The 57,671-nt window shown below is 42.3% G+C and carries 54 protein-coding genes and 1 pseudogene (1 of these 55 running past the window's edge); 32 read left to right on the top strand and 23 right to left on the bottom strand.

Annotated features, from left to right (window positions below):
- The 5 genes from nifS to RMX89_RS24830 all read right to left on the bottom strand — a co-directional run.
- Window positions 1-772 carry the 5' portion of a cysteine desulfurase NifS gene (gene nifS / locus RMX89_RS24850; RefSeq protein ID WP_322674537.1) on the bottom strand. It extends 434 nt beyond the left edge of the window, so the window shows 772 of its 1,206 coding nt (coding positions 1-772); it begins with the start codon at window positions 770-772; its stop codon lies off the left edge, out of view.
- Window positions 773-799: 27 nt separating this feature from the next.
- Entirely contained in the window at window positions 800-1,153 is a 354-nt protein-coding gene (locus tag RMX89_RS24845; RefSeq protein ID WP_322674536.1) for a 4Fe-4S binding protein, read from the bottom strand.
- Window positions 1,154-1,273: 120 nt separating this feature from the next.
- On the bottom strand, window positions 1,274-2,725 hold the full coding sequence (gene nifB, locus RMX89_RS24840; protein ID WP_322690821.1) for a nitrogenase cofactor biosynthesis protein NifB: 1,452 nt from the start codon (window positions 2,723-2,725) through the stop codon (window positions 1,274-1,276).
- Window positions 2,726-3,665: 940 nt separating this feature from the next.
- On the bottom strand, window positions 3,666-4,127 hold the full coding sequence (locus RMX89_RS24835) for a XisI protein (RefSeq protein WP_322690819.1): 462 nt from the start codon (window positions 4,125-4,127) through the stop codon (window positions 3,666-3,668).
- Window positions 4,109-4,426 carry an element excision factor XisH family protein gene (locus RMX89_RS24830; RefSeq protein WP_322690818.1) on the bottom strand — a complete coding sequence of 106 codons (318 nt, stop codon included), beginning with the start codon at window positions 4,424-4,426 and terminating at the stop codon, window positions 4,109-4,111. The genes RMX89_RS24835 and RMX89_RS24830 overlap by 19 nt, the downstream gene beginning before the upstream one ends.
- On the opposite strand from RMX89_RS24830, the pseudogene RMX89_RS24825 reads away from it, so the two are divergent.
- Window positions 4,409-4,741: pseudogene (locus RMX89_RS24825) on the top strand (zinc-binding dehydrogenase); the annotation flags it as partial. The gene RMX89_RS24830 and the pseudogene RMX89_RS24825 sit on opposite strands and share 18 nt — an antisense overlap.
- Before the next feature lie 90 nt (window positions 4,742-4,831).
- On the opposite strand, the gene RMX89_RS24820 reads toward RMX89_RS24825, so the two are convergent.
- Entirely contained in the window at window positions 4,832-6,172 is a 1,341-nt protein-coding gene (locus tag RMX89_RS24820) for a PQQ-dependent sugar dehydrogenase (RefSeq protein ID WP_322690817.1), read from the bottom strand.
- 639 nt (window positions 6,173-6,811) lie between these two features.
- Between RMX89_RS24820 and RMX89_RS24815 the strand changes: the two genes are divergently transcribed.
- The 16 genes from RMX89_RS24815 (at window position 6,812) to RMX89_RS24740 (ending at window position 19,763) form a co-directional block, all read left to right on the top strand.
- Window positions 6,812-10,429, top strand: coding sequence for a HEAT repeat domain-containing protein (locus RMX89_RS24815; RefSeq protein ID WP_322690816.1), 3,618 nt, complete (start codon window positions 6,812-6,814; stop codon window positions 10,427-10,429).
- Between the two features lie 15 nt (window positions 10,430-10,444).
- Window positions 10,445-10,684, top strand: a complete 240-nt coding sequence (locus RMX89_RS24810; protein WP_322690815.1) for a hypothetical protein — start codon at window positions 10,445-10,447, stop codon at window positions 10,682-10,684.
- Window positions 10,681-10,908: a type II toxin-antitoxin system HicB family antitoxin gene (locus tag RMX89_RS24805; protein WP_322673835.1), complete on the top strand. Its 228-nt coding sequence runs from the start codon at window positions 10,681-10,683 to the stop codon at window positions 10,906-10,908. Before RMX89_RS24810 ends, RMX89_RS24805 begins: the two co-directional genes overlap by 4 nt.
- Before the next feature lie 32 nt (window positions 10,909-10,940).
- A complete protein-coding gene (locus RMX89_RS24800; protein WP_322690814.1) occupies window positions 10,941-11,195 on the top strand; it encodes a hypothetical protein in 255 nt (84 codons plus the stop codon).
- A gap of 9 nt (window positions 11,196-11,204) precedes the next feature.
- Entirely contained in the window at window positions 11,205-11,648 is a 444-nt protein-coding gene (locus tag RMX89_RS24795) for an HNH endonuclease signature motif containing protein (protein WP_322690813.1), read from the top strand.
- Window positions 11,649-11,738: 90 nt separating this feature from the next.
- The gene (locus RMX89_RS24790) at window positions 11,739-12,215 is read left to right on the top strand and encodes a hypothetical protein (RefSeq protein ID WP_322690812.1); all 477 of its coding nucleotides are present in this window, start codon (window positions 11,739-11,741) and stop codon (window positions 12,213-12,215) included.
- Window positions 12,216-12,500: 285 nt separating this feature from the next.
- Window positions 12,501-12,821 (top strand): hypothetical protein, encoded by a 321-nt coding sequence (locus RMX89_RS24785; RefSeq protein ID WP_322690811.1) that lies wholly within the window; start codon window positions 12,501-12,503, stop codon window positions 12,819-12,821.
- Window positions 12,822-13,390: 569 nt separating this feature from the next.
- Window positions 13,391-14,131 (top strand): serine O-acetyltransferase, encoded by a 741-nt coding sequence (cysE, locus tag RMX89_RS24780; RefSeq protein ID WP_322690810.1) that lies wholly within the window; start codon window positions 13,391-13,393, stop codon window positions 14,129-14,131.
- 94 nt (window positions 14,132-14,225) lie between these two features.
- Window positions 14,226-14,456: an Asr1405/Asl0597 family protein gene (locus tag RMX89_RS24775; RefSeq protein ID WP_322673844.1), complete on the top strand. Its 231-nt coding sequence runs from the start codon at window positions 14,226-14,228 to the stop codon at window positions 14,454-14,456.
- Between the two features lie 302 nt (window positions 14,457-14,758).
- Complete coding sequence (locus RMX89_RS24770) at window positions 14,759-14,956, top strand: DUF2949 domain-containing protein (protein WP_094349915.1); 198 nt, start codon at window positions 14,759-14,761, stop codon at window positions 14,954-14,956.
- Between the two features lie 371 nt (window positions 14,957-15,327).
- A complete protein-coding gene (gene nifV, locus RMX89_RS24765) occupies window positions 15,328-16,458 on the top strand; it encodes a homocitrate synthase (RefSeq protein ID WP_322673845.1) in 1,131 nt (376 codons plus the stop codon).
- Window positions 16,448-16,735, top strand: a complete 288-nt coding sequence (locus RMX89_RS24760) for a nitrogen fixation protein NifZ (RefSeq protein WP_069070441.1) — start codon at window positions 16,448-16,450, stop codon at window positions 16,733-16,735. Before nifV ends, RMX89_RS24760 begins: the two co-directional genes overlap by 11 nt.
- Complete coding sequence (nifT, locus tag RMX89_RS24755; protein WP_069070440.1) at window positions 16,710-16,913, top strand: putative nitrogen fixation protein NifT; 204 nt, start codon at window positions 16,710-16,712, stop codon at window positions 16,911-16,913. Before RMX89_RS24760 ends, nifT begins: the two co-directional genes overlap by 26 nt.
- A 158-nt stretch (window positions 16,914-17,071) precedes the next feature.
- Entirely contained in the window at window positions 17,072-17,617 is a 546-nt protein-coding gene (locus RMX89_RS24750) for a (2Fe-2S) ferredoxin domain-containing protein (RefSeq protein WP_322690809.1), read from the top strand.
- A gap of 322 nt (window positions 17,618-17,939) precedes the next feature.
- A complete protein-coding gene (locus RMX89_RS24745; protein WP_322690808.1) occupies window positions 17,940-19,136 on the top strand; it encodes a PD-(D/E)XK nuclease family protein in 1,197 nt (398 codons plus the stop codon).
- 51 nt (window positions 19,137-19,187) lie between these two features.
- The gene (locus RMX89_RS24740) at window positions 19,188-19,763 is read left to right on the top strand and encodes a Uma2 family endonuclease (protein WP_322690807.1); all 576 of its coding nucleotides are present in this window, start codon (window positions 19,188-19,190) and stop codon (window positions 19,761-19,763) included.
- A gap of 338 nt (window positions 19,764-20,101) precedes the next feature.
- On the opposite strand, the gene RMX89_RS24735 is transcribed toward RMX89_RS24740, so the two are convergent.
- The 3 genes from RMX89_RS24735 to RMX89_RS24725 form a co-directional block, all read right to left on the bottom strand.
- Window positions 20,102-21,028 (bottom strand): XDD3 family exosortase-dependent surface protein, encoded by a 927-nt coding sequence (locus tag RMX89_RS24735; RefSeq protein WP_322690806.1) that lies wholly within the window; start codon window positions 21,026-21,028, stop codon window positions 20,102-20,104.
- 498 nt (window positions 21,029-21,526) lie between these two features.
- The gene (locus RMX89_RS24730) at window positions 21,527-22,909 is read right to left on the bottom strand and encodes a 1-acyl-sn-glycerol-3-phosphate acyltransferase (protein WP_322690805.1); all 1,383 of its coding nucleotides are present in this window, start codon (window positions 22,907-22,909) and stop codon (window positions 21,527-21,529) included.
- Window positions 22,910-23,183: 274 nt separating this feature from the next.
- Window positions 23,184-23,753 carry a Uma2 family endonuclease gene (locus RMX89_RS24725; protein WP_322690804.1) on the bottom strand — a complete coding sequence of 190 codons (570 nt, stop codon included), beginning with the start codon at window positions 23,751-23,753 and terminating at the stop codon, window positions 23,184-23,186.
- 195 nt (window positions 23,754-23,948) lie between these two features.
- Between RMX89_RS24725 and RMX89_RS24720 the strand changes: the two genes are divergently transcribed.
- Together RMX89_RS24720 and RMX89_RS24715 are read left to right on the top strand one after the other, a co-directional pair.
- Window positions 23,949-25,754, top strand: a complete 1,806-nt coding sequence (locus RMX89_RS24720) for a proline--tRNA ligase (RefSeq protein ID WP_322690803.1) — start codon at window positions 23,949-23,951, stop codon at window positions 25,752-25,754.
- A 391-nt stretch (window positions 25,755-26,145) separates the two neighbouring features.
- On the top strand, window positions 26,146-26,757 hold the full coding sequence (locus RMX89_RS24715) for a GerMN domain-containing protein (protein WP_322690802.1): 612 nt from the start codon (window positions 26,146-26,148) through the stop codon (window positions 26,755-26,757).
- Between the two features lie 127 nt (window positions 26,758-26,884).
- Here RMX89_RS24715 and RMX89_RS24710 read toward each other — a convergent pair whose 3' ends face one another.
- The 3 genes from RMX89_RS24710 to efp form a co-directional block, all read right to left on the bottom strand.
- A complete protein-coding gene (locus tag RMX89_RS24710; RefSeq protein WP_094349905.1) occupies window positions 26,885-27,232 on the bottom strand; it encodes an ArsR/SmtB family transcription factor in 348 nt (115 codons plus the stop codon).
- Window positions 27,233-27,294: 62 nt separating this feature from the next.
- Complete coding sequence (gene accB, locus RMX89_RS24705; protein ID WP_322673854.1) at window positions 27,295-27,852, bottom strand: acetyl-CoA carboxylase biotin carboxyl carrier protein; 558 nt, start codon at window positions 27,850-27,852, stop codon at window positions 27,295-27,297.
- A gap of 109 nt (window positions 27,853-27,961) precedes the next feature.
- Window positions 27,962-28,519 (bottom strand): elongation factor P, encoded by a 558-nt coding sequence (gene efp, locus RMX89_RS24700; protein WP_194042039.1) that lies wholly within the window; start codon window positions 28,517-28,519, stop codon window positions 27,962-27,964.
- A 351-nt stretch (window positions 28,520-28,870) separates the two neighbouring features.
- Between efp and RMX89_RS24695 the strand changes: the two genes are divergently transcribed.
- Window positions 28,871-29,977: a peptidylprolyl isomerase gene (locus RMX89_RS24695; protein ID WP_322690801.1), complete on the top strand. Its 1,107-nt coding sequence runs from the start codon at window positions 28,871-28,873 to the stop codon at window positions 29,975-29,977.
- Window positions 29,978-30,016: 39 nt separating this feature from the next.
- Here the strand turns inward: RMX89_RS24695 and RMX89_RS24690 are convergent, their stop codons facing one another.
- Window positions 30,017-30,604 carry a Uma2 family endonuclease gene (locus RMX89_RS24690; protein ID WP_322690800.1) on the bottom strand — a complete coding sequence of 196 codons (588 nt, stop codon included), beginning with the start codon at window positions 30,602-30,604 and terminating at the stop codon, window positions 30,017-30,019.
- Between the two features lie 90 nt (window positions 30,605-30,694).
- Between RMX89_RS24690 and thiL the strand changes: the two genes are divergently transcribed.
- Entirely contained in the window at window positions 30,695-31,717 is a 1,023-nt protein-coding gene (gene thiL, locus RMX89_RS24685) for a thiamine-phosphate kinase (protein ID WP_322690799.1), read from the top strand.
- Between the two features lie 58 nt (window positions 31,718-31,775).
- Here the strand turns inward: thiL and RMX89_RS24680 are convergent, their stop codons facing one another.
- Both RMX89_RS24680 and nadD read right to left on the bottom strand, forming a co-directional pair.
- Window positions 31,776-32,789, bottom strand: a complete 1,014-nt coding sequence (locus tag RMX89_RS24680; RefSeq protein WP_322683289.1) for a type I glyceraldehyde-3-phosphate dehydrogenase — start codon at window positions 32,787-32,789, stop codon at window positions 31,776-31,778.
- Between the two features lie 117 nt (window positions 32,790-32,906).
- On the bottom strand, window positions 32,907-33,533 hold the full coding sequence (gene nadD / locus RMX89_RS24675) for a nicotinate (nicotinamide) nucleotide adenylyltransferase (protein WP_322690798.1): 627 nt from the start codon (window positions 33,531-33,533) through the stop codon (window positions 32,907-32,909).
- A gap of 403 nt (window positions 33,534-33,936) precedes the next feature.
- On the opposite strand from nadD, the gene murC reads away from it, so the two are divergent.
- The 4 genes from murC (at window position 33,937) to RMX89_RS24655 (ending at window position 37,621) form a co-directional block, all read left to right on the top strand.
- The gene (murC, locus tag RMX89_RS24670) at window positions 33,937-35,400 is read left to right on the top strand and encodes a UDP-N-acetylmuramate--L-alanine ligase (RefSeq protein ID WP_322690797.1); all 1,464 of its coding nucleotides are present in this window, start codon (window positions 33,937-33,939) and stop codon (window positions 35,398-35,400) included.
- A gap of 123 nt (window positions 35,401-35,523) precedes the next feature.
- Complete coding sequence (gene murB / locus RMX89_RS24665) at window positions 35,524-36,525, top strand: UDP-N-acetylmuramate dehydrogenase (RefSeq protein WP_322673861.1); 1,002 nt, start codon at window positions 35,524-35,526, stop codon at window positions 36,523-36,525.
- A 185-nt stretch (window positions 36,526-36,710) separates the two neighbouring features.
- The gene (locus tag RMX89_RS24660) at window positions 36,711-37,058 is read left to right on the top strand and encodes a YbaB/EbfC family nucleoid-associated protein (protein WP_322673862.1); all 348 of its coding nucleotides are present in this window, start codon (window positions 36,711-36,713) and stop codon (window positions 37,056-37,058) included.
- An 83-nt stretch (window positions 37,059-37,141) separates the two neighbouring features.
- Window positions 37,142-37,621 carry a low molecular weight protein-tyrosine-phosphatase gene (locus tag RMX89_RS24655; protein WP_322683307.1) on the top strand — a complete coding sequence of 160 codons (480 nt, stop codon included), beginning with the start codon at window positions 37,142-37,144 and terminating at the stop codon, window positions 37,619-37,621.
- 61 nt (window positions 37,622-37,682) lie between these two features.
- Here RMX89_RS24655 and RMX89_RS24650 read toward each other — a convergent pair whose 3' ends face one another.
- Window positions 37,683-38,366: a response regulator transcription factor gene (locus RMX89_RS24650; protein ID WP_322673863.1), complete on the bottom strand. Its 684-nt coding sequence runs from the start codon at window positions 38,364-38,366 to the stop codon at window positions 37,683-37,685.
- Between the two features lie 652 nt (window positions 38,367-39,018).
- Here RMX89_RS24650 and smpB point away from each other — a divergent pair.
- Together smpB and RMX89_RS24640 are read left to right on the top strand one after the other, a co-directional pair.
- The gene (smpB, locus tag RMX89_RS24645; RefSeq protein WP_094349892.1) at window positions 39,019-39,486 is read left to right on the top strand and encodes an SsrA-binding protein SmpB; all 468 of its coding nucleotides are present in this window, start codon (window positions 39,019-39,021) and stop codon (window positions 39,484-39,486) included.
- Between the two features lie 182 nt (window positions 39,487-39,668).
- Window positions 39,669-39,959, top strand: coding sequence for a WGxxGxxG family protein (locus RMX89_RS24640; protein WP_322673864.1), 291 nt, complete (start codon window positions 39,669-39,671; stop codon window positions 39,957-39,959).
- A 55-nt stretch (window positions 39,960-40,014) separates the two neighbouring features.
- Here the strand turns inward: RMX89_RS24640 and RMX89_RS24635 are convergent, their stop codons facing one another.
- A complete protein-coding gene (locus RMX89_RS24635) occupies window positions 40,015-41,436 on the bottom strand; it encodes an IctB family putative bicarbonate transporter (protein ID WP_322673865.1) in 1,422 nt (473 codons plus the stop codon).
- 329 nt (window positions 41,437-41,765) lie between these two features.
- A complete protein-coding gene (locus RMX89_RS24630) occupies window positions 41,766-43,319 on the bottom strand; it encodes a GAF domain-containing sensor histidine kinase (protein ID WP_322673866.1) in 1,554 nt (517 codons plus the stop codon).
- 717 nt (window positions 43,320-44,036) lie between these two features.
- Here RMX89_RS24630 and RMX89_RS24625 point away from each other — a divergent pair.
- The 5 genes from RMX89_RS24625 to RMX89_RS24605 all read left to right on the top strand — a co-directional run bounded on the left by RMX89_RS24625 (window position 44,037) and on the right by RMX89_RS24605 (window position 51,168).
- The gene (locus RMX89_RS24625; RefSeq protein ID WP_322690796.1) at window positions 44,037-45,230 is read left to right on the top strand and encodes a DegT/DnrJ/EryC1/StrS aminotransferase family protein; all 1,194 of its coding nucleotides are present in this window, start codon (window positions 44,037-44,039) and stop codon (window positions 45,228-45,230) included.
- Between the two features lie 134 nt (window positions 45,231-45,364).
- Window positions 45,365-46,258 (top strand): cyanoexosortase B, encoded by an 894-nt coding sequence (crtB, locus tag RMX89_RS24620; protein WP_322690795.1) that lies wholly within the window; start codon window positions 45,365-45,367, stop codon window positions 46,256-46,258.
- Between the two features lie 202 nt (window positions 46,259-46,460).
- Window positions 46,461-47,183, top strand: a complete 723-nt coding sequence (locus RMX89_RS24615; RefSeq protein ID WP_322690794.1) for a cyanoexosortase B system-associated protein — start codon at window positions 46,461-46,463, stop codon at window positions 47,181-47,183.
- A gap of 232 nt (window positions 47,184-47,415) precedes the next feature.
- Window positions 47,416-48,774 carry a polysaccharide biosynthesis/export family protein gene (locus RMX89_RS24610; protein WP_322690793.1) on the top strand — a complete coding sequence of 453 codons (1,359 nt, stop codon included), beginning with the start codon at window positions 47,416-47,418 and terminating at the stop codon, window positions 48,772-48,774.
- Between the two features lie 219 nt (window positions 48,775-48,993).
- Window positions 48,994-51,168 carry a polysaccharide biosynthesis tyrosine autokinase gene (locus RMX89_RS24605; RefSeq protein ID WP_322690792.1) on the top strand — a complete coding sequence of 725 codons (2,175 nt, stop codon included), beginning with the start codon at window positions 48,994-48,996 and terminating at the stop codon, window positions 51,166-51,168.
- A gap of 138 nt (window positions 51,169-51,306) precedes the next feature.
- Here the strand turns inward: RMX89_RS24605 and RMX89_RS24600 are convergent, their stop codons facing one another.
- The 5 genes from RMX89_RS24600 to RMX89_RS24580 form a co-directional block, all read right to left on the bottom strand.
- Window positions 51,307-51,978, bottom strand: coding sequence for a rhomboid family intramembrane serine protease (locus RMX89_RS24600; RefSeq protein ID WP_322690791.1), 672 nt, complete (start codon window positions 51,976-51,978; stop codon window positions 51,307-51,309).
- A 126-nt stretch (window positions 51,979-52,104) separates the two neighbouring features.
- Window positions 52,105-52,824, bottom strand: a complete 720-nt coding sequence (locus RMX89_RS24595; RefSeq protein ID WP_322673872.1) for a rhomboid family intramembrane serine protease — start codon at window positions 52,822-52,824, stop codon at window positions 52,105-52,107.
- A gap of 196 nt (window positions 52,825-53,020) precedes the next feature.
- The gene (locus RMX89_RS24590) at window positions 53,021-55,249 is read right to left on the bottom strand and encodes a chemotaxis protein CheW (protein ID WP_322690790.1); all 2,229 of its coding nucleotides are present in this window, start codon (window positions 55,247-55,249) and stop codon (window positions 53,021-53,023) included.
- 38 nt (window positions 55,250-55,287) lie between these two features.
- Window positions 55,288-56,517: a GAF domain-containing protein gene (locus RMX89_RS24585; protein ID WP_322690789.1), complete on the bottom strand. Its 1,230-nt coding sequence runs from the start codon at window positions 56,515-56,517 to the stop codon at window positions 55,288-55,290.
- A gap of 29 nt (window positions 56,518-56,546) precedes the next feature.
- Complete coding sequence (locus RMX89_RS24580; RefSeq protein ID WP_322673875.1) at window positions 56,547-57,572, bottom strand: chemotaxis protein CheW; 1,026 nt, start codon at window positions 57,570-57,572, stop codon at window positions 56,547-56,549.
- Window positions 57,573-57,671 lie beyond the last annotated feature (99 nt).

Genomic DNA, 57,671 nt, shown 5'->3' with positions numbered 1-57,671 from the left:
AGTGTAACAGTTCTAGTTCCGCAGCTTTGCCCAAGGCGATAATTGCTGGAACATTCTCTGTTCCCGCCCTACGTCCGCGTTCTTGGTGTCCCCCAAGAATGAAGGGACGGAACCGAACTCCGCGCCGGATATATAAAGCACCAATTCCTTTAGGCCCGTGCAACTTGTGACCAGACAGGGTTAACATATCCACAGTGCTAGTCTTCATATTCAACGGGATTTTTCCCACTGCTTGCACCGCATCTACATGGAAGATAGCGCCATATTCTTTTACACGCAACCCAATTTGCTCAATCGGGAAAATCGTTCCGGTTTCGTTATTAGCATACATAATTGTCACCAAGGCGGTGTTACCCGTCAAGGAAGCTTCTAGTTCATCTAGATCCAGCTGCCCTTGATGATTTACTGATAGATAGGTAACAGTGTAACCTTGGGTTTCTAATTGTTTGCAGACATTGAGTACTGCTGGATGTTCTACTTGAGTAGTGACAATATGTCGCTTTTCTGGTTGCGCTAACAATGCGGCTCGAATCGCCGCGTTATCTCCCTCAGTACCGCAACTTGTGTAGACAATTTCAGATTCATCGGCTCCCAGGATGGCTGCAAGTTGTTCTCTTGCTGTTCTCACTGCTTTACCGACTTGCCCACCAAAGGTATGCATACTGGAGGGATTGCCGTAATAATCCGTCAGGTAAGGTAGCATTACCTCTATAACTTCTGGGTCTACCCTAGTGGTGGCATTATTATCGAGATAGATGCAGTTATTTTGCATTGTTGTCTTCTAATTACGAATTACGAATTACGAATTACGAATTATTTGGGGTTGGCGCTTTTGCAACTGTTCGGAGTATTTCTGGGAATAACAGTTAAACCAACGTTCCCAGTAATCTTGTTTATTTGTTAATTTAGCAACTACGCGGTTGTAATTGGTAAACCAGCCTTCCCAATAATCGCTAGGCTGCTTAACGCAACCGTCGCATGTGGGACAACCAGCTTTACACTGAGGCACGGTATGAATGCTACCAATACAGTTTGTACAAAGTTCAGGGTCAATCCAGTGCTGTCCGTCAACCACTTTAACTGCATTTGTGGGACATACCGTTAGACAGAGATTGCAGGAAATACACTGGCTAGTAAGAATTTTGTAAGCCATGATTTATTCTCCTTTTTGGGAATGAATGGGGGCATTGGGCATTGGGCATTGAGGATTGGGTTTAGGGGAGGGCATTGAGGATAATTCTTATCCCATGCCCTATGCCCTATGCCCCATGCCCTATTCGTTATTCCCTAATTCCTTAACGTATTGCTCGTAGAACTCCAAAGCAACCTTTTCAATTACGTCGTAAGCTTCAATAGTCTTGATTCCAGCTTCTTGCAATTTTTCTTGAGGACAGTTACCAATCTTGGAAACTAAAACTGCTTTGCAATCTGCGATCGCTTTCATAATATGCTCAAAAGAAGCTTCTTCGCCGTACCCACCTTGGCAGTATTGGTCAATTTTGCGATGACCGACAAAGCGAACTTCGTTTCCACCCACTTCGTAAATTTGGAATTCTTTCGCATGACCAAAGTGTTGGTTAACTAATCCGCCGCCTTTGGTTGCTACTGCAACTAAAACTTTCGGGCTATTGGCAACTTTCTTACCAGCTAGCGCCTTATCTTTGGCTACTTTAAGTTCTTCTTTGAACTTCTCAATTCCTTCGTGAACAGTAGCGCGTTGTTCCATGTCATATTCGGGAGCCATTTCCAAGAATTTCTCTTTGGAAAACTCCTGACTGCGGTCTTCTCCCAATAATCCGACTGCATCGGCACGACACTGGCGACAGTGACGCATCATTTTCATGTTACCTGAGCAATTGTCTTGAACTTCTTTGAGTTCTTTGGGTGTAGGGCCGCGTTGACCGGTTAAACCGAAGTGTGTGCCATGTTCTGGTGCAGAAATCAATGGCATGATGTTGTGCAAGAATGCACCTTTCTCACGAATGACTCGATTCACTTCGACTAAGTGATGGTCATTAATTCCGGGAATCATTACGGAGTTGACTTTGCACAAGATATCAGCATCTTTCAAAGCTTGCAATCCTTCCATCTGTCTTTCGTGGAGGATTTTTGCACCTTCAAGACCTCTATAACGCTTGCGTTTGTAGTGAACCCAAGGATAAATCAATGCACCGATCTCTGGATCTACCATGTTAATGGTGATCGTAACGTGATCTATATTTAATTGTTTAATGCGATCGATGTAGTCAGGCAGCATTAAACCATTGGTTGATAAGCACAGCTTAATGTCTGGTGCTTGCTCTGCAATCAACTCAAATGTGCGGAAGGTTTTTTCTGGGTTCGCCAATGGGTCGCCAGGGCCGGCAATTCCCACAACTGTCATTTGAGGAATCTTACCACCAATGACCAAAGCTTTGTGTGATGCTTCTTCTGGTGTTAGCAATTCGCTAACTACTCCAGGACGGCTTTCGTTAGCGCAATCATATTTGCGGTTGCAATAGTTGCATTGAATGTTGCAAGCTGGTGCAACTGCAACGTGCATCCGCGCATAGTGGTGATGAGCGTCTTCGCTGTAGCAGGGATGTTTAGCAATGCGTTCTTGGAGCTTTTCGTCCCTTTCCACGGTGGCGCTGCTGGGGCTGTCGCAGCCGCAACCACCTGATTTTGCTTGGGTTGGCGATTCCGTAGCGTCGGAGTTGAGGAGTCGTGTAGACGGTGATGTCATTGAGTTTCGCAAAAGGTCGGTGGACTTGGCTGCCACTGTGGGAGATGCTGTTGCTACTCTTTCATGCCCAGAATTGAAGTCGCGTCTTCCACACTGCCTGCAAACCCTTGGGTGAGGGCGACTTGTTTTCAAGTAAAGCAGGCGATAGATATCTGATGTTCGGCTGGTGTGTGTCAACGTTCGGTTCTTGGGTAGAATTTGTGCTTACAGCCGCGACTTCTCTTCACTTCAGGCATGGTGCTATGTCATCCCTCCACTCACTCTTCGCTTTGTTTTGTTTCAGAGCGTTAGGTGATTGGCGATATAAGATTTATAGCAGCCGTCTCCCAGCCAGATGTTGCGTCTCTCTAGGATAGAATTTATTGGATTTATTACTTTTGTACTCAAATACTAAAAACTCTAATTCTTCAAGGATTACAAGAATTAAAAAAGTTTTTTTTAGGTAGGGGTTCTAGTATTTTTTGGTTGGGGTTCTAGTGTTTATAGATGGGGGTTCAGGATTTCTTTGTACTCAGCTAAAACCCAATCCCAGCAATAACTTTAACTAACTTGAAACTAGGTTTGGGTTATTTAAATGTGTACTCAGATTTCCCTCCACTTTCGTCAAAAGCAATAAATGACAAGGGTTTGAGGGTGAAAAACTGGAGTAGTCTATATCGTTCTACTCCAGAAACGTGCGAAATTCAATTCTGTATCTAACATATCATTTTTTTGAGGGTAAAAATGCAATTCATATTTTTTTAATTTTTACTTTGACAATCATATTCAATTGTGGTTCTAAGTCTTGTCTGGTAAGCCATATAAGCTGTTGCAAATAGGTGTGTTGCTGCACATAATTTTCAAAAAACTTAACTTTTAACTCCTTTTTTTCATTCCCACAATGAGGAGATGGGCAGGAAACTCTCAGGTTTTGTGTTTGAGAGAAACAACAAACTATAATCTAACATGATTGAGCGATCGCAATGATTTTTCTGAATTGCTCATTACAAACCTTAGCAAAAACCTCACCCCCTAACCCCCTTCCCGACGCTCTAATACGACGGGCTGCGCCTACGCACCTTAAGCAACTGCATAGCCTGTGTAGGGTCTTAACTCCGGTAGGACGAAAGCCAAGGACGATGTGTTCTTTAGGAATTCCAGCCCGTTCTAAATCGGCGGCAATGCCTTCTTCAGTGCCATCCCGTTGAATCCAGATTTTGCCATCAATCAGGTCAATATGAACCAGACAGCCATGAATGCGGCGATCGCCATTCCAACCTAGATCCATCCATAAATAGCGATCGCGGTTTCGATCGAACACCACTTCTGATTGAATATCCGCATAGGAATAACTCAGTGAAGCATATTCACTGAGGATAGTTTCAATCACCTGGCGATAGTGGTCTAATTGGGTATAATCCATTGTTTGATGACCTCCTGTTTTGGATCGAATGTAATCAGTTTTAAACGATGATTTCTTAATAAAAGCTTGCCAATGGGTTCTTCAAACAAATCATCAAAAACTCTGTTAGGCACTGCAAGATATAACATTCGCTCTGGCTCCAACTCAATTAAGATATCCTGATATAAAATATACTGGCCTAACGCTTTTTCTAAATCATCAACATCCGATCTGCCGCTAAAACTTTTAATCTCAACTGCAATTTTGTATTCTGCCTTTTGCGCCGCTAACAGTTGTCTAGCAAGCGATCGCTCTCTCAAACTAAAAGAGTCCTCAAACCCAATGGAATTTATATCACCACACTACCCAGCCCCGAAGTCTTTTTAGAGAGCGTCTTAACAGCGTTTCTTCCCGGTCAAAAAGCCAAATTTATTTTGCAAAAACCCAACACTCAAGATTTGATTTATTTGAAAGACTTGATTGAAGCGGGTAAAATTCGTGTGGTAATCGATCGCACATATCCCTTACAAGAACTAGGAGCGGCTCATGCTTATAGCGAAACGGGCCGTGCAGTGGGAAAAATTACCTTAGTGCAGCCCGTCGTAGACATCGCAGTTATTACCAACAACATTTAAGTTATCTCGGTTGCCTTTGTATACTCCTGGAGTCGTAAGAAAAGACTAGGAAATTCCGCCATTAGGGTCTTTGTAGACCTTAATCAGTTATCACGGCGTGTAGGAAAGCTTATAGATAGCGCCGCTATAGTCATCCGAAATTAACAAATTACCTTGTTGGTCTACTACCATATCCACGGGTCGCCCCCAGGTTTCTTGCGTTGCTGGAACTACCCAACCGGTGACTAAATCTATCTCTTGTCCTGGGGTTTTTGTTGTACTGTTCCAGGGAAAGTAAATTATTTTGTAGCCCGTTTTCTTCTGCCGATTCCATGAACCATGCAGCCCTGCCACTACCCCATTTGAGTATAGGCTGGGAAAGTTGGTATTTTGTAAGAATGTTAGTCCCAAGGGAGCGGAATGGGCTTGGATACCTTTGCTAATCCTGTCCAGTGTATTGCAATTAACACTTCCATTAGCATTGAACTGATAGTCGCGGTCAAATGGCATATTGTCAAGGCCATTTGGGGTATAAGGATTGGGATTGCAGAATGGCCAACCGTAGTTACCGCCATCTCGAACTTTCGTGAACTCCTCTGGTGGGTGGTTGTCTACGTAGGAGGGGATAATCTTACCGTAATTGCCACTGCTATCGTTGAAAGGATAGGCGATGTTATCTCGATTATTAACGACTACCCAAAGATCGTTTGTGCCAGGTAAGAATGCTAACCCTTCAGCGTTACGTAAACCTTGAGCAAAAAGTCGCTGATTGGTTCCATTAGCGTTGTACTGGTAAATTGCACCACGCTTTGGATTACTCACAGTATCTTCCTTACAGGCATTGCATGTAGAGGCGATCGACACGTACAGTTTGTGGTTGGCATCAAGTGCGATATTTTTCAGTTCGTGACCATAAGCACCTTTGAGTTCCCGCGTGCTGCCGTCTGGTAAACCAGTTACAACGATTTGACGATTTTTCGCTACTTTATCTCCAGAGTTGTAAATGAAGCGGTTAATTTGATGAGTCTCAGAGATATAAATGTATGTGGTGTTGTCAATCTTATGAAACACAATGTCGTGTGGTTTGCGTAGACCCGTTACGAAGTCAGAAATAATCGGGTCTTTGCTGCCATTTGGCCGGACAATTAACACTTTACCAGAACTGGGCTGTGATACTAGAAGATCCCCATTGGGAGCAACTGCCAGAAAGCGAGCTTTGTTAATGCGAGCATAAACAGAAATAGAGAATTTGGGCGGCACTTTCAAGTAACGGGTAGTATTAAAGGGCCAAGAGGTCATTGTACTAGGCACTTTCAGCTTGGTTTCAACAGATGCAGGGGGCGGTTGACCGATCGCTGCGGTGTTAAGAACCTCTAAGGACATCAAACTAATTAGCGATGCAGATAGTATGCGTCCAAGTATCTGTGTTGGTTTTAAAGTAAATGCAACCATTTTGAACTTCCCTCTAGCTTAATAGCGATCTGTGTTACATATAATTCTCGGCTAGCCGATTTTACCGAGAGTCTGAACAAAACTAACTCAGAGGTGTTATTTTTTGGAAATATTTAAAATATCTTTATCTACTGCTATATTTTCTAACTTATCAAAAAATGGGTGAACCGATAAAAAAGGCAGAGGATCGCTCTTGTCAACTAAAATCTTCCTCAAGCTACTTAGCCTTGAAATTATTATGCAGAGCGTCTTAACAGCCTTCCTTCTCGGTCAAAAAGCTAAGTTTGTGTTTGACAAACCCAACGCTGAGGACTTGGTTTTTCTCAAATAGTGGTAATTGATTGCACGTATCCCTTGGTATAACTAACCGTGGCTCATGGTTGTAACAAGATAGTTTACGAATCTGGTTTTTACCCCACCCTAACCCTCCCCTTGGAAAGGGGAGGGAACTAGATTCCTGTTTCCCCCCTTTGCAAGGGGGGATTAAGGGGGGTAATTTGACTTGTGTGTACACCGTAGCCTAAAAGGAGAGAGGTTCTTCAGATACCTGTGATATTTCTGCAATAACCCTGAAATCTGGAAACATTACTCCAGCTAGTGGATATACTCGTAATCAAAATCTCAACAGAAGCGAGTATTATGCTGGACTGGTTAGCTATTTGGGGTGTAACTCAGGCCGCCGGGTTGATTTTTAAACCCATTCTGGAAGACTTAGCCAAGGATGCTGCTAAAGATTGGGCTAAAGATTTATTAAAAGGCATCCCTGGCAAGATTTTCCAGAAACTTAAGAAGGAAGACATAGAAATTGCTGCTGGGAAAGCGTTAAAGGAATTTTTGCAACTCATGCAGCAGCAGCTAAAAGTTCGTTGCAAACTTGGTGAAAATGAGATTAAAGAGTACACCAAAGACATTCAGAAATTTATCAGCGATAAGTCAGTTACAGAAATTATTGGTAAAGCTTTTGATATTAATTGTGAATCTCTAGACGCTAAAACCCTAGAAGATAGTTGGAACAGGCTGCAATTAAAACCTCTGCCATCTAAGTTTAACTGGCAATCAATTACAGAACAGTATTTAACACAAGTCCAAGAACTTATTTTAGATTCAAAAGATTTACACCATATCCTAGAATTACAAAAGTTATCTGATATTGAAATCAATACCAAAGAAATTGCTGGTGTTATTGTAGATTTTAATTTAGTTAAATATCAAGAAGGAATTCGCGAACGCTATGGCAATCTCAAATTAGATAGCTTAGATACTAGCGGCTATGCCTATAACGAACTTAAATTATGGCGGATTTTTACTGCTCAAAATGTCCGAGAAACTCATCAAGTTTTAGCGCAAGTTCACGAACTGCCTAAAGAACATCTTAGACGGCTGCGAGAAAGCGAGCAAGTAGAAGCTGTTGAATTAGAAGAATTAGAACGCCACAAACGGGTTTATTTTGAACAGCCGATCCGTTCAGTTTTAGATGTTGTCAATAAAAAGCAAGATTATAAATATCTTGTGATTTTGGGCGATCCTGGTTCGGGTAAGTCTACATTGTTGCAATTTTTGGCTTTGAATTGGGCTGAGTCACCACTGGATAATGTTATATCTTTACCAATTCCCTTGCTCATTGAATTACGCACTTATATGCGGCGACGGGAAGATAAAGAGTGCAATAATTTTCTAGAATTTTTTCATCAATGTAGTGGTGCTGTTCATCATCTCAATCAGCTTGAACTAGATAAACAATTAAAAGCTGGTAATGCCTTAGTGATGTTTGATGGTTTGGATGAGGTATTTGATCCTGGTAAGCGAGAGGATGTAATTACTGATATTCATCGCTTTACTAATGACTATCCTGATGTGCAGGTAATTGTCACTTCTCGGATTATTGGCTATAAACCGCAACAATTGCTTAATGCTGAGTTTCGCCACTTTATATTACAAGATTTAGACTCAGAACAAATTCAGGATTTTATTTATCGTTGGCATGAGTTAACTTTTACCGATGCAGTAGATAAAGTGAGAAAACGGGAACGGCTACAAAGAGGAATTGCAGCTTCCAAATCTATTGCAGAATTGGCGGGAAATCCTCTGCTGTTGACGATGATGGCAATTCTTAATCGTAATCAAGAGCTACCAAAAGATAGAGCGGAGCTTTATAATCAAGCATCGCGGGTACTGCTACATCAATGGGATGTGGAGCGCGTTTTGATTGAAGATAAGAGGTTAGACCCCAAGACGATTGATTATAAAGATAAGCAAGCGATGCTGCGTCAGGTTGCTTATCTTATGCAAACTGGTGAGAAAGGGTTGGCTGGTAATTTGATTAATGAGAATGATTTAGTCAAAGTTCTGACTGATTATCTCAAAACCATAGAATTTGATAAACCCAGAGAAGCGGCGCGGGTGATGATTAATCAACTGCGGATTCGCAACTTTATGTTATGTTTCCTGGGTGCGGATTATTATGCTTTTGTACATCGGACGTTTTTAGAATATTTCTGTGCTTGGGAGTTTGTCTGGCAGTTTAAAGAAACGCAAACGCTGACTATTGAAGAACTTAAGAATGAAGTTTTTGGCAAACACTGGCAAGATGAAAGTTGGCATGAAGTCTTGCTGCTAATTGCGGGAATGATTGAGCCAAGATTTGTTGGTGAGATTCTTGATTATTTAATGGCGCAAGATGGCGAAGAGGAAAAGTTTGTCAATCTCTTTTTAGCAGCTAAGTGTCTTGTAGAGGTGAGAAATCGCTCGGCGATCGCATCAACAGCTACTAAATTACTTGACAAGCTCAAAGACTTAACTAAATACGATCTCTGGTACTATTACGACTCCCTGCAATATAGAAGAAAAGAATTTTACCTACTTTACAAAATTTACACTCAAGCAGTCACAACAATTGTCACGACCTGGCAAGAATCTCTAGACACCAAAACTTGGCTCAAAGAACTCGCTACCCAGGATGACCACGAAGGTGTGCGACTTGCAGCAGTCGAAGAATTAGCGAAGAACTTCAAAGATGACTCCGACACCAAAACCTGGCTCAAAGAACGCGCTACTCAGGATGATAACTGGAAAGTGCAACGTGCAGCAGTTGGGGCATTAGCAAAGAACTTTAAAGATGACCCCGACACCAAAACCTGGCTCGAAGAACGCGCTACCCAGGATGATAACTGGCAAGTGCGATGTCCAGCAGTCCGAGAATTAGCCGAGAACTTCAAAGATGACCCTGACACCAAAACCTGGCTCAAAGAACGCGCTACCCAGGATGATAACTGGCAAGTGCAACGTGCAGCAGTTGGGGCATTAGCCGATAACTTCAAAGATCACCCCGACACCAAAACCTTCTTCAAAGAACGCGCTACCCAGGATGACCACGGAGGTGTGCGAGTTACAGCAGTTGGGGCATTAGCCGATAACTTTAAAGATCACCCCGACACCAAAACCTGGCTCAAAGAACGCGCTACCCAGGATGACGACAAAGGTGTGCGAGGTGTAGCAGTCTGGGAATTAGCCCAGAACTTCAAAGATGACCCCGACACCAAAACCTTCTTCAAAGAACGCGCCACCCAGGATGATGACAACTATGTGCGAGGTTTAGCAGTTGGGGCATTAGCCCAGAACTTCAAAGATGACCCCGACACCAAAACCTGGCTCAAAGAACGCGCTACCCAGGATGATAACTATGTACGAGGTTTAGCAGTCCGAGAATTAGCCGAGAACTTCAGAGATGACCCCGACACCAAATCCATCCTCAAAGAACGCGCTACTCAGGATGTTCATGAGTATGTGCGAGGTGCAGCAGTCCGAGAATTAGTCGAGAACTTCAAAGATCACCCCGACACCAAAACCTGGCTCAAAGAACGCGCTACTCAGGATGCTCATGAGTATGTGCGAGGTGCAGCAGTCCGAGAATTAGTCGAGAACTTCAAAGATCACCCCGACACCAAAACCTGGCTCAAAGAACGCGCTACTCAGGATGCTCATGAGTATGTGCGAGGTGCAGCAGTCCGAGAATTAGCTCAACACTTTAAATATCAGCCTGAGTTGTTTAATATCTACCACAACTGCGCTGTTGATAATTCCTTTGAGCGCAAGAAAGAGGATGAAACTAATCCTCGGCGCATTGCATTAGAGATAATTATCAAGCAATATCCTCAGCATGACCAGACTTTACCACTGTTGCGCGATCGCGCAGAGAATGACCCAGATAAACAAGTGCGGGAATTTGCTCAGAAGAAGTTGGCACAATTAGAGAAGTAAAAGAGTTGCAAAAATATGAGTAACACAGAAGTTCGTCAGCAAATCAACCAATATTTAGATGTATTATCTTCAGAACGCTTACAACTGGTTGCTGATTTTTTAGCATATCTAGCAGATAAGGAGAGTGAAGATGCTACCCAAGAGTTACTTGATATCCCTGGATTTATTGAATCATTTGAAGAAGGTAAAAAAGATATTGCTGAAGGTCGGGTAAAAAGCTGGAGAACAATTCGTAATTATGTTTCAGAAAGATGAAATATACAATCGTGATTCAATGGTCAGAAGAAGACCAATGTTATGTGGTTTTGCTACCTGAGTTTACGCATATAATGCAGCCTTGCACTCACGGAGAGACTTACGAAGACGCTTTGAAAAATGCTCAAGAAGTTTTAGAGATGCTGATTGAATCATCTTTGACTGACGGTGAAACTCTACCAGAGCCTAAAACGCTAGGAAAGTCGTTAAAAGTAGCATTGTAAATCAGTAAAATTAAATAAAAAGAGATAATCTCATGACTACATCTGTAAATACCACCAAAGTCTACGACGAAATTATAGAGTTTATTGCTGCTGGCACCACTCCCCAAAGTGTTATCGATTTCAAACTCTCGGATGCAGCCAACGACCGTTTAGAGGATCTCGTTTACCGAGCAAAAACTGAAGGTCTTACAGGAAGCGATAAGCGAGAGTTAGATCATTTTCTCACGCTAGAGCATATTATGCTACTAGCAAAAGCAAAAGCTCGTCAGTACATCAGCGCGGAGTAAGTATTCAAAGTGTCTCGTCCATATATTAATGCAGAATTGCGGCGTTTAGTTGCATCTCGCGCCGAGCATATTTGCGAGTATTGTCTCGTTTCTGAAGAAGATAGATCGTCGGGTTGTCAAGTTGACCATATAATCAGTGTCAAACACGGTGGCGCTACAACAGCAGATAATCTCTGTTATGCCTGTATCTTCTGTAACCTGCAAAAAGGGACGGATTTGGGGTCAATTAATTGGCAAACTGGCGAACTTGTACGGTTTTTTAACCCACGCAGAGACTTTTGGGGCGAGCATTTTCGACTAGATGAGGCTGTAATTGTGCATCAAACAGACATCGGTGAAGTCACCGCACGTATTCTAGATTTTAACGGCGATGAAAGGATTATAGAACGACAAGCTTTGATTGCATCTGGTCAGTATCCCTCAGTATCGGCGCTAAAACAGATAAATAAATAGGTTATGATGTGCGATCGCATCCACCAATGGGAATTCTATACTTAGCAACTATTGCTACTTCACCATTAGAACTCCGAAGGTAAATATATAATGGCTTATCAAAATATTGCAGCCACCCTTTCGCCACAAGATATCCAAGAAATTAAAGCCGCGCTACAGACAGTCCAAAGAAAGATGCCGTTTCTGATTACTCTCAGCACTGAAGAACGGCGTAAGTTAGTAAAAATGGGCGATAAAAGCCTAGCTTTTGTGAACAATAGCATTACTGCTGCTCAGTCTAACCGCGAAATTCTTCCAGCCACTTTTGACGTTGAAGAACTGGTTCAAGATTATCAATTAGCTGCTGCGCTTACCGAACTTTTAATCTCCATGCAGCAACTCACCGAACAGGTAGATGATACCCTAATGGCTGTCGGTAGTGAAGCTATGACTAGCAGTTTGACTGTTTATGATTACGTCAAGACTGCATCAAAAAAGACTCCAGGCTTAAAAACTGTCGCTGAACAGTTGGGCGAACGTTTTAAAGCTATTGGTAAGGGCAAATCTGCAAAAACTCCCGTCTCTTGATAAATTAATACTCATCGGCGAGTCTCATATTTTTTCAAAAATCTTTGTGATATAGTGCTTCTGGCTTGTATGCAATATACTTTGACCTCTCTCCAAACCTCTCTCCTAAAAGGAGAGAGGCTTTGAATCTTACTCCCCAACGCTAGTAGGGAAGGGGTTGGGGGTTAGGTCTTTATTGAACTCAACACAGAAGCGCTATAAATAAATTCGCTGTAGGGGTGTACAAATGTACGCCCTTATTTTGTTCATCCACCTTTTATCTCCGTTGACGAGTATTTGAACCGGATGAATCCACCTTTTATCTCCGTTAACGAGTATTTTAACCGGATGAATCCACCTTTTATCTCCGTTAACGAGTATTTGAACTGGATGAATCCACCTTTTATCTCCGTCAACGAGTATTTGAACCGGATGAATCCACCTTTTATCTCCGTCAACGAGTATTTGAACTGGATGAATCCACCTTTTATCTCCGTCAACGAGTATTTGAACCGGATGAATCCACCTTTTATCTCCGTCAACGAGTATTTGAACTGGATGAATCCACCTTTTATCTCCGTTGACGAGTATTTGAACTGGATGAATCCACCTTTACAGGTTGCTTGAGTAGGGGCGCTATGAGAATATTTACTTATTCTGCTGTTCTAAGATTTTGTGTTGGCTATTCCCACACATCTATATAATAAGAAAACAGTCGCGATGAGCGATAACTATATTTTGAAACGTATATGTGCATACAGACAGCAAATCCTAAAAGAAAATAAAGAAACCTGTTTTTCGCCTATCCAACTAATAAGATACTAATAGTAATAGGATATACAGAAAATAGATTTGTAGCCTTATTAAATTCATGCTTGAGTACATCTGAGTACAGCTTAATATATTGCAAAATATCTTGATAAAATCTTAGCAAAGACTTACGGGTAAAGTTTCTTGTAGCGCGAACATAAATTCTTAACCCCTGCCCCAAAAATACTAGTACCCCCATCATTAAATACTAGCGCCCCTAACCCCAGACAAATTTTAAAGTTATGTTAAGTCGGGGTTTCGGCGTTTGAGTACAACTTTAATCAATCCAATAAATCCAATCAGCATTGGGTTTGGTATCGAGTTGGATGTTACCTGATATAAGCATAAAAATAGCAGATGACTCAATTACCAGATAGACATTACCGATGCAACAGTCTTTAGACAGTATTAGCGATCTCCCAAGTCCCAAAACGCAGGATTCTGCCCATACATCCATGTTGAAAAATTTACTCTCTGGCGTTTTTTTTGAGCCATTATTGAGTGATTTTCGCATTATCTTTGAGCGCGATCCAGCAGCACGGAATTGGCTAGAGGTGGTGTTTTGCTACCCCGGATTGCACGCACTCTGTTTGCATCGTCTTGCTCACTGGTTACATGGTCGAGGAGTGAGTTTTATCCCCCGTTTAATTTCTCACTTGGGACGATTTTTGACCGGAATTGAAATTCACCCAGGTGCAGAGATTGGTGAAGGCGTGTTTATCGACCACGGAATGGGAGTAGTCATTGGCGAAACTGCGATCGTCGGCGACTATACACTGATTTATCAGGGCGTCACCCTTGGCGGAACTGGTAAAGAAACTGGTAAGCGTCATCCCACAGTCGGCAAAAATGCAGTGATTGGGGCGGGTGCGAAAGTTTTAGGTAATCTGCAAATTGGCGATCGCGTCCGTATTGGCGCAGGTTCCGTTGTCTTGCAGAATGTCCCTAGCGATCGCACAGTTGTCGGAATTCCTGGCAGAATTATTTCTCGCAACGAAAGCGCCAGCCTTTCTCCTTTAGAACATGGAAAGCTACCCGATGTGGAAGCAACCGTGATTCGTTCTTTGCTCTCGCGCATTGAAGAACTCGAAAAACAACTGCAAACTTTACAAGTCAAGAGTCATTAGTCATTGGGCATTGGGCATTGGGCATTGGTCATTAGCAAAGGACAAATGACAACTGACAAATGACAACTGACAAAGGACAAAAGACAAAAGACAAATGACAAATCACGTTTTGCAGATTCCTTTGAGCGATCGCTGGCGAATCTATTACCGTTTGCAAGAGTTAAAAATTAATTGCTCTTGTCCCCCTGATGGTTCTTTACGAGTGCAAGTGAACAATTTGCTTGAAGTAATTCTAATTCGTAGTACAGTTATGCAACTTCTCGCTTCTCGTCACGAATTATTAGAATGGCTAGAGCGTTGCTGGCATTACAGTGATGAGTCATGATTATTTCAAAAAGACCTAATTTAGGCACGATTAATCTTGAATTCATGACGCAAGTACTGGACTTCATCGTTTTTGTTCATAGATGCACAAAGCTCAAATAGGTTTAGAGTTTGAAGCTACTGTCCGCTAGCAGAATTTATTGCAGACTGAGATGGATTAGATGAGGTTTAGATTTTGTTGGGTCTACTAAATCTGAAACTTCCCTGACATATAGCAACAATTAAAAAGGCGAAATTCCCAAATATAAATTGGAATTCCTAATTTTTAACCTTTTCCCAAATTAAGAAATTGAAAGTTCAATTATGGCGACTCGGAACAGAGATATAAAACTCCTCAATTTTTTGCACAATGAACTTGAACTTTCAAATGCCGATATTGCTGTAGCTCTGCGACACCGTGAATTAGAAAATGGCCCGCTACCGATGCTTCTCTGGCAGTATGGTTTCGTTGACTTGGAGCAGCTAGGAAAAATTTTTGATTGGCTAGCAGACCAAAGTTAGCGAATTTGCACCTCTTAACGTTGAGTACCATTACCTGCCTAAATTACACCAAAATGCACTAGAAAAGATGAGGTTACGAAGATGATTACATCCTTAATTGCTGGATTCTGTGTATTACTTTGTTCGGGATTTGCTAATAGTTATATTAGTTCATTGCTACTCGAAGACATTTCAACTGACATCGGTGAAAACGATTAGTAATTTATACATTGTTTTAGTTCCCTGTCATACAGATGTGATGCTAATAATGGGGCAATAATTAAGGATCATGTATCCTACATTATGAATTGTGATATTTTTAGCATTTACCATCACGAGGGATTGTAGAGGGAAAGGATATTAAGAATACTTCCAAGAGAGGGATATTTGCAATGAATCAAATCATAATTAATGACACTACATTACGTGATGGCGAACAAGCAGCAGGTGTTGCCTTTACTCTACAAGAAAAAGTAGCGATCGCGAAGTTTCTCGATGCTATTGGTATACCGGAATTAGAAGTGGGTATACCGGCAATGGGCGACGAAGAAACCCGCGCGATCGTCGCAATTTCTAACTTGGGTTTACAAGCAAAACTCTTGGGCTGGAACCGCGCTGTCATCTCAGATATCAAGGCTTCTATCGCCTGTGGTTTGAATCGGGTGCATATTGCCATTCCCGTCTCTGGTATCCAAATTGCCACTAAATTTCATGGTCAGTGGCGAGTAAGTTTGCAAAAACTCAAAGACTCAATCCACTTTGCCCTCGACCAAGGTCTTTGGGTAGCAGTCGGCGGAGAAGATTCTTCCAGGGCTGATGAAAACTTCCTCTTAGATGTAGCACTTTATGCCCAAGAATGGGGTGCATCACGCTTCCGCTTCTGCGACACTGTAGGAGTTCTCGACCCCTTCACCACCTATACTAAAGTCCAAAGGCTGGTTTCAGCGTTGACGATTCCCCTAGAAATCCACACGCATAATGATTTTGGTCTGGCAACTGCCAACGCCCTTGCGGGTATCAAAGCCGGAGCATCATCAGTGAATACCACAGTCAACGGATTAGGTGAACGGGCAGGAAATGCCGCATTAGAAGAAGTTGTCATGGCGATTAAACGCATCTACGGCGTTAATTTGGGCATTGACACACCCAGTTTGCTGGAACTGTCTCAACTAGTTGCAGCCGCATCAGGTGCTAGCGTACCACCTTGGAAAGCGATCGTTGGCGAAAATACCTTTGCTCACGAATCTGGCATCCATGCTCACGGGGTACTACAAAATCCCATCACCTACGAACCATTTGCACCCGAAGAGGTGGGTTGGGAACGGCGTTTAGTAGTAGGAAAACATTCTGGACGGCATTTAGTTGCTAACTTGTTAGAACAGCATGGAATTTTCTTAAACCCCCAAGAAACCCAATCTGTTTTAGACGCAGTGCGCCATCAATCGGTACAGAAAAAACGCAGTTTGACGACAGAAGAATTGTTGAATTTGGTCAGAGAACAGAGGTACTCTCATGCAACGTGATGAATTAGAACTAAACTTGCCACCCGCTTTTGAAATTGGTGAAAAAGTCAGAGTTCGTAAACTGTTAAAAAACGATGGTACCTTTCCCGGTAAGGAAGTCGGCCAAGTTTTAGTTAATAAGGGAGATATCGGTTACATAGCGAGTATAGGCACATATTTGCAGACTTCCTATATATATGCTGTGCATTTCTTAGAAACAGGGTTTGTCGTCGGCTGCAAGAAAAAAGAACTAGAATCGGTTGAGGAGTCTCATGAAAGTAATGCTACGGATGAATGATGCCGGCACTTTAGTAGTTTACGTTGCTAAAAAAGACCTTGAAGAAGAAGTCGTCAAACAAACCGATGGAAATGATGGCAAGATTCTCACCCTAGCAAATGGTTGGGAATTAGAATTTCGTGAATTGCCAGACACAGCAAATTTACCTCAAACAGTAGAAGCTAAACGCCTAGCTTAAAAACAGTTAGGAGTTAAGAGTTATGAGTTGGAAGTTAAGAGTTATCAGTTAAGAGTTATGAACTATTAACTCTTAGCTCCTCATTTTTAACTCCTCACTCCTAACTCCTCACTCCTAACTCTTCGCTTTAACTCCCCACTCCTAAATTTTTATCAATCATGGGTAACAAATATTTGACGTTATCAGAATTGAACCTTGAGGGACAGTTACTAGGTTTTGTTGGTGGTGAACCAGGAAAATATAAATACTTGCAATTGGCAGTTCCATCTGGAAATGTAGACATTAAACTGCCTAAAGAGTTGCGCTGTTTACTAAGTTCATCCTTAGTTCCTGGTCAGCAACTTCGCATTTGTGGTCATAGTAAGATAGACTCGCGCACAAGTAAAATTAAAATTAAAGCCTATAAGGTGACACCAATTGATGCGTGTCCAAAACAAGATTTACCACCTCAACCCAAAGCGAGGATTATGGTATGTCAAAAGGGCGGTTGCTTGAAACGTGGTGGTAAAGGGTTATTATCAGAATTAGAAAAAACTTTGTGCGATCGCGGTTTGTTAGACAAAGTTACCATTGAACATACAAGTTGCCAAAAATGCTGTGGTAGCGCTCCCAACTGTGTTTTACAGCTTGGTAAAAAGAAATACAAGAATATTCATCCTGACGCGATCGCAACTTTGCTAGAAAGTCACTTAACAGAGCAATAATCTTCTCTAGCTATTCTTAAAATAATACATAAATTTGTAGGGGTAAAAATTTTACCCCTATTTTTTGTTGGTATAGTATAGCACCCTTGTCAAACTGCGATCGGCTAAGTTATAACTGCTGCAACGTTAGTAATACTGAATACAAACATAACTTATAAAAACCTGCCCTAGCGAATGGAATTCGCGGCTATACAGACAAAATCCACCACCGTGGGTTTCAAATTCCTAGAGTCCGCGTAGGCGGACTTTGTTTGTGTAGCCGCGATTTCTAATCGCCGGATATATTTGCTTTTTGGAAATTACCATCAATACTTCAAAATAAATGTCTTTGTTTACCAACTTACTCAATCTCCATTCAGGGAACAAACCGCGTGAAGATTTTTTTACTGAGATTGTTGCTTATTTTTTGTCCCTGAATAATGATATTTTGCTTGATTGGCTAAAACATCACTCAATTATCGGTGATGATAATTATTCCAGCATCAAGATTTCAACCCAACAAGAACACAAAGGGATTGAAAGCCATACAGAGAATAGCAGACTTGATATTGCGGTTGAACTCTCAACTGGTTTAAATACAGATGTAATATTTATTGAATCAAAAATTGGCGCGAAGGATGGAAATAATGCTTTAAAAAAATATGCTGAGATTTTGAGTAATTTACCAAATGTCAGACATCGAATTTTAATTTACATCACTCGTGATTATGACCCAAAAGAAGAAATCAAGCAATATGATTATGCTCCAAAACCAACAATCAAAGAGTATTGCCTTGAGTTATCACCCAAAATAAATTTCTTCCAACTGAGGTGGTATCAGTTTTATAGCTTCTTGAAAGACCGCGCGTCTGATATCTTAGCTCAAGAAATATTAATTTTTATGAGGAATAACAGAATGTCTCACACTAATCAATTTTCATCAGTTGACTTATTGACAATGGTGAATTTTAACAAAACTCTCAATCTCATGGAATCAACTCTCAGTGATGAAATACAGCACGAATTCAGGGTAGCTTTTGGAGGTGTTATCAAAGGTGCAGCAAGTAGGACTCAATGGAAATGGGACGAGAGATATATTATCTACACCCACTTTTCTCCCTCCACATGGGACTTATGGTGTGGTCTTGGATACTTCGGTTTAAATCCAAGTAATTTAACTGATTATCCATATTTAGGTATATTTTTGCAGGTTTCTTCTAGGTTTGGACAACGCCCAAAAATTATTGAATCTATGCAAAAAATAATTAACGATAAACCCAATCTATGGACTCCTAGTAATTTAAAAGTTTTGCCAGCATGGTCAGGTATATTTTATCGAAAAAGCTTACAAGACTTTTTATCTGAAGAAAACCACATATCTGCTATTAAATTATTTTTTCAAGAGTCAATAAAAGAATTAAAAACGGTTCAAGAACAATATTTTGATTTTCCTTGGAAGGGTGTAAGTATAGAAACAGTTACAGAAACTGATAAAGAAGAAGACTTAGACACCTCACCATCTTCCATTGCAGAAGTTTAATCAGCTATAGTTATATTAAGATAAAAGCAACTCTGCATTCTCGTAGTTGTTATGAGCCTTACCACTGCTAAACGCTTTACTATAGCGGAATATCACCGTCTAGCTGAACTCGGCTTCTTTGAGGAAAATGACCGAGTTGAGCTAATTAAGGGTGAAATAATCCAGATAGCAGCAAAAGGTACATCGCACTCTGTTTGTGAAACACGCCTAGAACGAGAATTATATAAGCTAGTAGGCGATCGCGCAACCCTGCGAGGACAACAACCAATTACTTTGTCTAACAACAGTGAGCCTGAACCAGATAGAGTAATTGCAAAAAATAGAGATGATGACTATCTAGCGAATCATCCCAGCCCATCTGATATTTTACTCTTAATTGAGATTGCTGATTCATCCTTAAAATATGACCAAGAGGAAAAGCTACCTATTTATGCCGAAGCAGGTATTTCTGATTATTGGATATTTAATTTAGTAGATAATTATCTGGAGTGCTATAGCGAACCTTATCAAGCCTTACAAAGTAAATTTGGTTATCGTCGCAAATTTATTTATCTGCCAAATGAATCAGTTAATCTGCCCTGTTTTTCTGATTTAGTTGTGGATTTATCTAAGGTGTTTCCAGGTTAAGGTGTAAGGAGCGATGTCAGACAACAAGCCGCTGCAAGCCTTATAGCGAGTATAGGTGTCATGAGCATTACCGAGATTCTTTAGAGAATTGCCTGAGTAGTTTTGTATTTGATAACTATATTAGAAAAAAATGCCCTTGCTAGAAAGTAAGGGCATTGAAATTTACCTATTTAATATTTAACGATTAAATCTATACGGTTTGGGATACTTTTCGCTTAAGCTTCATCCAAAATTCCATGACTCCAGCGATCATTTCCATGAGAGAAAATAGTCTTTTATCTTGTCTATAATCACTCGAGAGAAATCAAGCCGTATTGCGAATACTCCTTAGCCAATTGTTATGCTAATTTCTTGCGTAGCTTGCTACCAGCCAAAGCCAGACCAACAATTCCTAAACCAGCGAGACTAGCAGGCTCAGGAGTTGATTGGACAATACCAGATTTCTTGAATTCAAATGCAATGGTTTGTGTGCCATTAAATTTGCTGGCATCATAACCAGTGGTTAGCAACTGCTGGGTTATATTACCCTGTGCTAAAAACGAGATTTCACTCAGATAATTTCCAGAGTTGATAACATTGAGATTAAATGTATTGTCCTTGCCGTTATTGGTAAAGTAACTATTGGTCAAATCACCATAACCGACAATACCACCACCTTGTTTTACCTGACTTTCGTAAGAATTCCCTCCTCCTGCTAAACCACCATATGTAGCAACGCTGTAGCCTTCTTTGATATTAGTAACTGTCTTTGCCTGAACACCACTATAAACACCTAATTGTTGTACCCCTGAAGCATTCGCTTCAGCGAAATGAATCCCAAATAAATCCCCGCTGCTCATAGCATTGTCAAAGGTCTTACCGGCCATATTGAAGAACAAATCACCATATCCAATTTGACCGCCGGCAGCACCCTGTTCAGCCTCTCCTGTTAACTTCATATTGCCATTGATTGCCACAATGATGCTGGTAGCAGTTTCTTTGATAGCCATACCAGAGATATCGTAGGGGTTTACTTTTCCTGGCGCGGCACCAACCCAGTAATTCCCGTTCATACCATCTTTGTTTGAATCAAATGCATACTGCCACCCGTTAGCAGTGGAATTTTGACCCACCAAAAGACCGGTAGTGTCGTTCAGACACTCCAAAGAGATGCTAAATGCTGTTCCCTTTAAGTCTGAGGCATAGGCTCCTTGACCAGCCACAAAGAAGATTCCAAAAGTAGCAATACCAACCTTCAGTAAATTGAATAAGTTTTGAGTTTTCATTATTTATAAATTGATTGATTTAGAGAATCACAATTTTTTGGACTCCTCTATTTGTAATTGGAATTACAAAAATATAAAAGCGTGATTTTTCGGAAAATATAATTTGGATAACTTAACGCTAATTTTATAAAACTCAAATAAAGAATGACATATTTAGTTACAATTACCTTTATTTAACCCAATTGTATTAAAGTGAAATAGCAGCAAAACCAAGTAGATGTAGTAGCCTACGATTATCTGCACCCATTTAATTAGATAATTTTAAAAAACTTTTGGGTTTGTGTAAGCTTAATAAAGCATATCCCGCCAGCATCCCCGTACAGGGCATCTAAACCCGCAATCTACTTTAGAAAGTAATATCCGATTTGGATGAACACTTGGGCATTTACATTGCACCTTGCTATTTAAGGGAGTCAGGAGGCAGGGGTCGAAATCAATAAGCCTCCTGACGACTGACACCTTTATTCTGGTTTCTAGCAAAAAATGCAACCTTTCTAATCAAATCAAACCTTCCAATGCGTGTTGCAAATCGTTGGTCACATCAGCAACAGCTTGTCTAGCACCCAACCGATTTTCCTTATATACCGGGTAACGCTCAGAAATGGATATAGGTTCACCCACAGTTATTTTTACTTTTTGCTTACCCAATTGCGGACGCTGTACAGTTTTATTGCCTTTGATTTTAGCAATCATTTGCCATAAAATTAAAGTCGTTTCAGCAAACCTTTCTGCTGTTGGATTTTCACGAATATAATTACCAGAAACTGCCACAAAACTTTCTACTAAACGCATGTGCCACATCCGCGCATTCGCTTCTTCTGCAATGCGATCGCCTAAAGCTCTTTCAACCGCAGATACTCCTTTAACATCTTTAAATTCTTCTCTAAATATATAATTCCAACCTGCTTGCTCGACTCGCCGACAACGGTCACTCAAACTACCTTTTGACTGCAAATTAAAATACTGTTCTGAGATTAACAGCGCTGCATTCAACAACGCTTGTAAACGAACTGCTAATGCTTCATTTCTATCTGGAATTTGCCCGTTGATAATCTTGGTCTCTGGCAGTTTTTGATGATAAAATCGGGTGTAAAATTCCTCCATGAGCAAAAGTAAATGTTCTGCCAAAGCCAACAACCGGGGATAAAGCGACTCTATAGAAGCGTTTTCTGCTGGATTCACAGGTAAACCACTAGCCGCTTCCAATTCACTTAAAAGATTTGCGATCGCATCCCAAGGAGCATCAACGTAACTATATTTAATCCCAACTGGTACAATTAAAACCTGTTGGTCGCTTCCAGCTTTTTGCAAATCTTCAGCACACCAAAAGCCTAATTGGGCGATACCAGGTTCTAGCGGGCTAATATTCTCCGATAAACCATTGGTAGCACCTTCTGGTGCAGCCGCCATTGGAAATTTGCCATTGGCGAACAACTCACGCGCCGAACGTAACCCCGTCCAGTCAGCCTTACCTCGCTGAATCGGAGTACCACCTAAATGAGAAGCAATCCAGCCAACGTGGGAACCTGCCCAGAGAGGAATACCGCGATCGTAGATAAAATGAGCGTGAATGGGATGTTGTAGTGTTGTACCTTGCGATCGCGCTGTCTTTGGTACGAGTTGAGATAGCAAGTAACCCAAACAAAACGGATCGTCTGTTTTGGGATGGCGAAATGCCAGCATAAAACGGATTTTACCCTCCTGAAACTGGCGATAAAGATCCACTAGAACCTCTACGTTATCTGCTTCAATTTGGCTAATAGGTGTTTGCCAGTTTATCCAACTGGGTAGTAATAGATGGACAACTCGTAGTAATAAAGGGTTAAACGCGGGAGGAATAAATTCTAAGGGTGCCTGTGCTTGATAAATTACATCTGCCAAAGTAGTTTCTCCTAAAGATTCCCTGATTCTAATCGCCTGATGATTATTTCTTTTAAGATATCCTAACGGCTGTAATATGCCCTGAGTAATGAAATCAAGGTAAAATCTGCCTCTTGCGCTGTGCTTGGCACATTATTCAGGTTAGAAAACTAGGATACCTTCTTAGTCTACGCAAATTATTTTAATGAAGCGTACTGATGCAGACTTATAAAGTATTTTCTGCTGCAATGAAAAGTGTTGGCAGATAGTAGAGATTTAGCAGCACTTGCAAAGCTTAATAACAAGAAAGACTCAAGCTAAATCCTGGCAATACATCTTCACCCGATAGTTGTGTGGGTAGATTTCGCACTTCTACATCTTGTTTTTGGCGATAAATTTCCACTTGCTGCTGTTGGGGGTTAATTAACCATGCTAACTGCACCCCTGCATCCATATACTCTTGCATTTTGGAACGCAATATTTCCAAATCATCTGTTGCTGACCTTAATTCAATGACAAAATCGGGTGCAATAGGGGGAAATTTGCGTCTTTGTTCAGGTGTAAGTGCTTGCCAACGTTCTCCTTGAATCCAAGCGGCATCTGGAGAACGGTCAGCACCATTAGGTAATTTGAATATAGTAGAAGAACTGAAAGTGTAACCAAGGTCAGTTTGCCGATTCCAGATTCCCAAATCAATAATTAAATCTGCTTCTCGATTGCCGCTTTCACCTCCAACGGGGGACATAATGATTAATTCTCCCTTGGCAGTGCGTTCAAATTTCAATTCGCGGTTATTTTGACATAAGTGATAAAATTGTTCGTCACTCAGGTGAACGGTGTCTAGTTTTAATGTCAAAGGACTCATAACCTAGACCTAGATTAAATAGTTGCAAAGATTATATCATGCCATATCTTAAGGGCTGTAAGATGCCGATGCCTGCGGCGGGCAAAGCCATCGCACACCACGCAGGTTCAAAAACTAAAATGCTTTTCTGACGCGCGATTTATAATCGCCAGTTGGTTTATAAACAAATTAGAGATTCTGGAAAGGGATTAAACGATGCGACTTTCACAAATGTTATTTGTTACACTGCGAGACGATCCGGCTGATGCTGAGATTCCCAGTCATAAATTATTACTCCGTGCAGGCTACATCCGTCGCATCGGTAGCGGTATTTATGCTTATTTGCCTCTGATGTGGCGGGTACTGCAAAAAGTTTCCCAAATTGTCCGGGAAGAAATGAACGCTACAGGCGCACAAGAATGTCTCCTACCACAATTACAACCTGCTGATTTATGGAAGGAATCGGGACGCTGGGACACTTACACCAAAGCTGAGGGGATCATGTTTTCCCTAATTGACCGCCGCGAGCAACAATTAGGATTAGGCCCAACTCATGAAGAAGTAATTACAGCGATCGCTCGTGATATGATTCGCTCTTATCGCCAGCTACCACTAAATCTCTACCAAATTCAAACCAAATTCCGCGATGAAATTCGTCCCCGCTTTGGTTTAATGCGCGGACGGGAGTTTATTATGAAGGACGCTTATTCCTTCCATACGGATGAAGCCAGCCTCAAAGAAACTTACCAGGATATGTATCAAGCCTACAGTAATATTCTGCGGCGTTCTGGTTTAGCTTTTCGGGCCGTGGAAGCTGATTCTGGTGCAATTGGTGGTTCTGGTTCTACAGAATTTATGATTTTGGCGGAAGCTGGCGAAGACGAAGTTCTTTACACTGAGGATGGTAAATATGCCGCTAACGTAGAAAAGGCTGTTTCTTTACCAATTGACGCTGAAACCTCACGGTTTACAACCTATGAGAAACGCGATACACCTGGAACAGAAACGATTGAAAAGGTGTGTCAACTCCTCAACTGTTCTCCTACTCAATTGGTGAAAAATGTCCTTTATCAGACAGTTTATGATAATGGCACAACAGTGTTAGTTCTGGTAAGCATTCGAGGCGATCAGGAAGTTAATGAGGTCAAATTGCAAAATGAACTGACTAAATTAGCTTCTGAATATGGCGCTAAAACTATTATTAGTTTGAATGTACCAAATGTAGAAGCCCAGCAAGCATGGACAACTAAATCTCTGCCTTTAGGCTACATTGCACCAGATATTGCAGATGAGTATATTACTGCTAATAAACAGATCCATTCCAAGTTTTTACGCTTGGTGGATCGAACAGCCGTTGATTTAAAAAACTTTGTTACAGGCGCGAATGAAGCAGGTTATCACGTAGTTGGTGCTAATTGGGGTGAGCAATTTAAGTTACCAGAACGAGTAGTAGATATTCGTAAATCAAGACCAGGCGATCGCGCCATCCACAATCCAGAACAAATCCTACAAAGCGCCCGTGGAGTTGAAGCAGGTCACATCTTCCAATTAGGTACGAAATACTCTCAAGCGATGGGTGCAACTTATACCAACGAACAGGGTGAAGAGAAGCCGCTATTTATGGGTTGTTTTGGTGTAGGCGTGTCACGATTAGCACAAGCTGCTGTCGAGCAATCTTACGATAAAGATGGGATTATTTGGCCAGTTGCGATCGCACCCTACCACGCGATCGTCACAATTCCTAACATAAAGGATGCTCAACAAATCGAAATCGCCCAAAAACTTTACACAGAACTTAATCAAGCCGGAATTGAAACTTTACTAGACGATCGCGACGAACGCGCGGGAGTGAAATTTAAAGATGCTGACTTGATTGGTATACCTTATCGAATTGTAACCGGACGCGCGATCGCTAATGGCAAAGTTGAAGTTGTAGAAAGAGCCACCCGTAAATCTCAAGAAATTGCCATTGATGAAGTGACAACAACACTTCATAAGTGGATTACACAAGCAATAGAGTGAAGTAGAGAGTAGACAATTTTCCATTCAACCTAACTTTTCACTTGATCTGGAAAGACCTACGAAAAACCTAATCCCCTTCCCACGAGTGTAAAACGGAAAATTCAAAGTCTCTCTCCTCGAAGGAGAGAGATTTAGAGAGAGGTTTTTCAGAACCTATAAAAAGTCAGATTCCCCAGAGACGCTATTAATTGCGTCTTTCCAAAATTTACATAATTTGGTAGGTGACGGATTAGAAATAAAAATTCTAAAATTGAATTAGGGGCTTACAGAATTAAGAAGCATTTAAGTCTCCTCTAGATTGTGGGAAACTCTCTACCTATAAGTATCGTCTTTAACCAGGCTGCTCCTCACATAACTACCATATCAGCCCTCAGTTAGGAAGGTTTTGAACATGAAAGACCAACAAGGATCTAATCGTATTTCTTCAGGCGTAATTGCAGCGGTGTCAGCAGCGGTTGTAGCGGTGGGTGGCGGTGTAGCTTGGTTTACCACACAATCTGGCAATACTCCCACACCGTCAAACCCTTCTGGCCGCATTGAACAGCCAGCACAGCCATCAACTAGGCAGCCAGCTAATGAGCAAACCCCCAACGTTTATTGGCTAAGACCAAAAGACAAAAATGTTGCTTTGGTTCCCCAGCCTGTTAAAGTAGCTTCTGTACTACCCAACCAGGCTTTAGAAGCAGCTTTCCAAAGTTTGTTAGCAGGCCCAACAGAAGGAACAGATTCTACAACCATCCCCAAAGGAACCAAACTGTTGGGGCTGAAGGCGGAAAAAGATGAAGTTCGCGTTAATTTATCTGAAGATTTTACTAGCGGTGGTGGTAGCACTTCAATGATGGGCCGCATTGGACAAGTTGTTTACACTGCAACAACTTTAAATCCCAAAGCCAAAGTTTACATTGACGTAAACGGCAAACCGTTGGATATTTTAGGCGGTGAGGGTCTAGAGTTACAACAACCGCTAACTCGCGAACAGTTTCAGAAAGATTATCCGCTTTAGTCATTGGTCATTAGTCATTAGTCATTAGTCATTAGTCATTAGTCATTGGTCGTTGGTAATTAGTTTTTCACAAATGACAAAGGACAAATGACGAAGGACAAAGGACAAAGGACAAAGGACAACTGACCTAACGTTTGCTATTTAATACGCGAAAATTACGGGCTTGCTGCTCCAACCTTGTGGCGAGGCGATCGCAAACCCGATTACACAACTCAAAAATCATTTGATCTTCCACCCGGTAATAGGCGCAAGTTCCTTCACTGCGGCGGCTAAGGATACCTGCTTGCCACATTACCTTCAGGTGCTTTGACACATTTGCCTGAGAAGTCTGTGTTGCCTCTACCAACTCTTGCACGCATTTTTCTTCATCCCGTAATAAGTGTAGCAGCCGTAGGCGCATTGGCTCACTTAATAGGCTGAAGTATTCAGCTACTTGTTGCACCACTTCTGGTGGTAAAGGCAACGTTTGTTTCATCAGGGTTGACCCGCAAGGACTGAAAGTTTTAACAATGACTCACATCATATATACATTAATACTTAATCAGGGTTAATTCGCATCAAAGGTTGACCATATTCTACAGCGTCGCCATTTTGAAGGAGAATTTCCATTACCTGTCCAGAGACTTCGGCTTCGATTTCATTCATCAGCTTCATGGCTTCAATGATACAGACTGTTTGACCCTTGCGGACGCGATCGCCCACTTCCACAAATGCCGCTTCCCCAGGCGCAGGAGCGCGATAAAACGTTCCTACCATTGGGGAAGGCACTTCTACTAATCTCTGGTCAATGGTTGAGGGAGAATTTACAGATAACTGCATTTGTGTGCTAGTTCCAGTATTCTCAAATACACGAGATGTGGACACCTCCGTTACCTGACTTCCGCTCATCTGGTTTCCCCCAGATGAACCTGATGTCAAGCCTGAACCTACCACACCGCCTAAAGTCCCTTGACCTACCGACAACATCTGATTGCTAATGCTCACAGCCTTACGGACTGTTAGCTCAAAATCATCGCTTTTGAGCGTGACTTCTGCAATATCTGTTTGTGCGATAGTTGCCAGAAGTTGGCGGATTTCATTAAAGTCCAATGGCACAGTTTTTATTACCTCGACCTATCCGTAAATGAGCATCTTAAGTGTGGCAGGGAATTAATCCCTATGTAGGGATTTAAATCGAGACTTGCATCTTTAGTAGAGATGAAAGTTATTCCCTGCTGATATATTTATCTTCCTGAGTATCAACCTTAATGCGTTCTCCTTGAGAAATAAACAAAGGAACCATCACAACTGCACCAGTTTCTAAAGTTGCTGGTTTTGAGCCACCTGTGGCAGTGTCACCTTTTAAACCCGGATCTGTTTGGACAATTTCCAGAACAACAGACTTAGGTAACTCTACTCCCAGAACCTGTTCGCCCCACTTAATAACTTCAGCTTCCATACCTTCCTTCAGGTACTTGACGCGATCGCCAATTTGTTCGCGGGTCAATCTGCCTTCTTCGTAGGTTTCCATATCCATAAAGACAAACTCATCGCCTTCTTTATAGGTATGTTGCATCGTACTTTTTTCTAGAGTAGCTTGCGGCACTGTTTCCCCTGCGCGGAACGTTTTTTCCATCACGCTCCCACTCTGGACATTTTTTAGCTTAGTTCGTACAAAGGCAGAACCTTTACCTGGCTTGACGTGTAAGAATTCAAGCACTCGCCATACAGACCCATCCAATACAATTGAAACACCGGGTCGAAAGTCGTTACTGGAGATCATGAAACTTTCAAATTTTGGAAGACAATCGGCATTTATTGTACCCTTCTAGGGTCGTCATTGGGCATTTGTCATTAGTCATTAATCATTTGTCATTAGTCATTAGTCATTTATCCTCCGCCCTTAACGTGGGAAGATTATTGATGGGTTACGTCCCAATACCGTTTGGTTAAGGAATATTCTTGGTTGAGGCAGGCAGGGGGGCAGAGGGAGAACAGAAGCAAGGGGAGAGAAGAATTACTAAAAACCCTCTTTCCTCAAGAGCCTCCCCTGCTTCCCCTGCCTCCCCTGCTTATCCGAACCGTATTGGGTTACGTCCAGTCAACATATTCAATGCTGCATTTGAGTTATCCCATGCTTAACTTATTAAAATCCTGGCTGAAGAACAGCCTAATAGCAATACTGCTGGTAACAATATTTTTAGGCATAACTACAGCTGGGTGGACTCCCTCCAGTAGCGCCGCACTGCCAGCCGGCAATGCAATTACCGACGGAAAGGCTTTGTTGCGGTATGCACTCCCGATAGATAACAAACCTGTGCAGCAACTACAAGGCAGCTTAGAGGACATCTCTGCCCAACTGCGGGCGAATCGGCGTTGGGGTGCTATTTCCAAAGACATCAGCCAAGCATCCCGCATTCTCGATAAACCTTCCCAAATCTTAACAAGCGTTCCTGAAGAACGCCAACCCCAAGCCGAAGCTTGGATTACCGAGTTGAAATCTGGGGTGGGTAAATTGCAAGAATTGGCGAACAGCAAAGATAAAGAACAAATACTGGAAGAGAGAGGTAAACTACTAAATCTCGTTACTCAGCTAGAAGAGTCAATGGTGAAACAATTCCCCTTTGAAGTGCCTGCCCAGTACAGTAATCTGCCGCAACTTAAAGGTCGTGCCACTGTAGAAATTAAAACTAACAAAGGCGATTTGGCCCTTGTTGTAGACGGTTACAGCGCTCCTGTGACTGCTGGGAATTTTGTAGATTTGGTACAGAGGGGTTTTTATAATGGCTTAGAATTTACCCGTTCTGAAGAGTCTTACTTTCTGCAAACTGGAGATCCTGCTGGGAAAGATGTGGGTTTTATTGACCCAAAAACGGGCAAATATCGCGCTATTCCTTTAGAAATCTTAGTTAAAGGCGATAAAGCACCTACTTATGGCATTACTTTAGAAGAAGCTGGACGTTACGTTGATATGCCAGTTTTACCTTTTTCTGCCTTTGGTGCAGTAGTGATGGCTCGTCCCGAAAGTGAAGTAAATGGTGGTTCATCACAATTTTTCTTCTTTTTGTTTGAACCAGAACTCACCCCCGCCGGACGCAACCTATTGGATGGTCGCTATGCCGTTTTTGGCTATCTCACCGAAGGTAAAGAAGTTTTGGATAAATTGAAAGCTGGTGACAAAATTGAATCAGCAACCGTGGTTCAAGGAATAGAAAATCTGGTTCAGCCGCAAGCTGCATAAGAAGAGAGTAGGGGGAGAATAATTCTTGTACAGACGCGATTAATCGCGTCTCCCCTGATTTAGATTTCCGGCGGTGAATACCCGATCAACTGCGATCGCTAATTCTGGAAAAGTTCGTGATACAATTTGCTGAGTAGCGGTAAAAACTGTTTCTTCGTAAAAACCATCTTCCAGTAGTAACACTGAAACTTTTGTTTCAAGTGGGTCTACAATCCAATATTCAGCAACCTCTAAGGCCGCGTATTCTGAGCGTTTATAACGATAGTCCCGTTTCACCGACTCTGGACTAACCACCTCGACAATTAGTAACGGTGGTGACTCAAATACTGCTGAAGCGTTTAACAATTCTCTAGCTTGTTCCAGTGTCACTACACACAAATCAGTCAACCTAGATTTATTTCTACCCGTTCTCACCCCACTTTCCCGAAAACACAGCCAAGTAGAGTTACAACGTTTGATTTCTGCATCTAGCGATTGCTCAAGAAATTTGGCAATCAGGAAATGTTCAATAGTAGGTGGATTCATTAGCTCTAGCTTGCCATCCACCAGTTCATAATGGAAATCGCTACCATCATCATAGGTTAAGTACTCCTCAAATGTGATGCTGGTTACTGGTGTTGTTACCATTCCAACTGACTCCTAGACGATACCTTTATCTTAAAACAGTAAAGTAAATCATCAGTTTTCTTCGTAATTTTGCAACACGGAAAACCGATTGTGAACAGTGAGTTATCTTCTCAACAAGTAAAAGACATTGGTGAACAAGGTCTTTTAGAAAGATTACAGCGTTTTTGTCCTCCAGAAATTATCGGCGATGATGCAGCAGTACTTGAGACTGCATCAGGGCAATCTTTGGTAGTGACTACAGATGTAATGGTTGATGGCGTGCATTTTAGCAACCTCACCACTTCCCCAGAAGATGCTGGTTGGCGAGCTGCTGCTGCAAATTTATCAGATTTAGCAGCGATGGGTGCTTCTCCATTGGGAATCACTATTGGGTTGGGACTACCCGGTGAACTTAGGGTGAGTTGGGTAGAACGCTTGTACCAGGGAATGACAGAATGCCTGCAAAAATACAATACCCCAATTGTTGGGGGTGATGTGGTGCGATCGCCTGTTACTACTCTGGCAATCACCGCTTTTGGTCAAGTTAACCTTAGTCACATTATTCGCCGTTCTGCTGCTGTTGCCGGAGATGCGATCGTCGTTACAGGCGTTCATGGAGCCTCCCACGCTGGCTTAGAACTGCTCTTACATCCCGAATTAGGACAAAACCTCAACAACGAAGAAAAGACGGCTCTAATCCGCGCACACCAACGCCCACAGCCACGATTAGATGTCTTACCAATCCTCTGGAAAATTTTAGCATCCCAATGCCCCATGCCCATTGCTGGTATGGATAGCAGCGATGGTTTGGCAGATGCGATTATCCAAATTTGCCGCGCCAGTGGCGTTGGCGCTATCTTAGAACATAGACAAATTCCCGTACCAAAAACTTTTAACTATTGGCTGACACCAGAGCAAGCGCTGGAATATGCTCTATACGGTGGCGAAGACTTTGAATTAGTGCTGTGTTTACCACAAGAATTGGCATCAGCCTTAGTGCAACATCTTGGTCAAGGTGCTGCGATCGCAGGCAGGATTACAGCCGGATCGACAGTAATATTGCACGACGAGCAAAAAAAATTCCCTGACCAAGTTCTGAATCTTAGCCAGGGATTTCAACATTTTAGTCAATAGTGCTTTGTCCTTTGTCCTTTTTCTAATGACCAATGACTAATGACTAATGACAAATTAATTATTGCCACTTCTGGGCTACCAACTCTGCCAAATCCAAAACTCGTTGGCTGTAACCCCACTCGTTGTCATACCACGCCATAACTTTTACTAAGTCATTGCCCATAACCAAAGTCAAGCTAGCATCAACAATCGAAGAAGCATCACTACCTTGATAATCGGAAGATACTAGTTCTAGTTGGCTGTAGTCCAAAATGCCTTTAAGTGGGCCTTCGGCAGCATCTTTGAGAGCTTGGTTAACTTCTTCAGTAATAGTACGCTTCTCAACCTGAACTACGAAATCTACCATTGAGACGTTCGGGGTTGGTACGCGCAAGGCAACGCCATTTAGCTTGCCTTTGAGGTCTGGGATAACCAGCGCCACTGCTTTTGCTGCGCCAGTAGAAGTGGGTACAATGTTTATCGCTGCGGCCCTCGCCCGTCGTAAATCCCGGTGAGAAGCGTCTAGCAAGCGCTGATCGCCTGTATAGCTGTGGGTGGTGGTCATCGTACCTTTGATGATGCCGAATTTATCGTTCAACACCTTGGCGATTGGTGCCAAGCAGTTGGTAGTACAGCTAGCATTACTGATAATGTGGTGTTTGTTGTGGTCATAGTCATGATGATTCACACCAACCACAAAAGTACCATCCTCGTTTTTACCAGGAGCGGTAATCAGAACTTTCTTGGCTCCAGCATTTACGTGCTTGAGCGCTCCTTCTTTGCTAGTAAATACCCCGGTTGCTTCGATAATTAGGTCAATTCCCCAATCTTTCCAGGGCAAGTTTTCGGGATTGCGATCGGACACGCACTTAATGGTCTTACCGTTAACGATGATAGAGTTATCATCGGCACTAATCTCAGCACCCTTGATCTTCCCTAGCATGGAGTCATACTTCAGCAGGTGAGCATTAGTTCTAGGGTCTGAAGTGTCATTAATAGCGACAAGATCGATTTTACTATTCTCTCTACCCACCCAGCAACGCGCAAAGTTACGTCCAATCCGCCCGAAACCGTTGATTGCAACTCTAATCACAGTGTCTTGCCCTCTGTATTTATGCTTATTATGTTGATATCGTTGACCCCAATCATATCGCAAAGGGGGGGGGCACTTTTAACCATAAAGTGTTAGATCAATAAAAAAACACATAATTTATTCAGATTTGTAAGAGTAGAGATTGTTGTTAGTGATATATGATCTGACCGATTCTGGGACTAAATAACGAATTGACTGGCGTTCGCGGCAAAATTTGCGAATTAGACTTGACGAAACTCCTACTAAAGGTATATTCAAGAGTTGCCAGTGAATGAGCAAAGACTGCTTTTTGAGTTGTTGCTCCACTTGCTTGCAGATTAATTTGCTTTGAGTTATAGTCTCACCACCTAGCTGTCGGGGTGCGATTAACCAATTACACATTTGTGCTAATTCGTGTCCCCGGTACCAACTGGGTAAGGTTTGGAAAGTATCCAAGCCTACAATCCAGTACCAATGAGTATTGGGGTAACAAGCAGATAAGTCAATTAGGGTGTTAATGGCATAAGAAGTCCCACAGCGATTAGTCTCCACTAGTGAGACAGTAAATGCTGGGTTATCTTTGATGGCTAATTGCAGCATTTGCACGCGATGCTCAAACAAAGCTGCTTCTTTGTGAGGAGGGTTTAGGGATGGCACCCAAATTACCTTTTCCAGGGATACTTGATGCAAAGCTGTCTCGGCTACGAGCAGGTGTCCCCAATGAATTGGATCGAATGTGCCACCAAAAATTGCTAGTTGCTGCATCCAGATAAGCCTGGGTTATATGCAATTGAAAAATAGTTTCATTACCAATGTACTATTGTACTCAATTCACGCCTAAACTTGATGCAATTTCAAATTAGTTTCACTAAACAATGTATTATGTAGCCAATTCCAGTAAGGTAGCCAGAAATATGTATTTGACATTACAAGAATTTCTTTCCCGATGCAGCCAAAATTTTCAGAATAATCTTAAGAACAGTTCCGAAATAGCAAAAACCTCCAACCAAGGTAAAATCATTCTCAACCAGGAAAGCCAGGGCAGAAACATCATTTGGGCATCAAACATGAACATGATACAGAAGTAGTTACGGTAAAAATCAAAATCCTGTTATGATACGCGTGTCATTTGTGATTATGGTGTGGTGTGGTGTAAAAGGAGTAATAAATGACTAATTCTGTAGATTTTAGTGGTAGACCATTTCATTTCATTGGCATCGGTGGCATAGGTATGTCTGCTCTGGCATACGTTCTTGCAAAGCGTCAATTTCCAGTATCAGGTTCGGATCTTCGTCCTAACCACATTACGCACAAATTGGAATCTATCGGTGCTCATATTTTTGGTAAACAAGAGGCAAGCAATCTCGAATTCTTTCAACCTCAGGTATTAGCTAATCCAGTAGTATTAAATTCACCAGAAGAATTACCTACTGATACTAAGTCAAAACTGCCTCAAGTTATTTGTTCAACAGCAATTAACACTAATAATTTAGAATACAAAGCAGCGCTGGAATTAGGTTGTCCAGTTTTACATCGTTCAGATGTCCTAGCAGCTTTAATTGCCGATTACTACAGTATTGCAGTGGCAGGAACCCACGGCAAAACTACAACCAGTAGTATGATTGGCTATATGCTTCTAGAAGCAGGCCTAGACCCAACGATTTTAGTCGGTGGCGAAGTCAATGCTTGGGAAGGTAATGCTCGATTGGGACAAAGCCAATATTTGGTAGCCGAAGCAGATGAATCAGATGGTTCTTTAGTAAAACACGCTCCCGAAATTGGCATCATCACCAATATTGAACTCGATCATCCTGACCACTACGATACATTAGAAGAAGTCATTGACACCTTCCAGACATTTGCTAAGGGTTGTAAAACTTTAATAGGTAGCATTGACTGTGCGACAGTGCGCGATCGCTTGCAACCCACAATTACCTACAGCTTACACTCAGATACCGACGCTGATTACACCGTCACTAATATTGATTATCGTGCTGATGGTACCACGGCTTTGGTTTGGGAAAAAGGCAAAGCTTTGGGCGTGTTGACGTTGCGGTTACTCAGTCGGCACAATCTCAGCAACGCTTTAGCCGCAGTGGCTGTTGGTCGCGCTTTGGGCTTAGAATTTGGAGCAATTGCCAAAGGTATCGCCACCTTTGAAGGAGCAAGACGACGCTTTGAGTTCCGAGGCGAAGTCAATGGCATTACCTTCATTGATGACTATGCTCATCACCCGAGCGAGATTCGCGTTACTCTCGCCGCAGCACGTTTACAGGCAAGACCAGGGCAAAGAGTGGTTGCCATCTTCCAACCCCATCGCTATAGCCGTACACTGACCTTTTTAGATGAATTTGCCGAGTCATTTACTCATGCTGATTTGGTAGTGCTAACTGATATTTACAGTGCAGGCGAACCGAATTTAGGGCAAATTAGTGGTGAACGTCTAACGGCAGAAATTGCTAAACAGCATTCGCAGGTCGTTTATCAACCAACTTTACCCGCAGTGTATGAGTACTTGCTACAAACACTACGCCCAGGAGACTTGGCGCTGTTTTTGGGGGCTGGAAACTTGAACCAGGTCATTCCGGAAGTAATTACGACACTTTGTGAGCCGGCTAAAGCCACATCCTAAGTGAAGACCTTTGCGAAGTTTTATTTCTGAGTAAAGCGCTCCTCTCGCAACGGTTTCATCTGTGAACTCTATTACCGTATATTTGCGGTAAATAAATGTAAAAATTTTACCAAAAAAGTAAAGATGACCATTTCCCAGGCAGCTGGAAACGTCTGCACAGTTTCTGCTTTGAATACAAAGAAACCCCAAATAACTAATTCGGTGGAGAGTGAAGTAATCTACTTACCCAATACTGATTGTGCGCTCAAGTCCCAGGCTTGTTTGTCAGCGTTTACTTCCTATAGAGTTGGGGGAGCCGCTGATTTATACGTTGCCCCCCGAAACTTAGAAGCACTGCAAGCAAGTCTTAAATACGCCAAAGAACGCGAGCTAAAGGTGACAACACTGGGAGCAGGTTCTAACTTGCTGGTGAGTGATGGTGGTATATCAGGCTTAGTCATTGCTACTCGTCATCTCCGCTTCAGCAACTTTGACCTTAAAACCGGTCAATTAACCGTTGCTGCCGGAGAATCAATTCCTAGCTTGGCATGGGCGGCAGCAGAGTTAGGGTGGCAAGGATTGGAGTGGGCTGTTGGTATCCCTGGAACAGCCGGAGGTGCAGTGGTAATGAATGCAGGGGCACATAATAGCTGTATCGCAGATATGTTAGTTAGTGCCGAGGTACTTTCACCCGATGGTACGCTGGAAACTCTAACCCCAGAACAGTTAGGTTATAGCTACCGGACTTCATTATTGCAAGGTGGCGATCGCATAGTCACCCAAGCCACCTTACAACTCGCGCCAGGTGCAGACCCAGCAAAAGTTGTGGCAATTACCAAAGAACACAAAAAGCATCGGTTAAGCACTCAACCATACAACTTTCCCAGTTGTGGTAGTGTGTTTCGCAATCCCAAACCTTACAGTGCTGGCTGGTTAATTGAACAAACTGGTCTCAAAGGCTACCAAATTGGTGGAGCACAAGTAGCATTACTACATGCTAATTTTATCGTTAATCGTGGTGGAGCAAAAGCTAGTGATATCTTCTGTCTCATTCGCCACATCCAACATCAAGTACAAGAACGTTGGTCTATTAATTTAGAGCCAGAAGTCAAAATGCTCGGAGAGTTTCAAGGTGCTTGTGGATAAAAATGGGGAATGGGGAATTGGGAGATGAGGGAGAAGAATTAATAACCAATGTCCTACTCCCTACTCTCTATTCCATACTCCCCACTCTATGACGCATTAATTATTGGTAAAAAAAGAGTCAAATTACTTACCGCATCTATAATTGAATTTGATTTGTTATTCAACGCATACGCGTACAAATAATTATGACAGGAAAAGGACAGGGATTCGGCTTTGGTTTAGGAAAAATGAAAGAATTAGCCGAAGCTTTTAAGAAAGCGCAGCAAGTTCAAGAAGGCGCAAAGCGACTCCAAGAAGAATTGGAGCAAATGGAGATTCAAGGAGAATCTGGCGGTGGTCTTGTAAGGGTGATTGTCAGTGGAAACCAAGAACCCAAGCGGGTAGAAATTTCTCCAGATGCTTTAGCAGAAGGTGCAGAAGTACTTTCCGATCTTGTAACAGTGGCAATGAAAGAAGCCTACAACAAGTCCACAGCAACAATGCGGGAACGCATGGAAGAATTAACCAGTGGGTTGGAGTTACCTGGATTTTAATCATTGGTCATTGGTCATTAGTCATTAGTCATTAGTCATTGGACAAAGGACAAATGACTATTGACAAAGGACAAAGTATATCTATGCCTTACAAGTTGCTGTTTGTCTGCTTAGGTAATATCTGCCGATCGCCATCGGCAGAAAATATCATGAATCATCTAATTGAGCAGGCTGGCTTGAGCGAACATATCCTCTGTGACTCTGCTGGTACATCTAGCTATCACGTTGGTAGTCCACCTGACAGACGTATGAGTGCTGCGGCTGCTACTAAGTTGGGAATTAAACTGCGTGGTCGAGCACGCCAGTTTGAAAAGTCAGACTTTCAAGACTTTGATTTGATTTTGGCTATGGATCGAGAAAATTATGACAACATCCTCACTCTCGATCGAACTAAGCAATATCAGCATAAAGTACGTTTGATGTGCGAGTTTTGCTCTCGGCATACTCTAAAGGAAGTTCCAGATCCCTATTACGGCGGTCAAGAGGGATTTAATCAGGTTATTGATTTACTGATCGATGCTTGTGAAGGTCTGCTGACAAAAGTTAAAAGTGAAGAGTTATGAGTTAGGAGTTAGGAGTTAGGAGTTTTAATTCCTCACTCCTCACTTTTAACTCCTAACTTTTTTATTCCACCAAACCATGCTTCATCGCATAACGGACTAATTCCGCGCGGTTGCTGGTTGAGGTTTTTCTCAATAAACTGCTAACGTACTTTTCCACAGTTCGAGGACTCAGGTGTAACTGAAGACCCATATCGGCATTAGAAAGACCATGAGTTAATAACTCTAAGACTTCCTGTTCTCTGTGAGTTAGGGATGAGTGCAGATGGGATTTCTGAATTTGAGTGGACAGAGAATTATGGGCATCCGTCGCTTTTATCGAGCCGGAAATGCCCAAACTATCTTTATGAGAAAAACGATACTCTGATTGGATAATTTGCGATCGCTCCAAAAGATTGCGGATTGCTGCTGCTAACTCTTCCAGTTCAAAAGGTTTGGGTAAATATAAATCGCACCCTGACTGGTAGCCGAGAATTCTTTCTTGGGTCTTAATGCGTGCCGTTAATAAAATTACAGGCAATAAACGAAACACTGGTTGTTGACGCACCCGGCGCACCAGTTCATAGCCATTCATCCGTGGCATAACAATATCCGTGACAATCAAATCAGGATGATACTCATCCACCATAAACAAAGCCTCTTGACCGTCATTAGCCACGATCACTGAGTAGCCAGACAGTTCAAGATAGTCGCTAACAGACAGACGAGTGCCCAAATCATCATCCACTACAAGGATCGTCAAGGGCATGGATAATACACCCCTAGCATTTTTTTACTCAGAAATTTGCTTTTATGTACTCCGTTAATGAACACAGACAATAATAGTGTTCTTATGTTTCATACTATGACAGGATTACCAGCTAATGACTGCTCTCAGGGTTTATTTATAAAGGAAATCTTAAATCATTAGGAAGGTTAACGAAATGTAACCACCTTAGACTCCCTGTGCTTAGGAGGCATAGAGAGCTTTGTAATTTGTAACAACTCATCATTAGCGTCATACCAATTCTTTGTCAGGACTTATGCAAAAGAGAAGTGAAAATCTTGATTTTCTGTAGAGACAATTCATGTAAACGCCAAGAAGCAAGTTACACGGAGTTTTTCTTAGAGAATCGGCTTACCACAAGGTATTGCCTTTACTTGATGTGTAAGTCCTATTTGTGAAACTGCACAAAATCAGGCTTAGTGAGACAAGTTGCTCAAGCAACTTGTTCTATGAAATCTTAGAGGTAATCGGTATCAGCTAACTTAAAATTGCCAGAAAACCTTAATTGTGAACTTAGAAAAGCTAAATTAGTGATATACAGTTCACCATTTATAGCGGTTCTAAGATACACCGTATAATTCACAAGCCAATCCAAATAATTTTTTAGGTACATTTAAAGCACACAAAATTATCAATGAGCGACAAGAACGAAGGTTACAAAGTTATTTGCGACAACCGTCAAGCCCGTTATTTGTATGAAATTCTAGAAACTTACGAAGCTGGAATTGAGTTGACAGGAACAGAGGTAAAGTCGATTCGTGCGGGTAAAGTCAATCTCCAAGATGGCTATGCTTTGCTTCGCAATGGTGAAGCATGGTTGATCAATGTGCATATCTCGCCTTACAACGCTAGTGGACAATATTTTAATCATGAACCACGGCGTACACGCAAGCTTCTATTGCATCGTCAAGAACTCCGTAAGCTAATTGGCAAAGTTGAACAGCAGGGTTTAACTTTAATCCCTTTGAAAATGTATCTCAAACGAGGCTGGCTAAAAGTCAGTATAGCTCTTGGCAAAGGTAAAAAGCTCCACGATAAACGAGAAGACCTGAAACGACGCCAAGACCAGCGTGACATTCAACGGGCCATGAAAAGTTATTGAGGATTCAATGTTGCTAAACTACCACAGCAAGAATGAGAAACAGACTGCTGTGAAAACCATGCTGTATGTCTACAGCGTGAGTTATGAAAATGCCGAGTTTATAGCCGCAGATTGATTTTGTTAAAGTTAAGACTCGATACAGTGGTGAGTGACTTTAAATAGCATCAGGAACTTTCACAACTATGAAAAGTAATTTCATTACCGCTGTTGGCGCTGGCGTTCTCACCTTGAGTATGGGAATTTTACCTTTAACTTTATCTGCACAAGCTCAGACAACTAATGACACTGGAGCTAGTACTACTACTACTACTGCTCCAACAACGACTACTGACAATCGCAACGATTTTGATTGGGGTTGGCTAGGATTGCTTGGTTTACTCGGTCTAGGCGGGTTGGCTGGCAAAAAGAACGATCGCGAATCTGTAGCTTATCGCGACCCTAATGCTCCAAGTGCTACTACTTACAGAGATTAAACAATTCAAAAGTTGTCAGTTGTCCGGTAAGAAAACAACTGACAATTTATTTATGTTAATTTATTGCTGGATCTGAGTTAGTTGTATTTGTCTGGTTTTGAGCTAAAGGTGTCCAGTAGCTGGCAATTAAGGCAACGATCAGCCACCAGAGGGTATTTACTTCAGGACGATACCAGACAGTATCTACGGTGCCGTGAGCTAGCATACCCAACAAAATAGCGATCGCCCCAATTAACCAAAATCCCTCTACACTTCTGATTTGTCGCAATCGCCGCACTTGCAAAATTGCTGTATTAAATGTGACAATCAATAGCCAGAGAAAGCAGGCTAAACCAACAAAGCCAGTTTCTACAGTCACTTCAAACAATATCGAATAGGCGCTCAAAGCAGTGTAACGAGGGCGTTGGTAGAGGGGATAAACTTTATTAAAAGAGTTGTGACCAGGCCCAATGCCGAAAATCGGGCGATCGCGAATCATTTCAAATACAGCATCCCACACATTTCGGCGAAAATTATTACTGCTATCCTTACGGTCGGCAAAAATACTGAATACTCGCAGCCGCACTGGCTCTACAAATATCACTGCTAGCACCAATACGCCGATCAAACCTCCTAAAACAATCGGTATTGACCAAGTACGCCAAAAACGAGGCATTTCCACGCTTTTCCAATAAACTAGCAATGCCATCACAGCTAAAACTGCTACCACTAGTCCAATCCAACCACCACGACTAAAAGTCAGAATTAGGCAAGAACTATTGACAATTAGCATCGTTAATGCGAGGGCTTTTTTAGGCCAGCTTTGCCATGCAAAAATTGCCACTAAGCTAAAAATTACTGCTGGTAATAGATATCCAGCCAATAAGTTGGGATTGCCTAAATAACTGTAGACTCTTGTAGTCTTAGACATAGGAGATTCTGGATCGACCCAAGTTGCCAATGCTGTGGCTCCAAAAAACCATTGCCGCAACCCGTATACACTAACAATTAACGATACGTGCAGATAAAGGATGATAATCCAAGAACGGAGGCGAGGCGACCTTAATACCCTGGCACAAAGGGTAAATAGTAGCAAATACAAGGTCAAGGTTCCCAAATCGTTAAGTGCCGCCTTTTTCACTGGTGATAATGCTGTTGCAACTGCGGCAACTCCCCAGTAGAGCAATACCAGTAAGTGAATGGGAGTGACTGACGACGAGACATTTGCTGGTGTTACTTCATCAGATATAGTCAACAATAGCCAAAATCCGACACAAGCCACCAGCAAAAAACCCACCAATGTACTCGAAGCAAAAGGTGCTAGAGCATATATTAAGCTGAGTAAAACCGCTGCGATCGCATCTCCCCATTGAAGCAAGACGCTAGTTTGCCGCCAAGAACTTAGCAATCCCACCAGAGAGCGGTGTACATAACTGGTAGCAAGATATTCTTTGAGCGGTAAAGTTGATAGAGTAAATCGTTGCCAGACTAAATTCATAAAAAACATTGCGATCGATTAGCCTGCCGACGCAGAACTTGGAATCGATCATAATGCCTATAGCTATAAAAAGGTAATAACAGAAATTGCACATCACGCGATGGCGCTCTTATTCCTAGCCATCAGCCAATAGAAAGTTAAGAATAGTTCTTCATATACTGAGTACAGCTTGATGTAAAATAGTGGCGAATTGAGGGTTGAAATTTAAAGGCATAGGTAAGCGCAGAAGCACACAGAGAATTAATCAAATCTAAATAGAAAATACGTCTTTCCCAATCTCCATTACCCCTTATCCCCAGAGGGGGCCCCACCTTCTTCAATCCCCACAATTAGACATCGCTAATTGCTTGTGAGGAAGTCGCTAGTTGCAGTGGCAAAGAAAGCACATAACGATATCCTGATTCTGGTGAACCTTGAATCAAAATATGTCCACCGTGCAATTCTGCCAGTTGACAACTTAGTAATAGGCCTAAACTTTCACGAGAAAGACTTCCATGTGATTTAGCTAAATTTATACCTGAACTATTAGCAAAGAAATTTGAGTGGGAATCACTCAAGTTTTTGGAATTTTCCACTGCTACTGATGAAGTATCTAGTTGTTCTTGTCTTTCTGTATGAGTATTGTAAGTTGCAATCTCACCTGTAAGCTCCAGCAGCGACAAAGAATTGAGACGGAAGTAAGGATCGACCTCTGTTATGCCATCCCCTAACCAGGGATGAGAAACCCAAATAGTAATGTTGAGCGTATCTTCTTTATAAGAAACATGAATGCGAACAATGCTACCTGTAGCCGAAAGTTGAATCACACTGAAAACCAGATGATAAAGCATTTGCCGCACCTTGTCTTTATCTAAAGGCCAAATGCGATTGCGGCCTGGTTCTATAGACAGGCGAATATCTTGCTCGCGGCGATTAGCTACTTCTTCTAGGGTATTGATAGCTTGTTGGCATAGCATTTCAATATCCACGGGAGCTAAATTTAGTACAGTTGAGTTTTCGTCCATCGCTCCTAGTTCGGTAATTTCGTTTACTAGGGAAAGTAAGTACCGACCACTGTGTTGGATAATTTCCAAATATTCTCTCTGCTTAGTCGTCAAAGGCCCATAAATCTCACGTCCTAAAACACTAGCCATACCGAGTACAGACGTTAGGGGCGTGCGTAATTCCTGAGTTAGCTGACTCAAAAGTTCTAGCTTCAGTTGCTTAGTAGAAACAGAGTCGTTATCTTGAGCGGATGCAGTGATTTTAATATCAGTGTTACGTTCCTCATTCAGTGAAAATATCGGAACGTTCTTGGCAGCGCTTGATTCGAGTTTCCCTTGCAGGAGTCTATTACGTTCAAATTCACTCATACTCCAACGAGCAATGATTTGTAAAAACTCAATATCTCGGGTTGTAAAATTGCGCGGGACTAAATCCATCACCGCTAATGCACCTAAACAATGTCCCTCAGCATCAATTAATGGCGCTCCTAAGTAAGCACGAATACCATAATCTTGCACTAACTTGCTGCCAGCAAGTACTGGATCGGTAAGTTTATGCGTATCATTAATTACAAATACTTGAAAGCTGTCTACTACCTGAGTGCAAAATGATTCCCGGCGTAGTAGTTGGCGGCTTTGTGCCAAATGATTCATTAGTCCTAGTCTAGATAAGCCTATCGCCGATTTGAACCAATGGCGTTCTTGATCCACAAATCCCAATATCGAAATTGGTGCTTCCAAAAAGTGGGCAGCAGTCTGTGTGGCTTCTTCAAAAACCGGAATCGTTTCTGGTTGCCGCAAACCTAAATCGGACAAAGCTTTGAGGCGTTGCTGTTCTCTTGATTCATGAGAATCCCAACCATCCTTTAGGGCAAATAATTTGTTTTCAGGCTCTATCATTGCCACTGCTACCTTAATAATTTCTCTATCGTGTTAATTGATCCAAGTCCTATTTCTAGGTTATCAATTGCTATTTTTAAGCATTCCCTAATTTTGCCTCTGACAAACAAATTTAGGGCAAAAATTTTTTCTCCCTTGCATTAAGCCAAGATGTGGTGTCTGCTAGTTACTAGTTACTGGTGCTGAATGTTCTTTATTTAGCACTGATGTAGTCTTTATCGCTTGAGATTTTCCAATCAGACTGCGTTAGATTTGAATTCAGCCAGGGTAAGCTAATGCTAAGGATACAATACAAAGGAGCTATGATTCTTTATCTATATAAGGGAAAATTTTGACTGGAACATTCAAGGTAAATTTACTTAAAAAAATAGATGTTGATGTAATAAAATATAGACATTTTACTGATAACAACTAGCACCCAGAGATGATAATCCTAGTGCAAGATGACCTAAATAGGCTAACCATATCCCTACGGATTAGCAAACTACCAAATTATTGAAAAGCCCAGTTTCTGAACTTTTTGAATTTTGAGAGAAGTCCGATGGCAACTTCGGGCACTCAAATTAAGAGGGCGTGATTTTGAAAACCATAACCGACTAAATAATCGATCTAAGCCTTTATCCAAATAGATTAAATCTACGACAATTTCATGCCGAAAATTGTACAAGGTTTTCTATTTTTTCCATGTGAGGAAACATTTTTTGAGGACGACTGATAATGAATAAAATGACTATTAGAGTTCCTTTTGTAGACCTAAAGTTACAACATGAACCAATTCAAACGCAATTGCAAGATGCAATCCAATCTGTATTGGAACGGGGAGATTTTATTTTAGGACAAGCACTTTCAGATTTTGAAGCAGCATTTGCGGCAGTATCTGGTACGGCTTATGGAGTTGGTGTAGCATCAGGAACAGATGCGATCGCTCTGGGATTACAAGCGTGTAATATTGGTGCTGGCGATGAAGTAATTTTACCCGCAAATACTTTTATCGCCACCTTAATTGGGGTGCTACGTGCTGGAGCTAAACCAATTTTGGTAGATTGCGATCGCCAAACTGCTTTGATTGATTTAAGAGAAGCAGCAAAGGCAATTACGCCTCAGACTAAAGCAATTATCCCCGTGCATCTCTATGGTCAGATGGTATCACCACGCGATTTAGTGAACTTTGCCGATACTTACAAACTCCTAATTTTTGAAGATGCCGCCCAAGCACATCTCGCCCAAAGAGACGGATATTACGCTGGTTCAGTAGGAATAGCAGCAGCTTTTAGTTTCTATCCCAGCAAAAATTTGGGAGCATTTGGGGATGGGGGAATGCTGCTGACACGAGATGCAGATGTAGCCCAGAAGATGGTGCGCTTGCGAAATTATGGTGCATCGCAAAAGTATTTTCATACTGAACCAGGTACAAATAGCCGCTTGGATACTTTGCAAGCAGCAATTTTGCACAAAAAACTCCCATATTTGCCGCAGTGGAATCGCGATCGCCTGACTATTGCCCAGCAGTATGATAATGAACTAGCACCCTTGGCAACTGCTGGAATTATTCCTATAGAAAATCAAAGTGATACAGGACACGTTTATCATCTTTATGTGATTAAAGTAGATGATTCTTGCCCAATAGAACGCCAGCAACTCCAGGAAAAACTCACAGCAGCGGGGATTCAAACTGGTATTCACTACCCAATTCCTTGTCATCTTCAGCCAGCATTCACCAACTTAGGCTATCAACTGGGAGATTTTCCCCAAGCAGAAAAGTTGTCAAAGCAAATATTATCATTACCGATGTATCCTGGTTTAAGTAGTAGCCAAGTCAAAGAAGTTGTAGCAGCGATCGCCAATGCAGTCTCAACAAGTTATCAGGCAGATAATCTATCTACTGCCGACCTGGGCAGCGTGGTAGCCTGAAGTTAATTCATACTTAATTTGTTCTTTGTCCTTTGTCCTTTGTCATTTGTCTTTTCTCATTTATCCTTTGCAAATGACCAATGACTAATGACCAATGACTAATGACCAATGACCAATGACTAATACTGAAAATCATGGCACTCCAGCAACAGGTTAAAAATATAAACGCATCAGGCTTGTTAAATATAGCTATTTTAGGCGTTTTGCTGCTGCTTTATGCTCCAATATTGCTACACTGGTTGGATGGTTGGCTGCACAAAAATATCAGTACAGAACACGAATATTTCAGCCACGGAATTATTGGTCTACCATTTGCGGCTTATCTGGGCTGGATGAACCGGAAAAAGTGGAAACGTTTGCCAGATACGATCAATCCTTTGGGCGCTGTTTTATTGTTATTAGGGGCAATTTTTTATCTTAGCGGTGTTACAGAGTGGGTTAACCTTTCTTTGCCCGTGATATTAATCGGATTATGCCTGTGGTTTAAGGGAATAGCAGGTTTGCGATTACAAGGATTCCCTCTACTACTAGTATTTTTAGCAACCCCAACAGCATTACCTTATCTCATTGCTCCCTATACTTTGCCTCTGCAAAGCTTCATCGCTGGCACAGCAGGCTTCATACTGAATCAATTTGGTATGGAAGTAACCGTAGATGAGATCAATCTTTACGTGGGAGGACGGATTGTAGAAGTTGCTCCCTATTGTGCAGGGCTGAAAATGTTATTTACGACTCTCTACGTGGGCTTAATGCTGCTTTATTGGACAGATGCTTTGTCTTCACGGCGGACAACTATATCGTTTTTATCTCTTGCTGCGATCGTTAGTGTTACTGCCAACATCATTCGTAATACTTTACTGACTTTCTTTCACGGCACGGGTCAAGAAGCGGCTTTTAAATGGCTGCATGAAGGTTGGGGTGGCGATCTCTACTCTGCTTGTATGTTGGTGTCACTAGTGCCCTTACTGAATTGGATTAATACCTATTTTTCAGCATCTCTAGAAACTGAGCAAGAGGCAGAAACTTAGAACTATTGGGCATTGGGCATTGGGCATTGGGCATTGGCACAGGAGCAGAGGGGAAAATTTTCTGCAACTTCTCCCCTGTTCTTCACTCTCCCCTCCTAACTCTTTTAATCTTTCATCATTTATACGTAAGTCCTAAATATTACTGAACTCACAATGTGATTTTATAAAGTAAGATTTTGCCTAAGTATTGCAAATTTTACTGATGATTTCCTTCTCTAAATTTTTCAAGGAAAACCAATTGACTCAGGTAGCAGCACTTTTATTATTGCTACTGCTGCTAGCAATGGCGGGGGTTCCCGGATATCTGACAGGACACTGGCAATGGAAACAGCCGCCCCCTGTTCCTACCCTCCACGAATTAAAACAGATTCGCAAGACTGGGTTAACCCTTCCTGGTTGGCAAACCATTGAACAAGCAGAACAGCAAATTGGCGAACATAATTGGTCTTTGCAGGTAGTTAAAAAAGAAGGTTCCGAATCCCAGGCAATCCTGCTTTTGTTGCCGCAAAATGGGCCTATGGATCAACCAGAGGTAGAGTGGACAGATGTTAACGGTTGGGGAAGGTCACGCTGGGGAAAGTGGGATATAGCTCAATCTCGTTCTGCCAAATTTACAGTCAAACCATCTGCAAAGTTGGCTTCTAATGTCGAAACTAAAGTAGAAGCTAGGTTTTTTCGCGCCTCCACACCACAGCAAACCTTCGCTGTTTTGCAATGGTATGCGATGCCAGACGGTGGAAATCCATCACCTTTTCACTGGTTCTTGGCAGATCAACTAGCACAATGGCGCAAGCAACGCACTCCTTGGGTTGGCGTGAGCATTCTGATTCCAATGGAACCTTTGGGGCAGGTAGAAACATCTTGGTCTTTAGCTCAGTCTATTGGGGAAACAGTTCAAGCTGCATTAATGGCAGGCCCTTTGTAGAGTCTGTTTTGATGCCCTTGCGCAGAGATTTATCAAGAGTATCTCTATAAATTGTGTTCAGGCTGAAACTCATCTAAAATGATGTTAACAACATCAAGTTAGAAATTAAATTTAGCAAAATTATTCTCTTTTTCTTGGTAAATACTTGTAGGTAAAAGAGACATTGAAGGCATTTTTAGAGTAAAATAACCACTCGGCGCGACTAATTTCTATCTAAATATTTTCTGCACCAATGTTCATAGATGCTAGTTATTATATGCGTGGATTCAGCGCCTTGTGTTTTGTCAGTCTTCAAGTAGGAGTTTTCTTAACAACACCTATCCAACTTGTTGTCGCCCAGCCTTTTCCATCTCAAGGACAATCACCAAACCTATTCCCCTCGCCTGTGCCAGTTAATGAAGTTGCACCTAGTGGTGTAAATGAAGAAATTTCTCCGCAACTCAGTCGCTACCTCTTGGGGCCAGGAGATGCAATTGGTGTTGTGCTTCAGCGTCCTCCCGGCCCGTACCGCTTAGGCATAGGGGATGGAATTAGCGTTTCGGTTCAGCGCTTTCCAGATTTAAGCTTTCAAGCTTTAATCAACCCAGAAGGTAATATTGCGGTGCCGTTATTGGGAACAGTTTCTTTACAAGGTTTAACCCTAGAAGAAGCTCAAGAAAAAATTCGCTTGGGTTTAAATCGTTATGTTGTCGATCCAATCATAGTTTTAGCCTTAGTAACGCAGCGTCCAGACCTCAGTTTTCAGGCTGTAATTAGTCCAGAAGGCAACATCATCGTGCCACAAGTGGGAACGGTGTCATTAAAAGGTTTAACTCTAGAAGAAGCTCAAGAAAAAATTCGCCTGGGCTTGAGTCGCTTTTTCCCAGATCCAATCGTGGTAGTATCCTTGGCAGGAACGCGATCAGTTCAAGTTACCATTAGTGGGGAAATATTTCGACCAGGAATTTATCCAATTAATTCACCAACACCTCGTGTTGCTGATGCTTTGCTAGTATCTGGTGGTTCAACGTTGAATGCAGACCTGCGACAAGTGCAAGTACGCCGAAAGTTAATCGATGGTTCTGTGATTTCACAAACGATTGATTTATACGCAGCACTGCAAAATGGCGGTTCAATCCCGAATTTACGCTTACAAGACGGAGATGCGATACTCGTACCCCGTCGTGAAGTTGGTAGTGAGGATGGTTATGACCGCAATTTAGTAGCACGTTCATCCTTGGCTACACCACAGATTAGAGTCCGAGTTTTAAATTACGCTGCGGGTGGTCTTTCCATTCAAGCACTGCCTAACGGCAGTACATTTGTAGATGCTTTGGGAGGTGTAAATCTAGACACTGCTAATCTGAGAGATATCGCTCTGGTTCGCTTTGATTCGGAACGAGGCAAAGCTGTTACCCAAAAACTTGATGCTAAAAAAGCTCTAGGCGGTGATGCGTCGCAAAATGTAGCACTTCAAGATAACGATGTTATTGTTGTTGGTCGGAACCTCATTGGTAGAATTACTAATTTCTTGACCACCATTACCCAACCTTTCTTCAATGTTCAATCTTTTCTCCGGTTTTTTGACAACATCGGTGGTGGATCGAATTAGTAACATTAAAGAAGGATACAACCTAGAAATAGTTTGGAGTGTAAAAAACCACATCTCTAACTGAATATTTGAATTTATTAATGGAAAAGTCTTAAAGATATCAACCGATATATACAGTAGGAAGTTGATAGCATACTTGTATCAAAGCCACTATCTTTGTTTGGTGCTTCCTAAATTTTGAATTTTGTATTTTAAATTTTGAATTGGAGCGAAGCGACCATGACCCCACCAATTGTTAAACGCTATCTGATTGCTTTTGATAAATATAAATGGATTGGACTAGCTAGTTTTGGTTTAGTTGTCGCCGGCTCAACTGTGGTAGCTATGCAACCAGAGCCACCTACTAGCTATATAGCATCTGGGGCACTTACTTATAGTGGGCCGCCAGTTTCTTTCTCTGCAACTGGTAATGAAATCCAACAGCAAGGGAAGGAACTAAATGAGGAAGTTTTACTATCAAACCAGATAATTGCAGGTGTGGCTGAGAAAGTCGGTGTCAAACCGAAACAACTCGGTGCAAGTCTTGCTCTTGCTCTACCTAAAAAAAATGCTAAGAGTGGAGAATTAGAATCTTCTACCTTTGAACTTAAATATGTAGATAGTGACGCCAAACGAGGCATACAAGTCTTGACAGAATTGATGCAAGCAATGATCAAGTTGAGCAGTGACATCAATACTGGGCGCTTACAAGCAATTATTCAAAAGATTAACGATCGCACACCACAAGCTAAACGGGAATTGCAAATTGCTGAAAAGAAGCTGGAACAGTACGATCGCGTCGAGCGAACAGCAATCTTAGCAGCAGAGAATGGCAGCTTGTTAAGCGCCATTACTGCCAGCCAAAATCTCCAACGGCAAATTCAATTAACTATTTCTGGGGTTGATGGTCAAGTTCGCAGTTTACAAAATAAGTTAGGCTTAACAGTCGGACAAGCTTATGTTTCTTCTGCTTTGAGTGCCGATCCAATTATTGGGAACTTACGAGCGCAAATTTATCAAAGTGAATCGCAAATCGCTGTACTCAGAAAAGATTTGCGGCCGGAACATCCAACAATGGTGCAGTTAATGCGTCAGAAACAAGCTGCTGAGGAATTACTCCAACAACGTGCTGCTGAAGTTTTAGGTGGTGGTGGAACGGCAGCTCCGCTTCAGGGTAGCGTTGCAGGTATTCGCACTCAAAGCAGCTTAGATCCAACACGCCAGCAATTGGCAAACCAAATGGTGTCTTTACAAACTCAACGGGAGACACTGCAACAACAACTAGCTCAAGAAATCCAACTAGAAGCGCGGCTCCGGCGAGAGTATGCTCTGATACCCAATAAGCAATTAGAGCGATCGCGTTTAGAACAGGAGGTTGGACTCAAAAAAGCCATCTATGACCAAATGCAGGTGAAGCTAACCGATGCGAAAACCGCAGAGGCAGAAACTACTAGCAGCCTCAGTATTGCCAGACGCCCCGCAGTCACTGTCGATCCCAAACCTCCGAAGAGTGTGCCTATTACCCTGGCTGTGGGTGGTTTCTTAGGTGTATTGATTGGTGGCGGAGTGATATTTTTGTTGGGAGCGCTGGAAGGGACTTTCAAAACCAGGGAGGATATTCGCGAGAGCCTCAAGCAACGAGAAGTGGCACTGTTGGGAGAATTGCCTTTAATGCCAGTTGATGATTTGGAGCCAGATGCAGTACCGGTAGTATTTTCCCAAGATTCTCCTTATTTAGAATTTTATGAGAAATTCCGTAGTAATATGCGCCGGATTGGTGGTAAAAACTTAAAGGTAGTATTGATTACTAGCACCAGTAGCCTAGAGGGGAAAACGGCAAGTGCTTATAATTTGGGTGTTGCTTCCGCCCGTGCTGGTAAAAGAACCTTAATTATCGAAACAGATTTGCGATCGCCTTCCCGTTGTACATCTTTAAAAGTAATCCCTGACCCTGAAGCCACTATTGAACCTCTACGTTATTACGCTAATTTGAGTGAATGTATTCGTTTAGTTCCTGATGTAGAAAATTTATACATTCTTCCCAGCCCAGGCCCAGTACGGCAATCCGCTGCTATTCTTGAATCCAGCGAAATGCGGCGGCTGATAGAAGATGTCCGCGAACGGTTTGATTTAGTCATTTTAGATACTAGTCCCCTCAGCATATCCAATGACCCATTGTTAATTCAACCCTACAGCGATGGGATCGTACTGGTGGCGCGACCAAACTATACGCAAGAGAATATGCTCGGTGAAGCTATCGATCAATTGGTTGAATCTGAACTAGGGTTATTGGGAGCAATTATCAATGGTGCTGATATCATCGTTTCTGTACCTGAAGAAGTTGCAAAATCACCAACATTTACATCTGAGGTAGAACAGTCAGAAGAAGTTTCCGCGAGTGCCAACAAAAACTAATAGTTTCAAATGTGTAAATTTTAACGCAGACTATCGCATTGGCGTTGGCGTTCGCTTTAGCGTCTCTGAAAGAGAATCGTCTCGCAGAGAATTGAAAGGTAACAATTTTTGTGCTACGAGTTTCAGCAAATGCTGTATTTAGTCGCGTCGAAACAAGCCAAATAAGGGAGCAAGAATTACCCCAAATACAAAACCACCGATGTGCGCCCAATAGGCAACTCCACCAGTTTCCACGCTCATGTTAGCGGCTGTTTGCAGGGTAGCAAGACCGGAAATTACATTTTGCACAATAAAAAGTCCAATTATTACTAGTGCTGGGACTCTGATTGTGGTGATGAAAAACCCCAAAAATATTAAAGTCATGACTTGAGCGTGGGGAAAGCGGATAATGTACGCACCTAGAATCCCAGAAATTGCACCACTTGCCCCCAAAGAAGGAATCTCAGAATTCATCCCAATAAACCATTGGCACAAGGCAGCTAAAGCACCACACGCCAAATAAAAAATCAGATATTTGGCATGACCCAATCGATCTTCAATATTGTTGCCAAAAACCCAGAGAAACACCATATTTGAGATTAAGTGCCACCAACCACCATGTAAAAATTGCGACGTAAATAACGTTATCCACTCTCCATTCAAATTGGTGGTTAACTCTTGAGGTACTACTGCATACTCACTTAAAAACCGACTCAATTGTCCATGTGACAGGCTCACCTCGTGAATAAAAACTAAAACATTCATGCCAATTAACCCATAGGTGAAATACGGGGTAATTCGTGTCGGATTTTCATCGTAAAGGGGAAACACAGGTGTTTTTCCTAAATTATTGACTAACTGCAATATAGCTTGTAAGGCTAGCAGTTGCGAAGGTTAAACAATTTCACCTATTAAATTAATCAGTATAATTGAGGGTAACAAAGATACTATGAAAAATTACTTATACCAAGATTCTTCCTGAGATTTATCGCTAAATAAACCCAACAGTGGGCCGAGAATTGCCCCGAAGATAAACCCGCCTGCATGGGCCCAGTAGGCAATACCGCCACTTTCCATACCGATGTTAGTACGTGCTTCAAGGCTAGTAAGTCCGTAAAAGGCTTGTTCGAGAAACCAGAATCCTAAAAAGAAATATGCGGGGACACGGAAAGTTGGGAAGAAAAACCCTAAAGGTACAACCCCAAGGACTTCGGCGTTGGGAAAGCGGAGAATGTATGCACCCATGACACCTGCGATCGCACCACTTGCACCCAAAGAAGGAATGCTAGAATCTTGAGCGAAGAACCACTGGGTCAAAGATGCCAAAACACCGCAAGATAAATAAAACAGTAAATATTTGGCATGACCTAACTTATCTTCAACGTTGTTGCCAAAAATCCAGAGAAACAACATATTGCCAGCTAAGTGTAAGAAACCACCGTGCAAAAATTGTGAGGTAATTAAAGTTGCCCACTCTGGTACTGGTTGATGTACAGAGATACCCGCAAAACTTAAAGTCAGTTCTCGTGGAACTACAGCCGCAAGGCGTAAAAATCCATTTAATGCTTGTGGGGGAAGATTTGCTTCATAAAGAAAAGCGAGGACATTGACAGCAATCAACCCATAAGTTACATAAGGGGTGATTTTTGTCGGATTATTATCTCTAATGGGAACCACGAGCGTTTTTTCCTGATTTTAAGACAGCAATTCTACAATACGGAATTTTGTAAGTAGTTTCTTCTGCCTCGTGGATAGATATCAGTTTAATATTTGAGATTTACTGTAGGACTTACCTCAATTCTAGGGTCTTCCAGACTGCAAAAGTATTTGAGAATAGTATCGTCGTAACTTAGTTTTTCCGGCAGGTATTGATTCAAGCTAGAGATTTTGTGAGAAGCTGACCATCCAAAACCAGGCTAAGTTGCCCATTGGCAAGAATGCTAGTTCCTTGGATATAAGCAGCAACCGGGGTTGCTTCCCCCAGAGGATGGATTGCAGAGGATTGCTTGCCGATGATGCAATCTACTTCTAAAGCACATCGTTTGTCTAAGTAACGAAATACTAATAACGGCTTATCCTGTTTGAAAGCATTTAGTGTATCTGTGCTGTAAGTAGTAACTGAGGTGGGAAGGTGGTTAGGACAAGTCAGCACATCAGTCAATAAGTAGATAGGGACGAGCATTTCTGTTGTTAGATCCTCCTCAGCATAACCAAGCAAGCCACTGGTGCCAGAAGACTGCAATAATAACATCCGTCCCGCTTGAGTTTGGATAATTTGTTCGGACTGGGATAGACAAATCTGCTCTACAGAATCGGCAATAAATGCATAGACTCTGGAGTTAGCTTGACAGACGATAAGTTGAGCAATTTTGCGATCGAGGGGAATTTGGAGCGAGAAGGCTGTACCATGTCCAGCTTTAGACTTCAGTACTATTCTTCCCTGAATAGCTGTTAATTGCTTGCAAACTTCAGTTAATTCTACTCCTAACTCTAAGGCAGCACGATCGCACAAAACAGATGAAACCTCTGGCTCAAGTACCAGTTCAGTCACTTGTAACATATCCCCTGGTTTTGTCAGGGCGAACCCTTGGGCTAAAGCAGGTTGATAGATTTGCGATAAGTTAAGTCCTGCGCCATCATCACAGCCATCAATAATTAGTTGATTTCCCTGCTGGTAAATCTGAAATTCAATCATACCGTTGCTATTTTTACCTAGCTGTTGGCGTGTTTGGCATGACTCAATACTTTGCTCTAGTAAATAACAACTGATATGCAACAGGAAGATACGGAGGCGATCGCTAAATGCCCGATCGACTTGGATATCGCTAATTTGTAAATGTAGTCTAGCAGACTTATCTTGTAGAGCTTGTAACTGAGACCAAAGCCGATGCAATGGTTCTAAGGCTACTTTTAAAGGAATAGTTGTAACTGTTTTGACTAAATTGGAAGAATGCTTAAGTAACTTTTCCTGCTGTATGAGTTCTTGTTTGAGTTGATGATGATTGTTATTGAGCGAATCAACAGTTGATGCCACCTGAGACGCTTGGGCCAAGACAGATTGCAGAGTACTGTATAATTGCTGAGAGCGAGAAGCAGCTAGAGGAGAAAGGGTATCTGAAATTGCTGCTAAACGTCCTGACCATTCCTGTAGGTTATCGAGCAGGTGTTGTAATCGTTTAACTTGTCGGAGCAACCGCCCGATCGTATGTTGCTGTTGTTCTTCTTGACAGGCTTGCTGATTATATGTAGTTAATAATGTTGCAACTAGCGCATTTAGTTGTTCGAGATGCTTAATATTGATGGGTATAGCGGCTGGAATACTTGTTGCAAGAATGGTAGAAATCGATTCTTGTAAAGAGAGTGGATGGCGATCGCTCAAAGATTTAACTAGGGATGCAACAGAAGTTTCAGTAGGCAGGGAAAAATCCCCCAACCAAGCATGAAAATCTCCTTCCTCCAGGTTTACTAGTTCCTCTACATTGGCGGGAAGCCGTTCAGCATCTAGGTAACTAAAGCTACTAACCTGGAGGTTAGTTTCACTTACTAGTTTCCTGTCAAGACTTTCCTTGTCTTTAACTATAACTTGCTCTGGTAGAGATATAGAAGCTTCTAGCTCGGCCAAGGAATCGTTAAACTGAATAACTGGTTGATGTTCCTGCGGTTGCTCTAGCGATGTCTCAAGGTGTGTATCCTGGGAATCGCCAAATTCTGCTTGCAGACGCGCAACAATGGCAGACATCCGCTCCAGAATTTCTACTTCCTCAATTTTTGAGGCTGTTAAAAATGCCATCAGCAGCATCTGTAGGCAATCTAATCCTTCCGATAACAGGGAGGCGATTGGAGCGTCAATAGTTGCCCGATACTGATGCAAAAGCTGAAAAATCTCTTCTAGTGCAGCCGCAACTATCGCAATGGTATCTAGTTCGGCTGCTATAGCAATCGAATGCAGAGAGCCAGCAGCTTCCATGAGAGCCAAAGCTGTACCGGGGTTACTGTCTTTTGTATAGTTAGGCAACTCCTGCTCCAAGAACAGTAACAAATCGATCGCTTCTTCTAGAAAGCGATCGTCGTTCTGCGGTTGGGGGACAAAATCGGTACTCATGAACGTAACTCTCAGTTTCTATGGGGTTTGTGACAATTCTATGGTTTCGGCATTGATTTGAGGGTACAAGCAGCGATGTCAGCGATCGCTCTAAATTGCTCCTGGATTTGCGCGATTGATTCCAGCCCCGCACTGATTTGTCCATTGCACGGTTCGATAGCAGAAGCAACATCTACTGCTGTCACCTGTAGTTCCTGGAACCATTCCTCTACATTTAGGGTGCTTTCGCGGGCTTGATGGGCGAGAATTTCCACCTGTTCGGCAGCAGTTAGCAAACCTCGTTCTTGCTCGCTAGCTTTTGTTGCTTCGATGGCTGTATTCAAAGACAAAATCTGAATCTTGGTACTTAAGCTTTCCACAAGGCGAACAAAGCCAGAAGTTTGCTGACAGAATTCACCGAGGTATTGCAGCTGTTTATTTGTAAAAGCAACAGTATCTTGAATAGACATTAAATGCTCACTGGTCAGTTCGGCAATTCTTGCTCCTTCTTGTACGGTTTGGCTCACCTGCTGGAATGGCACTAGTAACTCAGACAGATCGAGGGATTCAAGCTGTTGAGCAGGTGGAGCTACTATTTCAGCCGAGTGCAAGTTAATTGTCAACATCATTCCTACTTGTTGCAGCAAACTGCGCTCTGATTCCTGCCATTGTCGGGGTGCAAGGCAATGATGAATAACTAAAAAACCCCAAGGCTGTTGTTTGACAATCAAGGGCAAGCACAGGCTAGCTTGCACCTGAAAGCGTTGCCAAAATTGCTGTTGGCGCCCAGTTAGTTCTAATAATTCAGTTGCGTCACTAACATCGGGTTTAGTAACAAACAAATTTATCGGTAGGGATTGGTTGAGCAGGGATATCCAACCCGCTTGTGTAGCTTCAGCGATCGCTCGAGAGCGATTATCTTTTTCAAAACGATAAATCAGGACGCGATCGGCGTTGAGAACATCTTGAAGGGCGCTGACTGTAACCTCCAAAAGTGCAGCTTGGTCTTTTGCCTGCTGCATTTGCCGCTCGATGATCACAAGTTGTTCTCGCTGGAGTTGAAAAGCCCTTTGCACATTGTCATCATTGTCACTGGGCGAATCCTTAGCCAAAGCTTGGATAAAAGCTTCGATTTGACTTACCTTCTGCTGCAATTGAGCGACCTTTGGCCCCTTAGCAGATTGAAAGACTGCTTTGATTAGAGCCACATTAGCCAAAATTTCTTCTATCGGGATTTGATTTTCAACAGGCTGGGTTTCAAAATTAGGGTCTAAGGTTGCGATCGTCACGAAAAACTCCTTGGCAGCATCAAGTTAAATCAGTGGGTTTGCCATTGTAATGTCTGGGCGATCGCTCTGGTGTCTAAAATCCAGCGATCGCCTGGTAGAATACCTCGAACAAAATTTAGTAGTTTGTTTGGGGAAAAGTCGGTTGGTGCTGATTGTGCTTGCTGTAAATCCTGCCACTCTACATCGTAGACATGAGCCACCAAAAATCCGATTACCTGATTTTGCAGCTCGATAACCAGAACCATTGGCTTTTCTGGTCGTGAGTGCCGCTTTAAAAGCGGCGCATAACCAAGCAAATGTTCCAAGTCAACCAGCCGCAGCATCTGTCCTTGCCAATTATAGAAACCTAAAATCCAACTTGGTAAGGCCGGAGCTGGGGAAATTTCTTGGCTAGCGAGATGAATAATGTCCTGTAATGAGTGGAATGGTAGCAATCCACTGCCTTGATTTCCCAAGGAAAAACGCAGAAATCTTTGCCGTTGTTCGCCTGATGTCAGCCCAGGAGCCAATAGCTGGGTTGTTCCCGGCAACCCCAACTTATCAGCCAATATCTGGTTCATGCCTAGAAGAAGTACTTTGAGTGGTTCCTCGTTTGGTGTTACAGATAAAACAGCCATGTGGCTCACACAGCTTAACTCTGCCACTTGCCGATAAGACCAAGGCACAGGACGCACAACTTCCAAAGGAATATCGATTAAGGCAGGGGGCTTGTCCACAGGAATGCCACAAATTTCCCCAGTCCGCGTTTGAGTCAGAAGTAAAAAGCGCCCTGAAGTGTCAACCGCAGAGAGAACTTGATGCGCCTGTTGGTCTTGTACTTGCGGAATTAACTTCTGGCGCAAGTCCACAATCGTAATAGTTTGCGCTCCCAAATCGACCATCCCGATCCCACTTTCAACCGTACTGCTAATAGGAGGACAAGCAATCACCTTGAGAACTGCACCAACTGGCAGGGCAAATAAATAGTCTGCGATCGTAAAAACAACGACTCGTAATGAGTCGTTTTCGGTCACAGCGCCTGATAATCGCTTAAACGGAAAGGGAGTGTTAAGCATAGCAAGTGGTTGGGGGTGAAGGAGGCAGGGGGCAGGGGGCAGGGGGCAGGGGGCAGGGGGCCGGGGGCAGGGGGCAGGGGGCAGGGGGCAGGGGGCCGG

This window comes from Nostoc sp. DedSLP04, assembly GCF_034530775.1.
Classification (GTDB): Bacteria; Cyanobacteriota; Cyanobacteriia; order Cyanobacteriales; family Nostocaceae; genus Nostoc.
Note: the sequence above shows the minus strand (reverse complement) of the source record. Positions and strands in the feature narration are given on the sequence as shown.

What these genes read in the sequence shown, in the direction of transcription:
- RMX89_RS24745 (WP_322690808.1), top strand. Translation starts at nt 17,940, where the DNA reads ATGTCTTTGTTTACCAACTTACTCAATCTCCATTCAGGGAACAAACCG.
- RMX89_RS24835 (WP_322690819.1), bottom strand. Translation starts at nt 4,127, where the DNA reads ATGGATTATACCCAATTAGACCACTATCGCCAGGTGATTGAAACTATC.
- RMX89_RS24785 (WP_322690811.1), top strand. Translation starts at nt 12,501, where the DNA reads ATGAATCCACCTTTTATCTCCGTTAACGAGTATTTTAACCGGATGAAT.
- RMX89_RS24640 (WP_322673864.1), top strand. Translation starts at nt 39,669, where the DNA reads ATGAAAAGTAATTTCATTACCGCTGTTGGCGCTGGCGTTCTCACCTTG.
- nifB (WP_322690821.1), bottom strand. Translation starts at nt 2,725, where the DNA reads ATGACATCACCGTCTACACGACTCCTCAACTCCGACGCTACGGAATCG.
- nadD (WP_322690798.1), bottom strand. Translation starts at nt 33,533, where the DNA reads ATGCAGCAACTAGCAATTTTTGGTGGCACATTCGATCCAATTCATTGG.
- RMX89_RS24740 (WP_322690807.1), top strand. Translation starts at nt 19,188, where the DNA reads ATGAGCCTTACCACTGCTAAACGCTTTACTATAGCGGAATATCACCGT.
- RMX89_RS24625 (WP_322690796.1), top strand. Translation starts at nt 44,037, where the DNA reads ATGAATAAAATGACTATTAGAGTTCCTTTTGTAGACCTAAAGTTACAA.
- RMX89_RS24610 (WP_322690793.1), top strand. Translation starts at nt 47,416, where the DNA reads ATGTTCATAGATGCTAGTTATTATATGCGTGGATTCAGCGCCTTGTGT.
- RMX89_RS24735 (WP_322690806.1), bottom strand. Translation starts at nt 21,028, where the DNA reads ATGAAAACTCAAAACTTATTCAATTTACTGAAGGTTGGTATTGCTACT.
- nifT (WP_069070440.1), top strand. Translation starts at nt 16,710, where the DNA reads ATGAAAGTAATGCTACGGATGAATGATGCCGGCACTTTAGTAGTTTAC.
- RMX89_RS24710 (WP_094349905.1), bottom strand. Translation starts at nt 27,232, where the DNA reads ATGAAACAAACGTTGCCTTTACCACCAGAAGTGGTGCAACAAGTAGCT.
- RMX89_RS24590 (WP_322690790.1), bottom strand. Translation starts at nt 55,249, where the DNA reads ATGAGTACCGATTTTGTCCCCCAACCGCAGAACGACGATCGCTTTCTA.
- RMX89_RS24820 (WP_322690817.1), bottom strand. Translation starts at nt 6,172, where the DNA reads ATGGTTGCATTTACTTTAAAACCAACACAGATACTTGGACGCATACTA.
- RMX89_RS24690 (WP_322690800.1), bottom strand. Translation starts at nt 30,604, where the DNA reads ATGGTAACAACACCAGTAACCAGCATCACATTTGAGGAGTACTTAACC.
- RMX89_RS24695 (WP_322690801.1), top strand. Translation starts at nt 28,871, where the DNA reads ATGCTTAACTTATTAAAATCCTGGCTGAAGAACAGCCTAATAGCAATA.
- RMX89_RS24810 (WP_322690815.1), top strand. Translation starts at nt 10,445, where the DNA reads ATGAGTAACACAGAAGTTCGTCAGCAAATCAACCAATATTTAGATGTA.
- RMX89_RS24615 (WP_322690794.1), top strand. Translation starts at nt 46,461, where the DNA reads ATGATTTCCTTCTCTAAATTTTTCAAGGAAAACCAATTGACTCAGGTA.
- RMX89_RS24580 (WP_322673875.1), bottom strand. Translation starts at nt 57,572, where the DNA reads ATGCTTAACACTCCCTTTCCGTTTAAGCGATTATCAGGCGCTGTGACC.
- RMX89_RS24770 (WP_094349915.1), top strand. Translation starts at nt 14,759, where the DNA reads ATGGCGACTCGGAACAGAGATATAAAACTCCTCAATTTTTTGCACAAT.
- RMX89_RS24775 (WP_322673844.1), top strand. Translation starts at nt 14,226, where the DNA reads ATGACAAATCACGTTTTGCAGATTCCTTTGAGCGATCGCTGGCGAATC.
- RMX89_RS24815 (WP_322690816.1), top strand. Translation starts at nt 6,812, where the DNA reads ATGCTGGACTGGTTAGCTATTTGGGGTGTAACTCAGGCCGCCGGGTTG.
- efp (WP_194042039.1), bottom strand. Translation starts at nt 28,519, where the DNA reads ATGATCTCCAGTAACGACTTTCGACCCGGTGTTTCAATTGTATTGGAT.
- RMX89_RS24790 (WP_322690812.1), top strand. Translation starts at nt 11,739, where the DNA reads ATGGCTTATCAAAATATTGCAGCCACCCTTTCGCCACAAGATATCCAA.
- RMX89_RS24845 (WP_322674536.1), bottom strand. Translation starts at nt 1,153, where the DNA reads ATGGCTTACAAAATTCTTACTAGCCAGTGTATTTCCTGCAATCTCTGT.
- RMX89_RS24750 (WP_322690809.1), top strand. Translation starts at nt 17,072, where the DNA reads ATGGGTAACAAATATTTGACGTTATCAGAATTGAACCTTGAGGGACAG.
- RMX89_RS24760 (WP_069070441.1), top strand. Translation starts at nt 16,448, where the DNA reads ATGCAACGTGATGAATTAGAACTAAACTTGCCACCCGCTTTTGAAATT.
- cysE (WP_322690810.1), top strand. Translation starts at nt 13,391, where the DNA reads ATGCAACAGTCTTTAGACAGTATTAGCGATCTCCCAAGTCCCAAAACG.
- murC (WP_322690797.1), top strand. Translation starts at nt 33,937, where the DNA reads ATGACTAATTCTGTAGATTTTAGTGGTAGACCATTTCATTTCATTGGC.
- RMX89_RS24800 (WP_322690814.1), top strand. Translation starts at nt 10,941, where the DNA reads ATGACTACATCTGTAAATACCACCAAAGTCTACGACGAAATTATAGAG.
- RMX89_RS24715 (WP_322690802.1), top strand. Translation starts at nt 26,146, where the DNA reads ATGAAAGACCAACAAGGATCTAATCGTATTTCTTCAGGCGTAATTGCA.
- crtB (WP_322690795.1), top strand. Translation starts at nt 45,365, where the DNA reads ATGGCACTCCAGCAACAGGTTAAAAATATAAACGCATCAGGCTTGTTA.
- RMX89_RS24635 (WP_322673865.1), bottom strand. Translation starts at nt 41,436, where the DNA reads ATGAATTTAGTCTGGCAACGATTTACTCTATCAACTTTACCGCTCAAA.
- RMX89_RS24725 (WP_322690804.1), bottom strand. Translation starts at nt 23,753, where the DNA reads ATGAGTCCTTTGACATTAAAACTAGACACCGTTCACCTGAGTGACGAA.
- RMX89_RS24650 (WP_322673863.1), bottom strand. Translation starts at nt 38,366, where the DNA reads ATGCCCTTGACGATCCTTGTAGTGGATGATGATTTGGGCACTCGTCTG.
- nifV (WP_322673845.1), top strand. Translation starts at nt 15,328, where the DNA reads ATGAATCAAATCATAATTAATGACACTACATTACGTGATGGCGAACAA.
- RMX89_RS24605 (WP_322690792.1), top strand. Translation starts at nt 48,994, where the DNA reads ATGACCCCACCAATTGTTAAACGCTATCTGATTGCTTTTGATAAATAT.
- RMX89_RS24655 (WP_322683307.1), top strand. Translation starts at nt 37,142, where the DNA reads ATGCCTTACAAGTTGCTGTTTGTCTGCTTAGGTAATATCTGCCGATCG.
- RMX89_RS24720 (WP_322690803.1), top strand. Translation starts at nt 23,949, where the DNA reads ATGCGACTTTCACAAATGTTATTTGTTACACTGCGAGACGATCCGGCT.
- RMX89_RS24805 (WP_322673835.1), top strand. Translation starts at nt 10,681, where the DNA reads ATGAAATATACAATCGTGATTCAATGGTCAGAAGAAGACCAATGTTAT.
- RMX89_RS24630 (WP_322673866.1), bottom strand. Translation starts at nt 43,319, where the DNA reads ATGATAGAGCCTGAAAACAAATTATTTGCCCTAAAGGATGGTTGGGAT.
- smpB (WP_094349892.1), top strand. Translation starts at nt 39,019, where the DNA reads ATGAGCGACAAGAACGAAGGTTACAAAGTTATTTGCGACAACCGTCAA.
- murB (WP_322673861.1), top strand. Translation starts at nt 35,524, where the DNA reads ATGACCATTTCCCAGGCAGCTGGAAACGTCTGCACAGTTTCTGCTTTG.
- RMX89_RS24660 (WP_322673862.1), top strand. Translation starts at nt 36,711, where the DNA reads ATGACAGGAAAAGGACAGGGATTCGGCTTTGGTTTAGGAAAAATGAAA.